This is a genomic window from Rhodovibrio sodomensis (assembly GCF_016583645.1).
In the GTDB taxonomy this organism is placed as follows: Bacteria; Pseudomonadota; Alphaproteobacteria; order Kiloniellales; family Rhodovibrionaceae; genus Rhodovibrio; species Rhodovibrio sodomensis.
In genome coordinates, this window is the sequence record NZ_NRRL01000051.1 from 1 (window position 1) to 49,205 (window position 49,205).

Sequence of the window (49,205 nt, forward strand, 5' to 3'; positions counted from 1 at the left end):
TCGCGGGATTTGGGATCGGTGTGCCCGATGCCCGAGCTAAGACCTGGCCGGCCTCAAAGCGTGCGATATCTCCTCCGGTCGCGTCGCTGCGCCAATAGACGCCGTTGTCCGTATCGATACCGGCCGTAACATCCGGTGGTGTTCCGGTCGCCGCTGCTGCGATGTTTAGCGAGTTTACGCCAGAATTCACAACCGTGTTGCCGGGAAGAAGTTCGTCAATGCGCACCATGAATAAAAGTTCGTCACCGACAAGAAGGTTGTCGAGATCCCAGTCGACGACGAAATCGGTGCCGTTGCCGACGAAACTTGCATTCGCAGTCGCGGGAATCTGTCGGGCGGCGATGTCATGTGTTTCGGTGTCTCCCGCAAGCTGCGTGCCCGGCGCGGGATTAGTGCCGCTGCGATCAACCTCGTAGAGCTCTAGCGTCAGGTCTGTCTGATATCCCGAGGTTGCAGTGCCATTAGTGTTACCAGTCGGGTCCCAGCCGTCCCAGTTCGACATGATCACCGAAAACGTGTCGATCCGTGCCCGCTGATCGAAGCCGATGACCCCGCCGAACGCATCAGCGCTATTAGCGGCATAGGCCCAGCTACCGATATCGTCTGGCGGGTTCTGCCCATCCTTTTCCAGGCTCGATGCCGAATTGAAATGATTGTAAAAATCATTATACAATTCGGCCGCGTTTGCTGACATGGAATTGCCAAACAAAAGGATTGTGCCGGCGCAGACGCTCGCGACGGTGCGCTTCATGGTGATTAACTCCGTGCTCTTGAGGGTGCTAGCCAAAACCTGCAGGAACTATGCCACAGCAATAACCTTCTGGAATCAAGGGATCCTTGGACCCGCCTTGTCGGCATTTGTAAGGCTGACGATACAGAATGTCGCTCTACACGGTAGGCGATGTAAAAAATCCTGACACATGCACGGGCCTGAAATCGCGAGTGTCGGCCGCTGCTGGCCCCTGGCTACTGGCAAGCGCCCAGGCGAACGAACTGGTTGATCTCGTTCAAGCGGGCCATGACGGCGGCGAGCACCCATTGGCCCTGCTGCTCGGACTCGAACGGGGCGTCGCCCCAGATCATCGGCATCCATTCGCTCGGATTGATCCGGGTCGGGCTGACGGCGATGCCAAACAAATAACCATCCAGCACCGCCGCCGGCATCCAATCCGCGGGCGCTTCGTCGCTATCCAGGAACGCGGTCAGCTCTTTGAAGTCCCCGGTCGGCTCGACCAGCTCATCGTCCGTCATAGGCGTCTCCTACCACATCCGGCTTGCGATCTCCTGCTCTTCGGTCCCGACGGCGTCCGCGTAGATCGCGGTGGTGCTGAGCTGGGCGTGACCCAGCCACTTCTGGACCATGTTCAGCGGGATGCCCTTCGTGATCGCCTGCACGCCGAAGCCGTGCCGCAGCCCGGTCGGGGTCGCCTGCGGTCCGGCCAGGCGGGCTTGCCGCATGACGCCGGCGACGCGCCGCCAGGCCGTCGGCCGGCTCCACGGCCAGAGCCGCGTTTTCCGGGTCCAGGCACGCCGCTGCAGAGCTTTCAGATCATGGACCAGATCGAGGGCGTCGAGCACGGCCGGCGGCACGGGCACGGCCCGGTAGCGCCCCGTCCGGCGCTGCTTCAGGCTCTCGAAGATCACCACACCGGCGTCCAGGTCGACGCGGTCGGCGGTGACCGCGAGGGCCTCACTGATCCGACATCCGGTGTAACAAAGCGTGAGGCAGAAGGTGCGGGTCTCCCGCGGCGCCTGCTCGGCGGCCGCCAGGAAGCGCGCGCGCTCGTCCGCAGTCATGTACTTGCGCCGGCCCTGAGCGTCGTAGAGCTGCAGACCCTCGGCGGTCATGCCCCTGGCCCCGCGACGTGCGGCCCGCCGGGCCAGCCGCGGGCGCACATGTGCTGCCAGACCGCCCGGGCCGCGAGCGCATCGCCGGCGGCCCGGTGCGGCGGGATGCCGGCGGCGTCCCAGTCGTAGCCGATCCAGCCCGCGGCCTCGATCAGCTTCGGCCATTTGTACCAGGCAAAGAACCGCTCGGCCGCGAGCATGGCGCAGTGCGCGGAAGCGATCGGCAGCTGACTTCCGAAGAACCCCAGATCGAAGCGGGCGTTGTAGATCACGAGATCCTCGCCGCCGACGAGGTCGGCCACGTCGGCGCGCACGGCGTCGGCCGGGCGGGCATCGGCGACGTATTCGGGCGCGATGCCATGGATCGCCTGGGCCTCGGGCCAACCGCGCCGCATCCACCGCTCGGCCGGGCGGCAGACCTCGTCGATCAGGCGCTCGCCGCGGGCATCGATCAGAGCGACCTCGACAAGGTCGTCGTGCGGCGGCCGCAAACCGGTCGTTTCGGTGTCGAGGTACAGCGTCATCGCGTCACTGTCCTGCACCCGGGTCGACGCATCCGGATCCCACGGTCGTCGGAACGTTCCGGGCCCCCTCCCCCGTCATGCGATCCGCCGGTAGCCCTTGCGCTCCTTCCGGCGGACAAAATCGTGCATCTTGCCGCGGGCGGCCGGGGTGTCCGGCTGGGCGTCGAGCCGCATTTGCCCGGGCTGACCGATCCGGCCCCATTCCCGGACCAGGGAGACGTCACCGAACAACCCGGGCCAGATGGCGCAGCGGTAGAAACGGTGCTTGTTGCTGGTGCTCTCGATGCGGATCAGATCGGCGGCATCGTTTTGCAACGTAACATCCGACATTTGTTTCACTCCGGGCCCGAAAAAGGCCCCGGCAGGCCGGGGCACCTCGTCTAACGTCCTGGGAATCCTACCATGCCCGCGGGCGTGGCTGAAACAGACTTACCAATTCTGTTGCATCCGAGCTCTTTTCGTCGAGCACCGTATGGTAATAGCAATCTCTTTATCCATGCGTGTTTATGAGAAGGCCGCGTTGTGGCGTATAGGTAATCTCCGTTTCTTTGTCGGATGTCATCGTAAGCTTGTAATGCCCCTTTTCGGATTCATGGAGAGGCAATATAACGCGGTACTTTAGGCCAGGGTAACGCTCCTTCATCGCAATGGCCCGTTCATCGTTTTCGAGGGCGTCGACGATCACCCTTAACCGATGTGCTGGTACCCTGAGAAAGCCGCTTTCGACAGTCTTTCCGTCCCAGGGTTGAAACTCACCTGCGGCGCCCACGTGCACCAGACAGAGTTCGACGCTGTCCCCAAGACGGGTCGGAATTCGGACATCGTCGGGCCACTGCCCCTCTTCGCGCGTGTAACCCGCTGACGGCGTCAAAAGTTTACCGGCAGCAAGGCTCCGGGCCATCATCGCTTCGGCTAGAGCGTCGTCCGCAGCAGCGGCAATGCCGTAAGGCAGATCCGGATCGTCGGCGGGAAGCGCGGCCTCGACAAGATCGCGCAACTTCTCGGGCGATCGGATTTCACCGCGAAGATGCAACTGCTCGGCGGTACGCCAGAGCCAGCCGATCTGGGGATAGACGAAGGCGGCACGGCCGAGCACGTGCTTGTACCAGTCTTTTGACGGAACTGGGTCGAACGTTGGGCCGTACACCCATAAGGTCGCCGGGTGACGTGCGTCGCCCCCCCATCGTCCCGGGGTGTTCCGTCCGCGTCACGGGCGTGCCTCTGCAACCGTCCGGCTGACTGGATCAAGGAGTCCATCGGCTTCAGGTCGCAGACCATTGCGTCGAAGTCGAGATCCAGGGACTGCTCGAGCACCTGGGTTCCAACCACGATCGCTCCGGCCCGTGTGGCGCTGTCGGACACGGGCCCGAAGCGCCGGATAACGTCATCCTCGATCTCGGCCCGCCGGGCAGCCGGGAACCGCGCATGCAGCAGCGTCACGTCATCGTGTTCGGCGGCTAAATCTTCGTAGGCCGCGATCGCGTCATCGACCGTATTGCGCATCCACAGTGCGCAAAATCCCGCACGCGCCGCCGCAAGCAGATGCGATCTAGCCGCATCCATATCCTCGGTTACGGCAACTGGGATCGCGCGGTGAGCGCCAGTCGGCGCATCCACGGGAACGACGCGCGTCTCTTGGCTGTCGACAACCGTGACCGCCGGATAAGACGATGTCGCGATATGTGCGGAATCGGGTTCCGACCACCCCGCCCCATCCGCGAACGCGGCCGCGAGTTGTTGTTTAAGGTCGGCGGTCAAGGTTGCGCTCAACAGAATAGCGCTGCCGCCGAGCGCGGCGTGCAAGCGGATCAGCCCGCATAGCAAGCGCCCTGTGTAATCGTCGTGCGCGTGCACTTCATCGACAACGAGCACCTTGGGCGCCAGACCGAACAGGCGCGCACTGGCGAAGCGCGCCGGCAGGGCCGCCAGAAGCGCTTGATCCACGGTCCCGACCGCGACGTCGGCCATCAGCTGGCGGCGGCGGTCGCCCCCCATCCAGATACGCGCCTCGTCGACACCCGCGTCCAGCACACCGGCAGAGCCCGGACCACTGTGAACTAGGGTCAGGCTTGGCGATGCTCCGGTCTCGAACAAGCGGTCGTACATGGCCGCATGTCGTTTGGCCATTCCGTCGGCCGTGGCGGTGGTGGGCAAGGCGATATAAACGCCGCGGCCGAGACCGGCCCGGGCCATGCGCGCGGCCAGGACATCGGCCGCTTCCGTCTTGCCGCTGCCGGTCACGTCCTCGACCATGATCAGACCTTGATTCGACGGTAGACGCAGCGTGTCTGCGAGGGCTTGCAGCGGCCGCGGACTGCGCGCGGGAAAGAGATCGACGAAGGATGTGGCATCCGTCGGCTGGGCGGGTATGACACCCGATGCGGCGACAGCCTTCGCGGCCTGCGGCCGGGCGAAATCGCGCCAGTACGCCTCTGGTGTGTGGGTCGGTGACGTATACGGGAATCGCTCGGTGTTCGACCCCAGCCAGTCAGCGAGGTTGACGGTGGCCGCCAGCAGGAACGACAGCCGTCCGGCCTGGTCATCGGAAAGCCGGGCGAGCGGGGCGGTCAGCGTATCCTGGTTCGCAACGAAGCGGTCAAGCGCATAAGTCGCGAGGGTCTCGGCGGCGGCACGGTCGTCAGGGGTCGTCTCGCCCTCGAGGATAGAGCGGGCCGAGGTTGATCCGTGGTCGAAGGCCGGCACGCCATGATGACCGAACACCCCCGGCAACAGGCGGTCCAGGACATACCGGGTATCGAAGTCCAGCGGCAGCCGCTCGCGCAGGTATTCCGACCACAGGATCAGACCGGTATCGGTGTGGCGTACCGATTGCGCGAGCCGACGACGCGTATGCGTCTGCCCCGTCGTCGTGCGTACGTCTTCCGGGGCCTGCTCCTGGAAACGGGAGAGCTTGCCCAGGTCATGTATCAGGGCGAGCGCAGTTACCAAAGCGATGACATCCGTACGGCCGGCCAGGGCGCGGATGCGCGCGGCCAAAACCTCATGCTGCAGCAGCAAGGCTTCCGCGCAGGCCGCGACGTCGAAGCTGTGCCAGAGGAAGGGGTGCCAACGCTGCGCGGCCCCTTGAGGTGCCCGGGCTTTGGCCCAGTAGCCGGTTATCAGTGGCTTCAGATCGATTTGCATACGGTGCGTCCCACAAGCTAGGACGGTTGGACGTTCTCCGTAGTTATTCGCCCGGCAACGGAGATGACCCGATGTGAAGCGGCGTTGCCGTCGTAGGATTCGGTTCGTTCCCCGCCACCGCGGGGATTATTTTGCCCGGTCTCAGGATAACCGTCCGAGCGTCTACGGATGATGTGAAGTGGGGTTTGTAAGGGGTTGACCCCTGCTTAAAACGCTGGTACGCAGTTTAGACCAAGGTAATAGGAATCGTCCGTGACGTACAATTTCCTTACTTCACGCTACCTCCGGACGCAGCAAGCAGACGGTCAGATCGCTTACATTGCGCCTGCGGAGCTCGCGGCCGAGGGCGACCAACGGCCAATCGCCTTTGCGACTGGCCTCCCCGTACTGGACGCTTTTGCGACCGAGCTCATGATCGCGCTGTTCCAGTACGCCCTCGCGCCGGCGAGCGAACGCGACGTCCTGCGGCTTTTGGCGGGTTCGCCGCCATCCATGTCCGAACTTTCGCACGCGTTTGCCGCTCACGCCGACGGCTTCGACCTTTACGGCAATACGCCGGCGTTTCAGGACACCACGGTCGAAGCGGAAACGCCGTCGCCGGTCGGACGTCTGCTGCCGACCTCGCCCGGCGAACAGACGCGCAAGCGCAACCAGGACATCCTGATCAGCGAGATTTCCGCCATGCGGCCGGAGATCGCCATGCTCGCCCTCGCCTTTATCCAGGCCCACAGTCCGGCGGGCGGGCGCGGCACACGTACCTCATTGGCCGGCGGCGGACCGCTGCGGACCTGGGTCCTTCGGGACACGCTCTATGCAACCGTTCTGGCGAACCTCCTGCCGCAAAACGCGTTTCGGGAACTCGGCACGCCGGGCGGCGACAGGCTCGACCCGCTGCCATGGCGCAGTCACGTCCACGGGACGCGCACCGCGGCGAACACGCCGCCGGAACACGTCTATTTCGCCTGTCCGCGGCGCATCCTCTTGGCCGAGCCGGAGGCAGCCGACCCGGAGCGCGCGTGCGGGGTGACGGGTGAGACGGATGTACCGCTGATCACTGCCATCCGACAGAAGGCGAACGGGCCTGAGTATGACAGCACCGGCTGGCGTCACCCGCTGACCCCCTATGTGCAGCGCAAGCAAAAGGGCGTGGTCACCCCGTTCCCGAAATTGGGCGCCACCCTGACCTTGGGCGCGGCCTGGCGCGAACGCTGGGGGCTTTTCGCCGACGTCGGCAGCGCCGGAGAGCCCGGTCCCGTCGCGGCGGCCGTGGTACGGGCCTGGCGTGACCGACGCCTGAAAGAAGTAGGCGGCATGCCGATCGTTCGTGTGCGCGCATTCGGCCTGCGCTGCGACAACGCAACCGTCGCCAGCGTGGTCGACCTGCCCTTCACCTTCCGCGCGTTTCCGGCCCAGGACTCCGGTGACGTCCGGCTGTTCGAGGAGCACCTCAGCCAGATTGTCGGCGTCGGCGACGAGCTGGCCAATGCCCTGCGCTTTTACCTGATCGAGGCGCTGCACGGACCCGGCCACGCCGGTGACATGCCGCGGGATTGGGGCCGGGAACACCAGATTACCTTCTGGCAGCGCACAGAGACCGATTTCCAGACCTACGTCGCGGACCTGGCGGACGCGCTCACCAAGAGCGCGGATGTTGCTGGCACCCTCGCTGGCCCGGACCGGCAGCGGGCCCGGCATCGTTTTCAGCACCGAACGCTGCGCACGACTGTCCTTAACATTTTCGACGAATTGTGTGCCCCGCAGCTGACGGCGGAGCGCGCGCTCGACATCAGCCGCGCGCGGGTGCGCTTGAACCGCCGCACCTCGAAGACCGCCGACGCCGGCATCGACCCGCAGCTCCTGGAGGCCGAGAGCGCATGAGCACAACCGTCCGACCGCCGCGTTTCGCCTGGAGGCTGGACCGGGCGAACCGAAACATCCCCGATGCAGGCCACCGCCTGCTCTCCTGGCACCGTACCCTGACCGGCGAGCCGGACGATCCGAACAAGCGGTCCGCGCCCGATCGAGCCCTGCGTGCGCAACTGAAACGGTGTCAGGATCCCGGGGACGCCCTGTTCCTGCCCGGTTTCGCCGCCGTGTTTCAGTATCTCTACCCGGACGAGTCGTCCCGTACCGCAGCGTTGCGAGACCAGGAGGTTGTCGCCGCGCTGGCCCGCGTTGCCATCACCGCAGCGAGCCTTGGGGGGCGCGGTGCCCAGATCGACACCGCAACGCCGCTGGCCCTGCAAATGCTGGGGCCAGAGGGCCGGATCGCCGACGGTCGGGTCGAGGATGCGACGGTCACTCCGCTGCGCCTGCGGTCTCTGCTCGCGACCGACGATCCAGACCCTGCGCTCGCGCGTTGGCGCCGGCTGTTGCCGGTATTCGCCGGCAACGGGGTCAACCTGCCGGAACTGGCCCAGGCGCTCGCGCACTGGGATGAAACCACCCGGCGGACGCTGAGTTTCGCCTACTTCGCCTTTGCGGCGACAGGCCCGCACCGCAGCGGCACGCCCACCACCACCGAACCCGACGACGACACGGCTTCTCTACCCGCCGACGCCTGAGCTGTGCCGGCCGCAATCCAGGGAAAACGACCCGCCATGACCGACTTCGTGCAGATCCATTTCCTGACCGCCTATCCCGCGTCCTGCCTGGTTCGCGACGACACAGGGCGACCCAAGACCATGACCTTCGGCGGCATGCCGCGCGGCCGCATCTCCTCCGCGGCGTTGAAACGCGCCGTACGCACCTCCGACGAATTCCGCGGCACGGTCGAGGACCGGGTCGGTCAACGCACCCAGATGCTGGGCACGGTCATCCGCAACAAACTCGTCGAAGAGGATATCGCGGAGGAGACGGCGGTCGAGGCGGCCCGGAGCGTGGCCGCCATGTTCGGCCGCATCAAGCCGGAAAACGCCGATGCGCCCACCGAGATCGAGCAGCTCGCCTTTATCGATCCGCAGGAAGTCCACGGCGCGATCGACGTGGCCCGTCGGTACGCAGCTGGCGACCTCCCGGCGGACGAGGCGGAGAAAGAGGCTCGGCACCTGATCCAGGGGGCCGTCACCGCCACCGACATCGCACTGTTCGGCCGGATGTTCGCCGATCGCCCGGAAATGCGCATGAACGCCGCCGCCGAGGTCGCCCACCCGTTTACCGTGGACCGGGCGGACACGGAGATCGACTACTACGTCGCCGTCGACGACCTGAACGACCGCAGCGAGGACGCGGGCTCGGCTTTCATCGGCGAGCAGGGTTTCCTGTCCGGGCTGTTCTACGGCTACGCCAACGTCAACAAGGACCTGTTGACGCGTAATCTCGACGGCGATCGGGCGTTGGCCGATCAGGCGCTGGCCGGCTTTTTACGGGGTGTAGCGACGGTCGCCCCCATCGGTAAGCGCGCCCCGTTCGGTAGCCGGGCCCGGGCAAGCTATCTGCGCATCGAACGCGGCGCCAGCACGCCGCGCAGCTTAGCCGCCGCCTTTCTGTCACCCGTCGCCCCGCCCCGGACAGGGCAGGACGAAACCCTGTTGAGCCGCGCGATCAAGGCGCTGGAAGGGACGGCGGAAGGGTTCGACCAGGCCTACGGCGACGGCCCTGCCGCCGTCACCCTGAACGTGTCCCAAGGTATCGGCACACTGAGCGATTGCATCGCCCACACGCAGGGCGCGCCGACGGAGACGCAGGGGACATGAGTGTGCTTGCCTTTCGCCTGTACGCCCCCCTCGCCGCGTGGGGCACCGGGGAGGCCGGCGAGACCGAGCGGCCTACGGCCGGCCATCCCGGACGCAGTCACATCGTCGGGCTGCTGGCCGCCGCGCTCGGTTTGCAACGGACCGACGAGGCCGCGCAACGCGACCTTGCCGCCGGCTACCGCTTCGCCGTTGCGGCCCAGGGTACCCGCCAGCCGCTGCGCGATTACCGCACTGTGCAGACGGTGGAACCCAATCGGGCCCAGCGAAAGAACGGCTTCGTCAGCCGCAAGCACGCACTCGAAACCGGGGCCAAAGTGCATACCATGATCACCCGGCGCAGTTACCTGCAAGACGGCTTATGGCGGGTCTTCGCCGCGCCGAAGCAGGACGGCGCCGCCCCGCCCCCGGACGCACTGGCCGACGCATTGCGGGCGCCGGCGTTCGAGCTCTACCTCGGCCGGCGGGATTGTCCGCCGGCGCTGCCGCCGGACCCTGTCGTTCTGCCGGAGCAGGAGTGGGAAGCGCAACTCGCCGCCTACCCGGCGGTGCCCGCCGGGTTGTGCGTCCGCCCGGTCCCAGGCGGACTGCGCCAACTGGCCGCGCGCTTGGCCAGGCATCCGGTGACGCTTGCCTGGGAGCCCGGCTTTCCAGGCGCCCCCGACCCGGACGCCGCCGGCACGTCGCGGCGTCAAGTGGCCGATCAGCCGTTGTCCCGGGTCCTGCGCCGCTTCGCGTCGCGCGAAGAGGTGAGCCGCACGCTTGCCAACCCGGAAGCGCCATCAAGGGAGGGGTGAGGGCCATGACCTACATGATCCGCGCCCGCCTGCGCCGGGATGCCGTCGGGTCCGACGGCGCCCTGGTCAAGCTCGTGGCCGATAACGCGCTTGCCCCCGGCAAGCGCCACGACTTGGTGTGGACGCTGTTCTCCGACGGTCCCGAGCGGGACCGCGACTTCGTCTTCCGCATGGACGAAGACGCAGGTCGGCCCGTGGTGACCGCTTACGCGCCGCGCCCGCCCACCGAAGACGCCCGGCGACTGTGGGAGGTCTGGCACAAGCCGTTCGTCCCAAAGCTTTACCCCGGCGATCGCCTGCGCTTCAGCTTGCGCGTGAACCCGGTCAAGCAGGCCGGCAACGCCCGGATCGACGCGGTCTACGACGCCTTTGACGCCCGCCGGAAGGCGGCCGAGGCCGCCGGGGAGACGGTGCCCGACCGCCTGGAGATCGCCCGCGACGTCGGCTGCGCCTGGCTCGACCGGCGGGCATCCGCCCTTGGCCTCGAATTCGATGCGCAGGCGCTGGAGGCCGAAGCGTACCGCACCGAGACCATCCGGAAGCCCGGGGGCAAGCGGTTCACCCTCAGCTTGCTGGACCTGACCGGATTGGCCGAGGTGACCGACCCCCAGCGCCTGATCGAGGCGCTGCCCGCCGGCATCGGCAAGGGCAAAGCCTACGGCTGCGGTCTGATGCTGATGGCGCGGGCGTGAGGTCGTCGCCATGGCCGACGGCGACCGACAGGATGAAAGCGTCAGTTTCACCCAGGGTCCAGGCCTGGAGCCTGCCCTGCCCATGGCGATCAAGGACCGCCTGTCGTTCGCTACAGTTCGGCGCTGCCGGTTGGACGTACTGGACGGGGCCTTCGTGGCAGTCGCTGAAGACGAGGTGCGTCGGCAGATCCCGGTTGGCAACGTCACGACCATCTTCCTCGAACCTGGGACCCGGATCACCCATGAGGCGGTGAAGCTGGCCGCGCGGACGGGCACGTTGCTGATTTGGTCCGGCGAGGGCGGCGTGCGGCTCTACGCCGCCGGTCAGCCGGGCGGCGCGCGGTCCGACCGGTTGCTGCATCAGGCGCGACTGGCGCTCGACGACGGCCTGCGCCTCAAGGTCGTACGCAAGATGTATAAGCTGCGGTTCGACGAAGAACCGCCTTCACGGCGCAGCCTGGACCAGTTGCGGGGCCTGGAAGCCGCCCGGGTTAAACGTCTTTACCAACATCTCGCCAATGAGGCCGGCGTCACCTGGCGGCGCCGCAACTACGATCCCAAGACCGGTAAGGCTGGTGATCTGCCGAACCTGTGCCTGAGTGCGGCCACGGCTTCGCTGTACGGCTTGTGTGAAGCGGCCATCCTCGCGGCCGGATACGCGCCCGCGATCGGTTTTCTGCACACGGGTAAGCCCCGGTCGTTCGTGTTTGATGTGGCCGATATCGTGAAGTTCGAAACGGTGGTTCCCGCCGCTTTCAAGGTTGCCGCAAGGAAACCGGATAACCCCGAGCAAGAGACCCGGCTTGCGTGTCGTGATATGTTCCGGGAACAGCGGCTTATGAAGCGGTTGGTCCCCCTGGTTGAGGACGTGCTGACCGTGGAAGGCGCGCCGCCACCACCCGTCCAAGCGGAAGCGCAGCCCGTTGCATTCGACGATGCGGAAGGTGAAGGCGATGCTGGTCATCGTAGTGGCTAACGTACCGCCCGCTCTGCGTGGCCGACTGGCCCTCTGGCTTTTGGAAGTGCGCGCAGGTGTGTACGTTGGTCGCCTCTCGAAGCGTAACCGCGAACGGTTGTGGCAGACCGTTATCGACAACCTTGGCGAGGGCGATGCTGTTATCGTGACCCCGGACGCGAAGGCGGAGGACGGGTTTGCAGTACGGACCGCCGGAGCCAACCGTCGCCGCCCAGAGGATTGGGATGGTCTGACGTTGATCGCGTTTCATCCCGAAAACGATGCCGCCAGCGAACCTGATAGTGCTGGTGGTGTAGCGGCAAGCGGATTAAGTCAGTAGTATCAGGAAGATACAGGAGCAGTGTTCCCCGCGGGCGCGGGGATGAACCGTGTGCTCGGTGCCTGTAACACCGATTTCGGTTGTGTTCCCCGCGGGCGCGGGGATGAACCGTTGCGGGAGCAGGGCTACCGAAGGGCGCGCTGGTGTTCCCCGCGGGCGCGGGGATGAACCGCCCCGCAAGTGATAACCCGCACCTGACCGCCGGTGTTCCCCGCGGGCGCGGGGATGAACCGCGCAGGGGGTTAGCGACCCGCTCGACCTGATGGTGTTCCCCGCGGGCGCGGGGATGAACCGACACGGCAGGCAATCAGGTCGCGGCGTTCGCGGTGTTCCCCGCGGGCGCGGGGATGAACCGAAACATCGTCCCTGGAGCCCGGCCGATACTTCGTGTTCCCCGCGGGCGCGGGGATGAACCGAGCGCGTCGTGGCCGTGTCGGGTGGTAGCGTGGTGTTCCCCGCGGGCGCGGGGATGAACCGGACGTCCGCGACGAGTTCGCGAGGTTGTTCGGGTGTTCCCCGCGGGCGCGGGGATGAACCGGTCATGGCTATTACATAATAGCGAACGCGGTGGTGTTCCCCGCGGGCGCGGGGATGAACCGATTAGGAAAACTGCAAAACCGTATCCCCTTGGGTGTTCCCCGCGGGCGCGGGGATGAACCGGTCGTTCTCGCTCCTGGGTTGGATCGTGGGCAGTGTTCCCCGCGGGCGCGGGGATGAACCGGTACAGGTGAGCGCCAGCTTCACATTCCTTTGGTGTTCCCCGCGGGCGCGGGGATGAACCGTACGCGCCCGGCCGCGAGTATAAGCCGGAGCAGTGTTCCCCGCGGGCGCGGGGATGAACCGTCCGGGCAGATCGCATCTGTCAGTCAAGTCACGTGTTCCCCGCGGGCGCGGGGATGAACCGCTGCTTGATCTCCGGGTTGCCTTTCTCCACCGGTGTTCCCCGCGGGCGCGGGGATGAACCGTCCGTAACGTTGGCTAGCACGGTGCTGTAGTCGTGTTCCCCGCGGGCGCGGGGATGAACCGTCGCAGTAGTATTCCTGCCGAAAGTGCGCCTCGTGTTCCCCGCGGGCGCGGGGATGAACCGCCGGCGTTGGCTGCATGCGCTGCTAGATCGCCGTGTTCCCCGCGGGCGCGGGGATGAACCGCCGATCAGACGAAAAACGCGGGCACCAGCGCGGTGTTCCCCGCGGGCGCGGGGATGAACCGACACGGCGAACCAAGAGCTTGCGCGCCAATACGTGTTCCCCGCGGGCGCGGGGATGAACCGCAGCTGGAAATCCTGCCATGAGCCGCAACACGGTGTTCCCCGCGGGCGCGGGGATGAACCGCAGACGGGTAAACCCTGGTGGTGGCGGCTGCTGTGTTCCCCGCGGGCGCGGGGATGAACCGTACACCTTGAGTGGTGCCGTAGCCGATTGTCCGTGTTCCCCGCGGGCGCGGGGATGAACCGGCGCGAGGTGAGCACGCACTTCCTCGCTTGGGGTGTTCCCCGCGGGCGCGGGGATGAACCGACCTCTGGCGTTGCCTTCTCAGCCATCACGGCGTGTTCCCCGCGGGCGCGGGGATGAACCGGCCGTCGATTTCGGAGCGGCGTTTACCGGCACGTGTTCCCCGCGGGCGCGGGGATGAACCGCCAAGACGATCAAGAGCATGATCCCGAAGATCGTGTTCCCCGCGGGCGCGGGGATGAACCGCCGTCGTCCTCGTCACCGTCTGGTTGCTGGTCGTGTTCCCCGCGGGCGCGGGGATGAACCGCCGCGTTGGCGCCGCGCCTTCGATGATCGGATGTGTTCCCCGCGGGCGCGGGGATGAACCGCGATCAACGCGGCGATATTGGCGTTTATGATTGTGTTCCCCGCGGGCGCGGGGATGAACCGGGGTTGGACTTCTTTGAAGGCAACGCCGTGAAGTGTTCCCCGCGGGCGCGGGGATGAACCGCGATCAACGCGGCGATATTGGCGTTTATGATTGTGTTCCCCGCGGGCGCGGGGATGAACCGTTCCTCGTCTGCGTGCTCTTCGGCTGGGTCGGGTGTTCCCCGCGGGCGCGGGGATGAACCGTTCAGCACCGTCGGCCGCACCTCGATCACCGGGTGTTCCCCGCGGGCGCGGGGATGAACCGAGATCCGGCGTCGAGGCCAGCGGCAGGTCGTAGTGTTCCCCGCGGGCGCGGGGATGAACCGACACGACGCTCGACGTCTCGGCGCTGCCGGACGTGTTCCCCGCGGGCGCGGGGATGAACCGCGGTACTCCCGGGCCTCGACCGCCTTGCGGCCGTGTTCCCCGCGGGCGCGGGGATGAACCGTCAACGCCGAGTTGGGCAATATGCAGGACGCGGTGTTCCCCGCGGGCGCGGGGATGAACCGCCCTCCCAGAGATCCGTCCAGGTGTCGGTGGGGTGTTCCCCGCGGGCGCGGGGATGAACCGGTCAGCGTCAGCGTGCAGGACAGCGGGCGCTAGTGTTCCCCGCGAGCGCGGGGATGAACCGTAGTCGAGCAGGCGCGTGCGCGTGACCTGGTCGTGTTCCCCGCGGGCGCGGGGATGCAGCCTTTAGTGGCTTTAGTCTGCGGTTGTACGATTACGGTCATGCCAGCCGTGTTCATGTGAAAACGTTGATCTGGAAGCCGCATGCACCGCCACCACGGCAACCTTCTCTGCGCCCCCTCGGACCTGCTCCGCTTCCTGGGCTGCCCGCACGCGACCTGGCTCGATCTCAAGGCCCTGGACGCACCGCTTGAGCGCGCGGCCGACGATCCGCAGATGGCGCTCATCCAGGACCACGGGCACGCCCACGAGCGGGCCTTTCTCGACGACCTGAAGGCCCGCTACACCGTCACGGAGATCCCGGCGGACACCGCCCTGGAGGAGCGCGCGCAGGCAACCCGTGAAGCCCTGCAGAGCGGCGTGCAGGTCATCTTCCAGGCCACCCTCCTGCAACCGCCCTGGCACGGCCATGCGGACTTCCTGTGGCGCGTTGAGGCGCCCGACGCGCCCGGCGGCTTCGCCTACGAGCCCGTGGACACCAAGCTCGCCAAACACGCGTCCGCGCGTCACGCCGTCCAGCTCGCCTGCTACGCCGATCTGCTCGCCGCCGAGCAGGGCGTGACGCCGCGCGACATGCACCTGGTCCTGGGCGACGGCAGCTGGGAGACGCTGCGCTTCGCCGACGTGGCGTACTACTGGCGGCGGGCCCGGGAACGCTTCGAGGCCTATCTGGCCGATCCGCCGGCGGACTCGCATCCGGAGCCGATGCCAGCGTGTCCCCTGTGCCCCTGGCGCGAGCGCTGCCGGGCCGAGTGGGTCGACCGGGACCACCTGACCCAGGTCGCCGACATCCGCCGCGGCCAGATCGCCAAGCTCCGGACGGCCGGGATCGACACGGTGGCCGCCCTCGCCGCCCAGGACGAGAGCGCGCGCGTGCCCGGCATGGCCGACGGCACGTTCGCCCGCCTGCGCACCCAGGCCGCCCTCCAGGTCCGCGGCCGCGAAGCCGGCGCGACCGTCCACCAGCTCCTGGACGCGGCCCCCGGCCGGGGCTTCGAGCGGCTGCCGCGCCCCAGCCCCGGTGACGTCTTCTTCGACATCGAGGGCGATCCCCTCTACCCGGACGGGCTGGAGTACCTCTTCGGCCTGTACGACGAAGCCGACGGGCCGCGCTTCCGGCCCTTCTGGGCGCACGACCGCGCCCAGGAACGCCAGGCCTTCGAGGCGACCGTCGACGCCATGACGGCGATGCTGGACGCTTACCCGGACGCGCACATCTACCACTACGCGCCTTACGAGACGGCGGCCCTCCGGCGGCTCTCCACCGCCCACGGCACGCGCGAGGCCGAGGTCGACGATCTGCTGCGCCGGGGCAAGCTGGTCGACCTCTACCGGGTCGTCCGGGAGGCGATCATGGTCTCCGAGCCCGGCTACTCCCTGAAGAACCTGGAAGCCTTCTACGCGAGCAAGCGGGACGCGGAGGTCGAGACCGCGGGCGACAGCATCGTCTGGTACGAGCGCTGGCGGCAGGAGGGCGACGACACGCTTCTGCAGCAGATCGCCGATTACAACGAGCGCGACTGCGTCTCCACCCGGGAACTGCGCGACTGGCTCGTCGGCCTGATGCCGGCCGGCGCCGCCTGGGCAAACGACCGCGCGGCCGAGGACGACGCCGCGGCGCGCGGCGCCGAGCAGAGCGAGCGCGAGGCCGAGCGGGACGCCCTGGCGGCCGGGATCCGGGCCAACGCCACCCACCTCGACGACGCGGTGCGTGAGCTCGCCGGGCATCTCCTCGACTTCCATCGCCGCGAGGACAAGCCAGTCTGGTGGGCGATGTTCGAGCGGGCGAACACGCCCACCGACAATCTCATCGAGGACCCCGAGTGTCTCGCCGACCTCGTCCGGGATCCGGCCGTCCCGCCGGAGCCGGTCAAGCGGTCCCACGCCTACACCTTCAGCTTCCCGCGCCAGGAGACGAAGCTCCGGGCCGGCGCCAATCAGATCATGATCGCCGAGGACCTGCAGGACGCCGGCGAGATCCTGGATCTCGACGAGGACGCCGGCCGGCTGAAGCTGAAGCGCTCCCGGAATCAGGGCGCGCCGCCCGACCGGCTGTCGCTGATCCCGGGCCGGCCCATCCGCAAGACGTCCCTGGAAAACGCCGTCGGGCGCTTCGGGACGTCCCTCGCCGCCGGCGACGGCCGTTACCGGGCCCTGGAAGACGTGCTGGCGCGCGCCCTGCCCCGCGTCGACGGGTACGCACCCGGGACGCCGCTCGACGACGGCGCCGATCCCGTGGCCGCCGCTCAGCAGATCGCCCCGGCCCTTTCGGACAGCTATCTCGTCATCCAGGGCCCGCCGGGCACGGGCAAGACCTTCACCGCGGCCCGGGCGATCGTCGCGCTCCTGCGCGACGGCCGGCGGGTCGGTATCACCTCGAACGCCCACAAGGCGATCGACAACCTGCTGGCCGCCGTCGAGGCGGCGGCCCGGGCCGCGGGGGTGCGCTTCCACGGCGTCAAGAAGGCGGGCAGCGCGAGCAGCGCCTACGACGGGCCGTTCGTCGAGAGCGTCTACGACAACGGGGCGGTCCCGCCGGACGCGGACCTGATCGCCGGGACGGCGTGGCTCTTCGCGCGCGAGGCGTTCGATCAGAGCCGGGACGTCCTGGTCGTCGACGAGGCCGGTCAGGTCTCGCTCGGTCACCTGGTCGCCGCGGGCACGGCCGCGCGCAACCTGATCCTGGTCGGCGACCAGATGCAGCTGCCCCAGCCCACCCAGGGCAGCCATCCCGGCGAGGCCGGTCTCTCGACCCTGGACTACCTGATGCGCGACCACGCCACGATCCCGCCCGAGCGCGGGCTCTTCCTGGCGACCACACGCCGGCTGCACCCGGACATCTGCGCCTTCGTCTCGGACGCCGTCTACGACGGCCGTCTCGTCGCGCATCCGGACCTGCAGGCGCAGCGGCTGGTCCTGAACGACGCGGCCGATCCGGCGCTCAAGCCCGCCGGCATCGCGTTCGTCGACGCCGACCACGAGGGCTGCGGGCAACGCAGCGACGCCGAGGTCGCCTTCGTCCGGCGCCTCGTCGCCAGCCTGCTCGAACAGCGTGTGCGCGCGTCGGACGGCCGGGAACGTCCGCTCGGGCTCGACGACATCCGGGTAGTCGCGCCCTACAACATGCAGGTCAACGCGTTGGAGCGGGCGCTGCCCGCGGGCGCCCACGTCGGCACGGTCGATCGCTTCCAGGGCCAGGAGGCCGAGGTCGTCATCGTCTCGATGGCCACGTCCGGACCGGAAGACCTGCCGCGGCACGTCGAGTTCCTGTACAGCCGCAACCGGCTGAACGTCGCCGTCTCGCGGGCCCGCTGTCTGGCGGTCACGGTCGCCAGCCCGCGTCTGCTCGACCTGCCCTGCGCGACCGTCGATCAGCTGCGCCTGGTCAACACGCTGTGCTGGTTGCGGGCCTACGCGCAGGGTGAGGCTTGAGTGGCCGTTGCGGTTGGCTCGATCAACGGGTCCAGCCCCGTCAGCTCTTCGTCCCCACGATGTCAGGGCGTCCCCCAGCCGCGACTCGGGGACGTGGACTCTGGTCACTGGGCGCCGACGGGGAACGCCTCGATAAGTTATCCACAGGCCGGACCGTTTATACCGTGGACTCGGGTCACCCCGATCCGTGGACTCTGGTCACCGATTCCGGAGTCGTCCCGTGGACTCTGGTCACACACGCTATTAGGTAACAATTAGATTCCTACAATTAGCTTCAGTGACCAGAGTCCACGTCGACATCTTGTGATCCGAACCGGTAACTTTGCTTAGCAAGGTGAGGTTGAGATGCCGGGGGCTACCGGGACATGGGGCAGATCCACGATCTGATCGAACAAGAGGGCCGGGAGACGGCGAAGCTGCTGTACGATCCGTCGGTCGTCGACGCGGCTATTTCCATGATGACGGCCGAACAGGAGCGCATGGGCGTGACCTACAGCGGTTTCGCCCTAACCGGTTTGCCGCATACGCGCCTGCCGACCGACCAGACCACCGGTCACGAAACCACCTGGTGCAAAACCGGCCATGGCGTGAAGCTGATGATCATGCCGGGCCCGTCTACGGACGCGCAGGGCACGACAACGATGATGGGCGTGCCGTTCGGCCCAATCGCGCGGTTGATCCTGATCTACCTTCAGAGCGAGGCGTTACGCACCGGCTCCCGCGAGGTCGAGCTTGGCTCCTCGATGTACGCCTGGCTCAACAAGATGAATATCTCCCGCGGTGGCAAGACCTATAAGAGTGTAAAGGAGCAAGCCCGGCGCATCGCCAGTTGCCACGTCACCTTCACTTGGTACGATGGCCAGAAATCGGTTTCCGACAAGAGCGGCTTTGTGCAACGCGGCCTCCTGTTCGACGAGGCCTACGATCCGCGGCAGCCCCGGTTGTGGGACGATACCGTGGTGCTAGGGGAAATGTTCTTCGACGAGCTGACCCGACATCCGGTCCCGCTTTCGGAAGAAGCCCTTTCGCACCTTACGAACAAATCGATGGCGATCGACGCGTATATCTGGCTCGCCTACCGGCTGCACGCGCTCAGCAAACCGGTCAACGTCAGCTGGAAGGCGCTGCAGCAACAGTTCGGCCAGGGTTACGCCCGTCTTCAGGATTTCCGGCGCAAATTCGAGCCGGCGGTGAAAATGGCGACCGCGGTTTACCTCGATGCGAACATCGAACTCACGGATTACGGTATGCGACTCTATCCGAGCCGCCCGCCGATCGCCAAACGCCAGGTCCTCGTCCAGAAAACCTCTTAGCCCGGCGCTGGGCGTGGACTCTGGTCACCACGCGCATCGCCGGGTCGCGTACCAGGACGTGGACTTTGGTCACCGATAGATATCGAAACGTGGCGTTTGCGGAGCCGTTCGGCCATGTTTCAGCACCAGATATGGTTGTGGACTCTGGTCACGGGGCGATATGCGGCATGGTGACCAAAGTCCACGTGTTGGAAGCTTGTTGCACATTGCCGTGCCACCGGCCTGACAGCGCCGGATAACAGTCGGGCCTCAGTGGCGAACGGTCGGTCGGACGGAAGGCGCCAAACCTGACGAATTGGGGGCATTTTACGGTGCTGCGGCCTCCTTAGGGCTGGATCGGCTCAGACCCGGATCGGGCGTGAACTCGACTCGCGCCGCGATGCCGTGACCCAGGACCCCGTCATGATTAAAGGCTTCTCTGCCCTGCCCCGCTTTTATGGGAATTTTGTCGCGCCTCTCCGTCGCTGAGGTCGTCGACCGGTATTCTGGCTATCTCAGCGGCGAGGCGGGCGCTTTCACGGTCCACGCGTGCGCCGCACCAGAGCAAGGCACCATAGGGGCGGACTTTTATCGCCAGCAAAACGAGGACGCTAGGACCTTTGACCAGCCGATCACCAGACTGAGTGACGCGTACGCGAACCCCACGACGGCCGTCATGGCGAACGCTGCGGCGATGACGATGGCCAGCGGCACGACTACGGTGCGCACCCAGAGCCACGGCTCTCGGCCAGGGGGCATACCCCAATCCTAGCACGCGTGCCCGCGATGACGGAGATCTCGATATCCGAGGCGCTGACGCCCCTCACGTACCCGTGCGATGTCGCCCGGGACGGTAAGGACGCGGCGATGCCAGACGTGCTGCGCGAGTTCGCGTATTGCTCGCGCTGGTCAGGCGCCAGTGACCCGTGCGGGGCGCATTTCCCCAACCTAGCGGGGACCGACGTCGGGGTAACGCCGGACGCGGAAGTTACATGGACCGGCATGTAGACATCTTCCGCCGCCTCGGCCGGACTTGAAGGGGCGATGTTTTCGTCAGAGTTGCGCGATTGGCTCAATGCCTCCGCTGTAGGTGGTGGCGGCGGTGGCGGCGCGCTGACCGGAAGGCGACGGCCGCGCGGCGGCGCTACGAGCGCAAGCGGGCCGCCGGCCGGATCCTCAAAAACAGCTCGGCGATGCGCTGTGCGAGTTCAAGGATGACAACAGGCGGCCTTGGAGGTGTGACGCTCGCCGCTTGCAGAAAATGCGCAGAGTGCGTAACCTGTGTAAAGAAACAGGAGGGTATTATGGCCGAAACGATTGTGAAGGCATCCGAGTTCGCCCGCAACTTCGGGCGATACCGGGACAAGGCGACCGAAGGTATAGTGGTCCGGGTGACGAACCATGGCCGTACGGTCGGCGGTTTCCTGTCGGCCCGGCAACTCGAGGAATATCGCCGGCTGAAGGAACGCGAACGCCAGAACCTCGTGGTCGGCGAGCTTCCCAACGATGTTTTCGAGGCGATCCAGGACGCCACGTACGACACCTGAGCGTTGGACATCCCGGAACGCCCCACCGCCGGTCTGGTCATCCGCTACGCCTTCCTATGGCGCGATGAAGCAGATGACGGCCGGGAAGAAGCCCGCAAGGACCGGCCTGCGGCCGTAGTCGTCGCCATCCCGAAAGACGACCGAACCCAGGTGATCGTCGCGCCGATCACACACTCGCCGCCGGACGATTCCGCGGCCGCGATCGAATTAACCGCTGATGTAAAACGACAGCTCGGGTTGGACGACGCGACGAGCTGGTTGCGCGCCGACGAGCTCAACCGCTTCACTTGGCCAGGGTATGATTTGCGTCCCGTGCCCGGCCGAGACACGGTCGTTTACGGTAAGCTCCCGCCAGGTCTCTACACGCAGCTCAAGAACCGGATCGTCGAGATCGAGCGGGCCGCGCGCGAAGGGCGCAAACCCCGCCGCATCGTAGACCGCGACTGAACGCCCTCCGTTTTCGGTTGTACTCCCGCCCGAAGTTCCGACCACAGCGGCGCACTTGTGAACCGTAGATACGTAGTTACGTGGAATGGCAAATACGTGCCTATGCCTGTCCATCATGGCTTCTTGCTTTCCGAATCTGCCCAACTCCGCGTATACGTAGAGACGCGGATCGCCATCCACAGAAAAACGGAAATACGTAAATGCGCAGTTGCTTGATTACGCAGACCAAGGGCGGCACCGGCAAAACCACACTTACGTTCGCCCTGGGCGTGGAGGCCGCACGCGCCGGGGCCTCGGTCCTGCTGCTGGATGCTGACGACACGCAGCGGTCGCTGACAAGCCTAATCGCCAAACGCTCGGGGGATTACCCGGCCATCGCGGAGGTGTCGTCCGGATCGGTGAGCGATGCACTGAGAGACGCAGACGTGCGGGCTTATGACGTGGTTCTGATCGACGGGCCGCCGCGCGCGAGCCTCGACGTCCGGGGGCTTGTCCGCCAGGTCGACTTCGTCTTGCTGCCGGTCGGGGCTAGCCCGCTAGACGTCGAGGCGTCGAACATCATCCTGAAACACGTCCAGGGCCGAGTGTCGTTCGCCTACGTTATCGCTCGGGCGGACCCGCGGCGTGCGGTGGTCGGGCACGTACATGGCGTTTTGGCGGCGGCGTATTCAGTCGGGCCGACGATTTACGAGCGCTCGGATTGGGTGACCGCCGCCGGATCCGGTCGAGCGCCCGTTGAGTGGAACCCCAACGGCAAGGCCGCCGGCGAGATCGCGTCGCTTTGGAAATACGTAGATGCGCAGATGCGTGGTGCGGCAAAAGTGTGATACAATAAGTACGTAACCACGTGAAAACGTAGATGCAGAAACGCGTCAACGCATAGACGGGTAAAATGGAAAATACGTAGATGGCCAAAAAACCCAACGTTCAGATCCGCGCCCCCGGCCAGGCCGACACCCCGGCGGAGAAGCCGGAAGCGGCGCCGACGGAAACCCCGGAGCGCGATCCGCGTGTGGCGCTAACGGTCAAGGTGAGCGCGTTGGATTACGAGCGCTTGATGTTGCTGAAGGCACGCAAGCGCCGACCGGTGCAGGCGCTGACCGAGGCGGCGATCAAGGATATGCTCGATAATGAGGGAGTGTGACGCGCGCGAGTTCCTTAGCGATCCGATGGGCCGTGCACTCGGTGGCATGGTCACTCCGTAGGCCGTAGGGTCGAACCTCCAGGCGGTAGGCCATGCAAAAGCTCGGGCGGCCGAGCCGTCCGGGCGATGCATAGGAACGTGTCCTTGCGATTCCACTCGGCCACCTTGGCGTTCAAGACGACGTAGATAGAAGTTACCTATTCCCTCGCGCCGGCGAACGTGATGTCGGTTTTCCGGACCCGGTTCAGCTCCGGGATATTGGTCTCGGTCAGCTGCTGCTCGGTCTGTCCCGTCATCGCGATGATTACCGCGTACCCGCGCTTTTTCTTCAAGCGTGCCAGTGCTGCGCCAGCGTCAGCTGCTGCTACCGCATCCGGAAACGGCTCCAATCGCAGTCGTCCGCCGGCCCCGATCCGTCCCCATTCGCGTACCAGGACCGCGCCGGCAAATAGGTCCGGCCAAACCGCAAGGCGATAAGCCCGATACGCGTTGCGCGCTGGCTCGACCCGCTCCAGCACGACCAGGTCCCCGCGCCGCAACGCGGCTGCCGTATCGCTGTCATCCGTCGTGTCGCTCATCCGATCATCTCCCGATGCGTTGAGAGCATTTGTTGACACGTAACGTTGAACGCAATATATCTTACACATCGTACGCATCGATGCAACAATGAACCGATCGGGAGGTGGGGATGCCGCAGCCGGCAAAAGCGAGTGAGGATGCTGTTCAACAGGCGGTCGATGCCCTTCTCGAGGAGGGCACCCCGCTCGATCGGATCACTGTGCAGGCGGTCCGCGATCGCATCGGCGGCGGCTCGAACACGTCCGTCAGCCGGCACCTGCGCCCGTACCTCGAAGCGAAGCGCGCCGAGCTGGCCGATCATCAGGCCGACGTCCTGGAAGGCCCGCGACGGGAGGCTGGGCCGGTGCCGGATGCGATCCGCCAGCACCTGGACGGCGCCAAGGCCACCCTCGATGAGCTGGGCCAATCGATCGTCCGCCAGATCGATGCGGCGGTGGCCGACGAGCGCCACCGTCAGGAAGCCGCCCGCGAACGCGAGCGCCAGGAGCATCGCGATGCCCAGGAGCGCCTGCAGGAGCGTCTGGATGCGATCACGGCGGAGCGGGATCAGATCGCGGAGGAATCCGCGGGCTACGAAGACGAGGTCGCCACGCTGAATGGCCAGATCGCGGACCTGCAGGAACGCCTGAGCGCGGCCGAAGAGGCGCGCGACGCGGCGCAGCGCGCGCAAGAGACGGCCGAGCGGGCCCGGCGCGATGCCGAGCAACGCGCGCAGCAGGTCGACGAGGCCCGCGCCGCCGCCGAAGAGGCCCGGCAGGAGGCGGAGACGCGGGCGCAGACGGCGGAGCAGGGGCGCCAGCAGGCGGAGCAGGGCCGGGCGGCCGCGGAAGCGCGCGAGCAGGAGACGCGCCAGGCGCTGGACCAGGCCCGACAGGACGCCCGGCAGGCGGAGGAGGCCAAGGACCAGGCGGTCAGCCGGGCCGACCGCGCCGATGCCCGGGCCGAGGCCGCCGAACAGGCACAAAGCCAGGCGGAGACGCGTGCCGAGCGCGCCGAAAAGGCGCGCGACGCGGCGCAGGACCGCGCCGTGCGCGCGGAGACGCAGCTCGAGCGCACCCGGGAAGAGCTCGACGCCCGGGAACGCGCCCTGGCGGAAGCCCGCGGCGACGCGCATGCCCGAAAGGGCGACGATGATCCGGGGACAGGGGGCACGTAAACGCGCAGGCTCCCCAGCCGCTGCCGGTGCCGCAGCGCGCCCGTGTGACCGGGAGCAATGCGCCGCCCCGACGCGCCTACCCGGTGCGTCAGTCCGCGCGCGCCGGAGCTTGGCCGCCGCGATACCGGCACGATGCCGACAGGCGCGGCGTTCATCTCGTCCGGCCGCGTTTTGACCGCGGGCGCGATCCGGTTACATACCGCCGGGTTTCGAAACCATCCGGCCTGCGGGGAGGAGCCATGTTCATCGTCCGCGCCATCGCCGGCGACCGCGTCGCGTACTGGGACGGGGCCCGGTGGACCGCCGAGCCGGACGACGCGGCGCGTTACGGCGATAACGACAGCGCGCACGAAGCCGCGGTCGCCGCCGACCAGGTCGTTGGGGCCCTGGCCGGGACACCGAGGGGCGCCCACACCGAGATCGTACAGCTATGACGACGTATATCGCGACGTACTATGTCCGTGGTCAGCGGGCGCCGGCGGAACGGTCGTTCGAAACCCTCGACGGGGCGGTGCGCTTCCAGGTGCGGCGGATGCAAGCGGGCGATCTTTTCCCGGAGGCGATCGTCGACCACCGCGGTCGTACGATCGCCGGGCAGGCCTGGTTGCTCGATCACTGGTCCTACATCGTCGACGTGTTGGACGGGGGGCAGCCGCCGAGTGCTTACGAGCCCGTGCGCGCTCTGCCCGATTGAGTTGAGCATCCCGACATTACCGACAAGCGCCCCACACCGGCATGTCGCCGCCGAGCCGCCCGGGAACCTCCCCCTTTGCGGCGATGCGTCGGTCGGTATCGGGGTGTCCAGGGCCACCTGTCGCACGGTCGCGGGCGCTGAGCGTCGACATCAGGCCCGCGCCCCCGCGCCCCCGGCCGTCACGGTACAGCCGTGGAGGCCTTTCTGGCGGCGTGCACACCGGGTGTGGCCGATCCACAAAGGCACGGGCCGGCGGCAGGGCAGGTATACCCTCCGCCGGCCCGCAGGCGAACATGCGGTTACGTGTGAAGGTTTATGGCAGACGCTTGCGCGCGAGCGTAAAGCCGCCGGTGAGCGCCAGGCCGTAGACTAGGTGTCCGGTCAGCGCCGCCGAGGTCATGGCGCTCATGCCCAGCAGGAACGGCATGCCGGCGGCCGGAGCGACGATGCCGACGGCGAAGAACCAGGTGGCGATGCCCACGATCGCGCCGTCGGCGATCCAGCCCAGGCTCTTGAACCGGGTGATGAGTGCGTAGGCCGCCGGGTAGGCGATCAGGCCGGTGGCGATGTGTACCGTCTGCGCCGCCGCCTGGCCGATCGGCAGGCCAAGAACGTTAGCGAACAGGCTTTTCGCCAGGCCGGTCGGCTGCAGCGGGCCGCCGATCCAGGCGGGCGCGATCGCACGGGCGAAGATCTCCCAGGCGATGAGCGCGGCGACGGCGGCGATCGCGAGAGCGGTGCCGGAGCGGATATCGATCCGGGCGGCGTTCGGGGCGGTGGCGATGGACATGATGACGCCTCCTTCGGGTTGCTTGGCGTGTCGTTCCAGGGTGGGCCGGGGGCCTCCCGGCATGTCGCCCGATCCATGTGCCAGCATCCGCGCGTCGCAGGGCGTGCGCGGCATCACACGTCACGCAACCGTGACGACGCGTGAGGGGCCGGCCGCCGCCATCAGCGTCGGCGCGCGAACACCAGCGGCGGGATACCGGTCCCCGCGTTTCCGGGCGTGGGCGGTGGAGGTGCGTGATCAGATACCCGGGACCTGACCGCGGCGGGCGTGCTGACCTCTGGGCCGTCGCCAGGGGCTGGCCGTGAGCCGCGCCGTCGTCTTCGATGTCAACGCGAGGAAGGCCTGTCTTGACCGGCGCCCGCGGTCGGTCACATTCGAGCAAAAGCATACCCGTGCAACGATGGATTGGTAGGTGAGCCGTGACCGCAGGCGGCAAAGTCCCGGACGCGATCGCCCGGCTTGAGAGCCAGCTTCCGCTGCAAAGCCGGCAGGCGCGCCTGTCGGAACCGGTGCGTCAGGCGCATCGTGCGATTCTGCAAGCCCTCGCCGAGCGGGGTGAGCCCCCGACCGACCATGACTTGGCCGCGATCGTGGGTGCCGATCGCGTTGCCGATGTCATCCGGGAACTGGGCGATGCCGATCTGGTCGTACTCGATGCGGATCGGGCCCGCGTCGTGGGCGCCTACCCGATGACGATCGAACCGACCCCGCATCGCCTGGCGTTGAACGGGACGGTCGTGAGCGCGATGTGCGCGCTGGACGCGCTCGCGGTCGCGCCGATGTACCACTGCCAGGTCACGATCACGTCGCGTTGCGGCGTCACCGGCGAGCCGATCCATATCGAGCAGCGCGATGAGACGATCCAGCTCGCCGAGCCGTCCGCCGATGTCCGCGTTGGGGTGAAATGGCAGAACCCGTCGGGCCACGCGGCGCATAGTATGTGTTTGCAGATGGTTTTCCTGGCCGATGGGCCGGTATCGGAGATGTGGGCGAAAGAGGACCCCGAGGCGCGCACGACCTTTACCCTGGAGGAAGCTGTCGCCTTCGGCGCCGGCTTCTTCAGGCCGATCGCGGGCTAGGCAAATCGGGCTCGCGCCGGCTGCGATGCGCCCGCGGCCTCGGACGCCTCCGGCTCGTCGGCCGGCCCGTGCGCACGCCGCTCGAAAACGCGACGACCGCGTCGGTCAGAAACCGGCTCGCCGGCGCCAGAGCGTGGCCGTCGCTGTGCCGGCCCTGGTTCTGCCGGTAGAAGCGCTGCGGCTGCAGCAGGTGGAGCTCGTCCCGGGCCCGGGTCATGGCGACGTAGAGCAGCCGGCGTTCTCCTCGATGCCCTCTGCCGTGCCGGTCGCCATGTCGGTCGGGAAGCAGCCGTCAACGACATTCAGCACGAAGACGGCACGGTACGCCGGGCCCTTCACGGAGTGGATGGCTGACATCACCAGCCAGTCGTCGTCCTGGCTCGGGGCGCCGGCCCCGCGCTTTCCAGTGGGTCGAGGTCGACATCGGTCAGGAACCGCCCGCGGTCCGGGTAACCCTGGGCGATCATTTCGAGTTGGCCGGGATCGCGCATACGGTCCTGCGGGTTGTCGTGAAGCCGGTCTAAATGAGTCTGAGCCAGCCCTGGCCGATCCATCCACGGCCTCTCTGTGTCGCGTAGGCGGGCGTACGTCTCGGTGGGGGCCGACATTCCGCTTGCGCTTGACCGGGCGGCTGAGCGGTCTCCAGCGCCGCCGCGAGGTCCGGTTGCGTCTCGACGGCTGCATGGATCTGACGCGCCGTTGCCGGCCCGATCCCGGGCAGGAGTTGCAGGACGCAGAAGGCGGCCACCCGGTCGCGCGGGTTTCCCCCCATCGGAGTAAGGTGAAACTGGCTGGCCTCATCGCGCGTCGCGGGTCGTGACCAGCTGCGGCGGGGCGTTGCCCCGCAGTGGGCGCAGCTCCGAATTCGATCGACTGTCAGGTTGAACGACGGCATCAGGACGTGCGACGACTCACTCATAGCTTGACCTCCGTTTACACTTCCGAGATCGCAACGCCTCGGGCACAGAGATTCCAAGGCCATGCCACCGTTATCTATTAGCTCAGTGGTGAATTACTGGAGCTCGAGGCTGGGGTGTCGCGCTCGATTTGAACCGCACCAATGTGGAGGGATAACGCTATGATGACCAGCAAAATCGATCCGGGTCATATTTCCACAGATGCGATTATAGATTCCATTATAGATTATATTTCTTTGTCCGAATCGAAATTCGCCACCCCCAAAATGCCTAGCAATCAGTCGGATCTTCGTCGTGAAGCTGAGCGCACCATTGAAAAATACACAATAGACGAATTCCCAAATGTTCAGTCCCATCATGAAACCAATATACATTTATTGAGCCCAGTACATGGCATCAAATTAAAGGAATATTACGGTTGGAAACAATATTCGTATAGTTGTAAGGATCTGCTGATCGATTTCGGCGAATCGGATCTTATCATCGAGTGCGTGAACAGACCCGATACTTTACGTGAGGTTATTACCGCTTTTAATCGGAATCAAAAGCTGCTCGATCATATTCGGATTGAAAGTGGCGGTCGACTCTCATTTGGCCTCGTGATTTTTAGCTATTTAAAGCAATTTAAGACAGTCGAGCCGGGGGCTGAAGATTTTGACAATGTTATCGATGCGGTTAACTCGGATATTGAGCGCGCATGTCCGCAATTCCCGGTGAATTTAGATATCTCACATTCTCTTATCAGACGAGATATGTGCCATATAGTTGGAGTTATAACAAATCTATGATGTAAACAAGTGGCATTATGACGTATCGTGGTTATTGAGAGAGTGCATGTACGCCTGAACATATTGCGCAAAGCGCTTCGACGCTTCGATCTGCTGAGCCTGCTCTTGGTAGATTCGTGTCATGGCCTCCGTGCGGTGCTTGAGAAGGGTGCTTGCCAAGTTGGCGTTCTCCGGCATTTCTTCGGCGATAAAGGTCGCGCCGGCATCGCGTAGTCGGTGAGGAGAAACTGCGATACCGAGGCGTTCCCGGGTCACCTTCTTCATTGCCGGGTACATCGTCCCCGGGCGGACGGGAGTGCCGCCCTTCACGATCCAGAAACCGTTGTGGTTTGGCGCGTAAGCAGCCCGGTACACGGTCAGCCAGGTTCGGATCGCTTCGGCGATCACCGCGGGTAACCGGCGTCGGCTCGCTTCGCCGGTCTTCATGACATCTGCTGGGACATCCAGAAGTCCGGCATCAACCCGGACGTTGTCCACTGTCAGGGTTTCCAGCGCGCGCCGGCGTTCTGGGCATACAGTTCCCAGGGCGAGCCAGAGACCGTCCCGATACGTCTGGATTTCTGCCCACGTCACGCCGCCGCTTTCCATCGCCTCGATCATCAGCGCGATCCCGGTCGCGTAAAGATCGTGTGCGTTGAGGAGTTTACCGCCCGCGTTTTTCCTTTTTGGTGTGTTTCGCCCGACACGATCCAGGTTTCTGCACGTGTCGGTTAGCCAGGACCAATCGTCGTTCGGATGCAGTAGATGAGCGATCGAAGCCAGCATGCAGACTTGGCTGTGGACAGTGTGCGGTTGGCAACGGGCTTGAAGCTCGGCCACGAAAGCGCGCACACCCTCGGGGTGGATGGCCTCCGGCAAGGCGTGGGCGCGAACACAGCGGAGATAGCGGGTGTAAACGCCCGCAACGTTGTACTGCCGGGGGCGGGACCAGGGCTTTTCACGTCGGCGCGCCCAGCGCCGGAATGTCTCTGGATCGTCGGGATCGAACAGGGCGCGCCAAACGGCTTGTTCGGCTTCGGGCCAAGACGCGCAATCGGACGCTACACCTTCAGAGGTCGTTTCATAGATAACAGTCATGAGGGCGCCTTCTGTAAGTTTAACCGTAGAGCGTCCGCAAGATCTGCCGTAAACGCCCCCAGAAGCTCCTGGAACGTCTTCTGTGCGAGGAGGTCGTTGATTTCCGCGTAGTAGGCCTCCGTGGTTTCTTTTTTCGTATGACCAAGTACCTTCTGGACAATATCCATCGCCGATGGATCCTGATCGAGCACTAACTTGGCGGTGAGGTGTCGGTTCGCGTGAAGGTCGAGCCAAAAGCCTGCCTGCCACGCGCGGTTATGGTAGTCGCGCGCGTGTTTTGTATGGGGTCTTTCGGTCATACCGGCCGTCGGAAAGAGATATGGGTTTTGGGGATCGCTTCCGCGCCGCCGCATGACCTCGGGGCGGATCCAGTCGCGATAGAAACGAAGAGCCTCGGTCGCGAATTGGGTGACGATCACAGTGGTTTCGCGCTGGTTCTTGACCTCGGTGGCTGACAGCCAGATGCGCGCATGGCCCTTTGGATCTTCGGGGATCCGAAGATTGGGCTCTAACCCGGTTCCAGGCGCACCAATCCGAAGCTCGGCGATGTTTTCCCGGCGGAGCGGGTTGCCACGAAGTATGCCGGCGACGACGGCAGTGTTTGCGTCGTTCAGTTCTTTGTCGCTGAGCAGCGCCGGGTCGCCGACAGCGGAGAGCCGCTTCCGGACGTGGCCCAGGAGACCTTCAGGTAGCCGCCACCAAGCGAGAAGTTTTGCGTCACCTCCTTGTTGGACGAACTGATCCAACATCCGAGCGTGCCTGGGGCCGATTCGTTGTTTCCGGAAGGTGCGCTTGTGACCGTCTTTCGTGCGCTTCCACCCGGTCACGTCCGGGTGGAAGCGGTCGTAATAGCCGTCGAAAGCCGCGACCAGGTCGTCCGGCAACCCCAGGTCGGTGGCGATCGCCTTGAAGACCGACACAGTAAACTTGAGGGTGCTGTTTCGCTTGGACGGGCGAGCTTCTCCTTTCGCGTGGGCGCGCTGCTGCTGACGGAGGTATTGGCGGGAGAGGGTGCGTCTCAGCACCCGTTCGTTCAGCAGATCCGTCAGGCAATGTGGCATGAATCCGATATCGTGTATCGCGGCGTTTGCCGCGTAGGTCATCACGGTTCGCATGTTCGGCTCGCTTTCTTTGCTACGAAGCCGTCCCGGAAGAGCGGGCTCGGTGTCGGCGAAGGGATCGACGTATTCGCTATCGGTGGCGCTTACGACCAATGCCGTAAGATCGACGTCCGAACCGGTCTGGGTTCGATCGCCGAAATTCGCTTCCACGTAGGCCGCCCAATCGGCCTTCAAGTCATCGGGGAGATGCTGGAAGAATGTCGAATGTGGACTCGACAGCCCATCGGCATGGATGCGGTTAAGCTTTGTCGCCGGCCACGTCGGGATCTTGCTCTGGAGTGCTTCCCAGGCGTAGATCGTCGCGCGAGCCGTCTCGAACGGCCGGGCGACTTTCCGCTTTTCTAGGTCGGTCCAGAGCTCCTGGATCGTATCGTCACTCACGTTGGCGGCCGGGATCCCGTGGCGGAAGCAATACTCGACGAGCGGCCAGATCTTGGCTTCAAAGTGGCCGAGCCCGCGGCGACCTCCTGTAGAATATGAGCGGATCTCGGCGACAAGCGCGGCCCAATCGCCCGTCAACATCGACTTCTGAAGCCTTTGTTGACTGTTTAAATCGACGAGGGCGACCGCACCGCGTACGTGGCTCGTGATCGTTGCGGCGCTGGCTTTGGCGACCCCCAAGTCGGTGTGTCGGAGCGTTTTCAGCCGGCTCTCCAACGCCTTCATGTTGGCTGGAAGATCGCGGCCGTCTCGGCTCATGCTTAAGGTGTGGATGACTTTCTTCAACGCCGAGCGCCGCGGACGGAGCGCACTCTCGGCCCATGGCTGGAGTTCCAAAGCGGTCCACGCATCGGCAAGCGTGGCCTCGCCCTTAAAGACGCGGTCGGCGAGCGCATCGGGGATGGGATCGAGATCCAGAAGCCGTTCCAGATGCGTACGTTCTTCCCGGAACTGTTTTGGGCTGATCGCCTCTTTCCGCGTTTCATGGGCGTTGAGCACGTCGGTCGCCGTGACCTCAGCGGGCAGTGCGCCTCTTGTTTCGGCGATGTGGAGCAGAACTTTGCGTACGTTGTTAACTGCCCGGTCACCGAGCTGATGGCGATGGACGTGTGCAGTGGCGATCAGATCGGCTAGGCTCGCGGTCATCGCACCTCCTTGCCGCTCCGGGGTGGCCTGTGAATATAAAGGGTGTATAAAAGTGTTTGCGGCATGTTGCGGAACCTCCGGAACAGGGCGGATATTTTAAAAAACGGTACATCATATAAAGATCCGTTGTATGTCTGCCCGTTCTTTAAATATCCGGACGTTTCCTGGAAATTCGGTATTAGTGCGGCAATCTGCGGCATCTGCGGAACAATTCCCGCTACCACTTCTAAACGAGAAGCTCCGCGACATATTGTTTATACGAAGAGTACGGTATCAGCCATCGCCCGCCCTCCGTGCAGCGCACTGCCTTCAGGCGTTCGCTCTGGATTAAGTAGCGTACATGACGAGACGAATGACGAAGTCGCTCGGCCACTTCTTCTGTCGTCAAAAACTCGGGTTCGTTCATCTTCGAACTCCTCGTCTTTTCTGCCTTAAATTTAATCGTTGCGTTCCGTCGTCGTGACGCATCGCGTCCTACGAACGAATATGGGTCAGTCGTCGTGTTTATGCCAAAACTCTTTATTGTTGCGTTTTGCCAGTGTTTTTAGTCCGCCAGTGAAGCGTGACGAAACGGAACGGAAGGCTGGTTTTGGAAAGAGGACTCGTCTGTTCTGCCTGAAGATCTTTCCATTCCGTTCGTCAATGTTTCTGCGCATAAGGGCAAAGGCATGTGTAAATACATTTTTTGCGCGTAAAACGGTATAGTATTAGTTCTAACGGGTGTGCCGCACCGCAACGTGTTGGGGTCAATGAAGGGTCTCCTGATAGGGCACACCCGTCTCGCCGGCAAAGATTGCTGGCGCGCACGGTCTGACGGGCGCCCCGGCCCAGCGCCCATTTCAGTTCTACGAAGCGGTTGCTGCGCCTGTAAGAGTCCGGCGTCTACACCATCAGGGGTTTCTGTGGGCAGACGGTGCGGGGGCGCCGGGCGGTCAAGACGGCATTCGAACGCGCCCGGCAGGCCAACAGACCCGGTCCGAAGCCGAAGCCGCGGGCCCGCGCCGGAGCCATCTCGGATCAGGAGCGCACCCGGATCTGGTCCGCCTATCTGGCCGGGGCCTCCGTTCAGGACCTGGTGACGACCTGCGGGCGCTCCGAGAACACCATTTACAAGATCATCAAGCGCCTGAAGCCGGTGCGCCGTATTGAACCCGATTGCATGGTCAGGTTTTGGAGGCGGGGCCACTCGATTGTCGGGATCGCGCGTTACGACAAGATCAGCCAGAGAACCGTGCGCCGCAAGCTTGCCGAGGCTGGGATCGGGTCGACCCAACCGTTGAAGGATGGGCTCGCACTCGTGGAAGCCGGGGTGAGCGTCGAGGCGGCCGCCGAGCGGGTGATTTGCGATCCGGCCCGGCTGCGCGGCGCCGTGAAGCGCGCGGCGCGGGCGCGACAGGCGGCCGAGACCGGGAGCTTGCAGGCCAGGGGCGTGGCGTCTGCCGAGATCGCCGCGCGGCTGGGGCCGCAATGGACCCGGGCGGACGTGGAGAAGCTGCTGATGGAGGCTGAGGACGACGGACGGGCGCAGCTGCGGATTTGACGGCGTGATCGGTCAGTTCGCAGACCGTCTTAGCCGGTACTCTGTAATTGCCTGCCGCGCAGTCGTCCCTGGTGAGGTGTGTATCGGCACCGGTGTCACGCTTGCATAACCGTTCTCGATCAGAGAGTTGGCGCGCCGATCGGCGTCGTAATGCGTCGTCGATCTTCAGTCGTGGTTTACAAGCTGGATCATATATCAGACCATTTGTATCCAGCTAGTGTATCGGGGGACGCAGCTATGACCGAGGTTTCTCATTTCGAACTTCTTTTGAAACCGCAAGCCCCAAGCGGTCCCGGGTCGGGCGGACCGAGCAGCGTTGCGACCGTGCTACAAGGATACTTCCTGGAACTAACTAACCTTGAGGACGCCGCATATCAGTTCAGAGTCGACTTTGTGATCGAACCACCGGCTCCGAGCATCCCAAACCGCCAACAGCGAACGGTGGCCGGCAACGCAGTGGCTTTCGTCGACACAGCCACACAAAACAACCAGTCGTCCGCGTTTGGCGGAAACGTCGGTGACAGCGTGTTCCCGCTGCCCAACGGGAACGTCCAGATCGAGCCAGGGGGTACGGCGCTGATCGCAGTCCTGCCCAACGCTTTCTCGCAAAGCTCGCCCCTCGCCCCTGGCGGATCTAGCGGACCCCCCTTGTTTGAGGTGCGAGGCTACGTCCGTCTCCGCCTGCCGCCAGTGCGGTTCATCAGGCAGACTGACTCACCGGTGAAGGTGCTTGCGACACCACAGAATCGCGCGACCTACCTATCGACCGACGGCACATCCGGTTCCAGTGGAATGCCTTCGTTCAGCATCAGCGATCAGACATAAGCTTCGTTACCGCTAGCTTCGGGCCAAGCCAAGATGGAAGTGGAGCCAGAAGACTTTAGGTTGCGCCCACCGCGGCGGGATGTCGAGGATCTTCTCGACCGCGCTGACCGGTTCTCCCAGACCCTGTCAGCGGAAGCTCAGGCCGAACTTTTGATGGGGCAAATGATGCAGCTTGACCCCGACAGCGAGGCCGTATCGCAAATTAACAAAGCGCTCAAAGACGCGGGTGCAAACCTCACCATCAAAAAGGGGAAATAGGCCACAGCGACATGATAATAGCGTAACTTTTAATCTTATAATCCGCAGTTGGCGGGCATGGCGACCGGGTCCGGCCTCTCCTGATGGAAATGTTGGTCAGAATGGCCATCCAGCCTCGCTGATGGGATGGGCGGGAGAAATAACTATAACCCGCCATTATCGCGAGCCGGAGAACGCGAACATGTCGCTCATCACGTTCGTCCGCTATCCGGGGATCACCGGCTGCCGCACGGTGCACCCAGGTCTTCCGGGATGGGCCAGGAGCGGCCGAACCTTCGCTCACCAATACGGGTGTCGGGATTTCTTACAGTATCCCACCTTCACAAGATCCGGGTGTAAACTCTGTTTTACAAAACGCTTGGCCTGACACCCCCCTTTTTTTATAACCTACTGACATTCCTGCACGTTCCGACGTGGCATACGGCTTGCGTGTAGACCATCGAGTTCGAGCCAGCCTTGAGCCAAGGCTCCGAGGTAGGCGCTTCACAAACCCGACGAAGGAGGTTCCAATGAGAGCCGGACTTAGATACGCTTTGACTGCAATTGCGCTCTTGGCAATGCCATCAGGCGCAATCGCGGCCCCGATCTCCGGTAATAGCGCCACTTTTTCTGGCGATGTAGGCGTTGATATCACCTCGACACCAGGAGGAGGGACATCTCAAAGCCAGGACTTTGCGGTGCCGTTCGTTGACTTCGAGGTTCCAGCCGGAGAAGAGATAAGCTCTATTACATTTTCGGCATCGAACTATTCAAAGACCCCTAGTAACGCCAAAGATTTCTTTTCCTATCGGCCTCGCCTATTATTGCCAAACGATACATTCATACGTGCTAGTTCCATCAACTTGGAAACAGAGCCAAGCTCGACACTAATTTTCGCCAACGAGTTGCCCTTACCGGCAGGGATTTATGAATGGCGGGGATTGCTGGAAGTCGGTTCGGGCGCAATCGTTCCCGGAAATAGCTTTAGCGCGGATGTGCAACTGACCGTCAACTTGGCGCCGGAAGGTACAACGGCTGCTGTTCCTGTGCCAGCTACATTTGGGCTTCTCGGCGTTGGGCTAATCGGTCTTGGGTTCGTGGGTCGTCGGGTATTGACCCAGCGACATTGATTTCTGACCCATGTTATACGCAACCGCGAAAGGCAGAGAGCCTTTCGCGGTTGAGCTTTGTTGATCATTCGGCCGCTCTGGGTCAGATCCCGAAGCTCTCCTATGCATGGTCGCCGTCAGCTGTCGACGGAACTCCGGACGCTGATGTCGGATTGGCCAGCGACAACGGCGGTCTGGCGACCTTTGACCTCGACAGCCAACCAGTCCGTGGCTACTGGGGCGGGGCTTCGTCTCCGCGGTTCTTGCCTGTATCCTTGAACACATATTCGCAAATTCAAGGTTGTGGCGATGACCGAGCACCCGAACGCGAACAACGAAGAGCTATGGCACGCGCTGACCGAGTTTCTGCGCGGCGCGCCAGACGAGGCCACGCGTAACGCGATCATGCGCGAGGGGCTCCGGGCCATGGTCATGGCAGAGATCGAACGGCCCACAGACTGGGATGCGGAACTGAAGCGGGCGCCGGTGATCTCTGAAGAGGCGAGACAGACGCTGATCTCACTCCTGCCGGAGGATTCGGGAAGCCTATGGCGCATGCAACGTCGGCTCGCGTTCAAGCGACTGGACAGAGAGCTGGAGAAGTGGCCGAAAGAGCGGCACGCCGAGCTGATCACAGAGTTCCGGGACCGGCTCAAGCGCCGCCGCAACGCGCTCGGAGAGGTCCAGCCGCATGGCGCGACCGAGGCGCAGGAGTGGATGACAGAAGCGATCCAGGAGGGCGTGAACAGCCCGGACCGCAACATCTCCATGGATGACATACTGGCGCATGTTAAGGCGCGCATCGCGTTCCGCGAGCTCGTCCAGGAAATCCTGGCGCAGCCGGATGCTGACAAGATCAACGCGATGCGCGGCGCGGCCGGTCAGATGCGGCGCGAGCGGCGACTGAACGAGAGCCTCGATGACGCGACGGCTGAGAGCCGTGAAGAAGAATGGCTGCGCAACAACCACGAGGCTATGGACGACGCAAACCGGCTCATTGATGAGCGCTTTCAGCGTACGCGCGAAGCACTCGACAGCGCCGACCGCGGCGAGTGCATCAGCCAAGCCGAGATGGAGATCGCGAACGCCGAAGCGCTGAACGAGGCCGATCACTCTGACCGGCCGCGCTGGGGACAAATCACGGCCGTGTACAACGGCGCAGCGGACGTCTGGGACGGCGCGCTCCGCTGGCCCATCGACACGAACCAAAGCGTCGCCAACCTCACTCTCGGCACGATCGTCTGGTTCCGGCCGGAGGGTGAGTTCGCCGTCGTCGAGCGGATCGATAAACCTGGCGTGTGAATCGGCATCCAGGCCATCGCTGCAACGTTCATATATATATCAACGGCATAGAACGCCGATCGACGCTTTCACCTCATGCGGATCAGCACGTGGATCCGTGACGCGCGCTGAGTGCCTATCATGTCGGCAATCTAGGGCAGTCCCGGCCAGACGCGCTTGTCCACCGTGCTCTCCCCCAAGTTGTCCACCGCAATTGGGGATAACACAGAACGCGATCCGAAATGTCCCTTTCGTATCACGTTCTGTCGTGATTCCCTGGGTGCAGGCCATCCTGGGAGCATCGTATGGACCCACAAACCGCGATACGAAAGAATTTGGAGGCTGTCCCCGTCCTCGCCGAGGAGGTTCCGGCCGACAGCCTGGCGCGCTGGCTGGAGGCCTACCTCGCCCTCGAGGCGACCACCGCGGCGAGTTCGAGGAAGGTGCAGCGGCGCGATCTGGACCGCTTCCTTGCCTTCATGCGTCTGGAAGAGAAGAGCGACGAACGCGCCCGGTGGACGCCGCGGCTGTCCGCGGCCTTCGTCGAGGCGCTGCGCAACGAGGTCGACCGGACCGGGCGCCGGCGCTACGCCGACCGCACGATCGCCCGGGTGCTCGCCCACCTGAAGACCTGGTCGAAGTGGATCCATAAGCATGCGCCCTTCCCGCTCGGCGACCCGATGCTCAAAATCAAAGTGTCGATGGGCGCGCCGCCCCTCGCCGTCGACCGGGCGCTGACGCCCTCCGAGCGCCGTCGCCTGCTCGACGCCGCGGATCTGCTGCCCAGCCAGGGTGGCCGCTCGCGCGACCGGCACCGTTACCGCGACGCCGCCGAGCGGCCGCAGCGCAGGGGCTATCGGCCCTGGCGTACGCGCGCGATCGTCTACCTGCTCGTCGAAACCGGCATGCGCCGGGCGGCGGCCGTTAACGCCGACCTCGAGGACGTGGACTCCACTCGCGCCCGGATCACCGTGCGCGAGAAGGGCGGCGCCCAACACACCTACAAGATCTCCCGGGAGGGCCTGCGCGCGGTGCAGGACTACGTCGCGCACGAACGGGCGGCGGATGCGGAAGTGTTGCAATCGCCGGCGCTGTTGCTGCCGGCGGCCGATAACGCCCGCAGTTCCGGCCGCCTGAGCCCCGTGGCCGTAAATCGAGCCTGGAACGAGGTCGCGCAGAAAGCCTACGTTGCCGGCAAGTCGCCGCATTCGGCCCGGCACGCCATGGGCCGGCACGTCGTCCAGAAGACCGGCAACGTCGCGGCCGTACAGCGGCAACTCGGCCACCGGAATGCAAGTTATGCGATGCAGTATATGCGCGTGAGCGAGGAGGAACTCGATGACGTCGTAAACGACCGGTCCGGCTGAAGTCCCGGGCGAGCCGGTTGCCGGCCGGGTCTCTTCACGACCGCGTTACGTGTGACCGCCGCCACACGCCCTGGGCCGGGGTCGATGGCATCTCCATGGACAGACGGCGGCGACGCGATCGCCGTCAGGAGCCCAGAAACGGAGGTGCCGTCATGCAGGATTGGACGCCCAGCTACCTCGAGGAAGCGTACTTCCGGGTCATCGGTCGGCGCTGAAACCTCGCCTCCCCTTGCCTCCCTGTCCGTCACGGTGGCCTGCCGGTCATTGCCCCGCCGGCAGTTCCGTGACCCTGGCCCCGACGCCCCGTCCCCTGGCGTCGGGGCCCTCTTTCGGGTGGTCTAGGTCTTCTTTCGGCCGCGGCCTCGGCCAGCCGACTTCTCACCCAGGCCGAGGTCCTTGGCCATCTGCGAGCGCTGCTCGCTGTAGCTCTTCGCCACGAGCTTGAAGTTCTTCGGCAGGTCCCAGCGGGCCTTATAGTCGCTCTCTTCCAGGCCGTGCTCGGTGCGCAGGTGGCGCTTCAGGGTCTTGTACGTCTTGCCGCACTCCAGGCAGACCACCTCGTTCTTGCGGACGCTGTTCTTCGGCCTGACCGGCGGCTCGTGCTGCGGGCTGGTCGACGCGGTCGCTGCTTCCGCGCCACCGTGGCCGCCTTGCAGCTGGGCGAATTTATCGTGGATCTGCTGCATCACCTGCGGCACCTGATCCGGCTGCATCTGATTGTTGTTGAGGTACGACTGAACAACCCCGGCGGTAAGCTCGATGAGGGTCGTATCCGGCAGGGTGTTGACGTCTGTCTGATCGGCCATGGGGCCAGTTTTCCTTGAACGACGGTGGGCGTTATTGTTGTCGTTCAGTGTTTAGCGAACCATGGCCCCGTCGTCGATGGTTTCGAACCGATCGGTGAACACGAACCGTCGTTACGAAGTGCGTTTCTTCGCTTCGGCGATCCATTCCCGCACGCGGTTTGATGTCACCGGTCGCCTGGCGATCTTCGCTGCAAGATCGTCCGGGTCGGCGGCCGCGAGATCCGCGAAGGTCGTCACGCCGAGCGCTTCGAGTTCGCGGGCGATCGCGGGGCCGATACCCCGGATCGCGGTCAAATCGTTTGCCTTGGCCGCTGTGGCAGACGGTTCGTTCGATCCTGACCGCTGGTGGGTGCCCGCGTCTACTTTGGCCGCTTCGGTGTCAGGCTTCGCCGGAGCCGATTTCTTCTGCGCGGGCGGAGCCGGTTTCGTCTCGTCCGGCTCGTCGCCGCCCGGCAACCACCAGAACATCCATCGCCGCCAGCACTTCAGCCACTGTTCGAACATGCCACACCTCCCGTCGTGCGTGGGATCGAGGGTATCAGACCAGCAAAGGTTGGGCCGATAAGCGGCCTGAATACCCGCCTTGCCCGGACGCCTGCGCGATCGCCGGACTCACGGGGACCGCCCGATCTGTAACACCCGCGTGAAGTGTGATGCGAGGCACATCTCTCCGTATCGCGATGCGCCATGGTCGATTCCAGGCGAACGACGCAACAGCGGGAGGTCATCATGACCCGCATCGACACGACCCGGACCCATCGCTCGATCGACACCGAAGGGCGCGCGTACCGCAGGGATCGCGCGGCCGAGGCCATCATTCTGGCCGCGGGCATCGTCTTTGGCGGCCTTCTGGTCAGCGCTGAGGACGCGTACGGGGCCGGCCCGAAAGGCCAGCAACTCGCCGCGGCGCCCACGACGAACATGTCGCAGCCGGCGGCAGCGCGCACCGGCGGCCTGGATCTGAGCCTGCCGAAGGCCGCGCCGGCTGCATCGGAAACCGCATCCACCCCAACCTACGATCGCAACGACGGTGCAGCCGTGACGCAGTTGGACGATCAGGCCAAGCTGCACGGGGCGTATCGCCTGGAGATCGACCTGTACGCCGACGACATGCGGCCGCGGGCGGGAACACCGCTGCGCTGAACACGGGGGTATTGTTCGATCCGATCAAGGTTGAGCCGCGCGCCAACCCCCTCTCGTCCCGACAGACCTTGCCCCCTCTTGTCTGTCCGCGCGTGCGGCTCGAAGGTCCCGGCGCTCTCCCCCGGCGCCGGGACCGTTTATATTGGGCTTGTGCGGAGGCCTCCTGCGCCATCGAAGCGATGGCTTTCATCACGCCAACCGGAGGCCTGCCGCTCCCCGGTCTCTTGCGCGTTGCACCTGCCTACCCATATCGCGGTCGTGTTGCCTCTCTCTTCCTGGCTCTCCAGGAGACGCAGCCACGGGAGCGCGACGCTTCAGTGGCTTAGCGCGAGCCCCGCCGGCGGCGTCGGCGGGGTCTTTTTTGTTGGGCATGCAGCATCACGTGGCGTCCGGTTGTGGAGAACAAAAGGTTGATATTGGTGCCGGGTGCGCCATTCTAATGCTTTGGATTTTGAACGCGCATTCAACAACGAAGCGAACGAAGGTTGATCGGCAATGTCTTTCCGCGGTCTCCAGCCCCCGAGGGAGATGTGGGCGGCCCTCCTGGATCAGGGCCGCGTCGACCAGAACCTGTGGGAAATGGCGTTACGGCAAATCCGCAAGCATGGATGCAAGGCCTGCCATCGTCGTTGTCACGCACCACGTAGTGGTGGTTCATTCGGCAGCGTCGTGCAGTCGACGCGCGACGCGCTCGGCCGCGACACGGCATGATCCGTTTTCAGGGCACGGCTGGCGACCGTTGATGCATGTCTCCGCGACCCGGTTGAAGATAAGACGCGCCGCCCCCGCGTGCCCTTCGTCGAACAGGCGTTCAGCCTCGACCAGCAGGTCCTCGCACGTGCATGGGGCCGTCCGCAGCATAAATCCAGCATAGCAATCATATCCGGGTGTGCAATTTCAGCGAAGGTCGCTAACGGCTCGTTTACGCGGGTCTGACACCTTAATATCGCTCGGTCTCCCGCCGAGTTTGTGTCCCCGTCCGGCGGCCTCGCTTTCCTCCCCTCAAGCGGGGCCGCCACGCTTTCTTCGATCCCTTTTTTCGACCGGACGACATCTGACAGCAGCCGATGTATTGAGTCAGCCCCATAGCTGGTCATGACCCGAAGCAGTCGAAAGCCCCCGACGATCACTACGTCCAAGCTTGACCGACGCATTTTACTGCGCGTTAGCAGTTTTTGTATCAAAATGCCGGTATGTCCACGCTGCTGCGCCGCTTCTCGATGTCGGCTAACGACCGCAGAACACCGGTTACCTCACTTGGTGTCGTAGCCGTGCTTGCTCTCGTCGGGCTTGTGTGTTTCGAGGCTGCCCAAAATTACCGAAATGCGTGGCAAGAAATGCAAACTCGTGCCGAAGAGGAAGCGCGGGTCCTTTCGGAATACGCCGAGCGTACGTTCCAGGCGGTCGACATGGTGCTGAAAGAAGTAGCGCGAAGCTATGAGGTGACCGCTTGGACAGACATTGCTGACAATCGGCGCATCTGGCACCATTTGCGGTCGCTTGCAGACGACCTCCCGCAACTGCGTTCAATCTGGATGGTGGATCAGAATGGGTATATGCGCCTGTACTCGGGGGCATGGCCGACACCACGAAATGATGCAATCGATCGGGAGTATTTCGCCGCGCACAAACCACCGTTTCCGGGGTGGTTGTATCTGTCCGAGCCGCTTCAAGGGAAATATACGGGCCGCTGGTTCGCACCGGTGAGCCGTGCGTTTATGGCTGGCGAGCATTCGTTCAGAGGCGTGGTGGCCGGGGCCGTGGAGCCCAGCTATTATCTCTCGGAACTCCGCAACAACAGCGTATGCGGCCGGTGTTCAATCTACATTACCCGCCAGGACGGCACCGTCCTGTTGGACGGGGATGCTGCGACAGGTGGGCCCGGGGCGAACGATGCACCTCGAAAGCGCTTGGCGGGCGTCGGCGGCCCAACCGAAGACGAGACCCTGTTAGGCGGCTTTCTCCCGAGCGCTTTGTGGGCTAGGGAGGAGAGTGAACGCTACGCTCTCGCCGTGGTCGTAACCGTCCCGACGCAAGCTGTCATCGCGCTGTGGTGGGCGCGAACGAACACGCTGCTGCTTGTTAGCGGCCTCGCCGGTGTGGCTCTGTGTTTCCTGCTTCTTCGAGCCCGCCGCTTCGATCAAGATTTGATCGAAGCGCGCGCCGTAGCGGAAGCCAAGCGCGAGGCGGAGGCTGAAGCGCGCCAGGAGGCTGCCGATGCCAACCGAGCGAAGTCCGATTTTCTGGCCATGATGAGCCACGAGCTTCGCACACCGCTCAACGCCATCTTGGGCTTTTCCGAAGTGATCGCTCAGCGGTCTTTCGGTGACGGCGCGATCACGAAATACGCCGGTTACGCTGACGATATTCATCGCAGCGGCCAGCATCTGCTTTCGCTCATCAACGACATCCTGGACCTCTCCAAGATCGAGGCTGGTCGCTACGACCTCAACATTGAGGCGTTCGACCTGTCGGATACCATCGGGCAGTGCCTGGATCTGGTCCGGTTCCGGGACGACAGGCCTAAAGTCCCAATCCGGTGCGAGTCCGAGGCCTGCCCGGTTCAAGCCGACCGGCGCGCGGTGAAGCAGATTTTGCTGAACCTCGTCGGCAACGCCGTGAAGTTCACCCTGGAAGGCGAGGTGCAGGTGCAAGCGCGCCGCCTCCGTGGCGCAGCTGAGATCACTGTGACCGACACCGGGGTTGGCATGGATCAGGACGACCTTCGTCGCGCGCTGCAGCCCTTCGGCCAGGTCGACTCGTCGCTGGCGCGCGAGCACCAAGGCACCGGTCTGGGGCTTCCGATCGTCGAGCGTCTCACTCGGCTCCACGGCGGTCGGTTTGAGATCGAAAGCGAGCCCGGTGAAGGGACGTGGGTGCGCGTGACCTTGCCGGATCGCGACCCGGATCATGCAGTCAAAGACAGCACTCCAATAAACGATCAATCCGAGGACCAACGCGCGGCGTGATACGGATTGTCGATGGATCGCGGTTCGGGTCAGCGTCTTGCGGCGATGAAACTGACACGGGACGTGGCATAAGCAGGACATGACCCGGACCGGTCAAATTCGGCATAGCGTAAACCCCGCGCTCATCGTCGATCCCATAATTTCTTGTCTTTCAATATCTCGCAGCACCGCTCTCCATCGTGCCCCCTTATTCAAGTCGACAAACCAAAGGCAACGGAATAATCGCCAGATTGCCCGCGACCAGGTTCAGGCTGCGGGAAGCGTTATCCTAGCTCGGGTGCCCGCCCCCGGTGTGCTGTAGAGGCACAAGTTGCCGCCCATGTCCTGGGCCAAGCGCCGGGCCAGGGCGAGGCCGACGCCGGCACCCGTTTTTCCAGACCCGGCCACGTATGCGTCTGCAGCCCCGCGGTAGAACGGCTCCATCACCCTCTTGAGGTGATCGGGATCTATCCCGGGACCTTGGTCAAAAACGTCAATGTGGACGCGTGTGTCGTCCGATACGACCTCGATGGCGATGGGTGAGCCGTCGCCGTACTTGAGGGCGTTGGAGAGCAGATTGACCAAGATTTGTTGCAGCGCCCGGGCATCCGCGCCGACCCGGATGCCAGTGGCAGCGTCGGTCCGGATGGCATCCCGGTCTGCACGCAGAACTGTAAGCGCCGCGTCAACTACTTCGTCCAGCAGGATGGCCTCTGCGGTTAGTGGCCGTCCGCCGGCCTCCAGCCGGGAGAGGTCGAGGACGTCCTCAAGCAGGTCGAGGAGGTACTGCCCGCTAGTGTGGATGTCGGTGATGTACTCGCCGTACTTGGGATTGCCGATCGGCCCCAAGATTTCTTTGCGCATCATCTCTGTATATCCGAGGATCGCGTTCAGCGGCGTGCGGAGCTCGTGGCTCATGTTTGCGAGGAAGTTCGACTTGGCGCGGTTCGCCTCCTGCGCGGCTTCCATCGCGGCCATCGTCTTGCGTTCGCGCGCCCGGAACTCGCTCAGGTCCTCGTGCATCTCGAAGATGCCGGTGAGGTCCCCCTCGGAGGTCAGGTCCGGCAGCAGGGTGACGCGCGTCTCCGCCGCCGGCCGGCCCTCCCGGGTCAGGTCGATCTCCGCGCTGCACGCCCCGTCGCGGTGCATGCGCTTGCACAGTGCTTCAATCCGCCGCCGGGCACGCGTCGGCAAGAGGTCCCATGTGACGCTGCCGACCAGATCCTGGGCGGGACGGCCGTAAAAGTCGGCGTAGGCGTCGTTGGCGTAGGTGATCCGGCCTTCGGGGTTCAGGTGGGCGACGCGCACGGGCAGACGTCCGGCGATCGCGCGCATCCGTCGGCTGTTGGCGGCACGCTCGGCGCGCGCCTGGTAGCGCAGAAGGAGATCGCTCACCAGGTTGGCCGCCTCGCTCATGTAGTCCTTTTCGGCCTGCGAGGGGCTGCGCGGCGTGCGGCTGTAGATCGCCATCGCGCCCAGAACTTTGCCGTCGTCGCCGGCGACGACCGGCTGCGACCAGCAGGCCCGCATGCCCGAAAGAGCGATCAGCTCCTGATAGGGGCGCCAGTTCGGGTGTCGGGTTATGTCTGCGGCGAAGACGGGTTCGCCGGTGGCGATCGCCGCACCGCAGCTGCCGACGCGCGGGCCGAAAGCGACCCCCTCGAGGGCCGCGCAGTACGCCGGATCCAGCCCCAGCGCGGCGGCGACCGTCATGGCGGTGCCGGTCGCATCCTTGAGCATCAGCGAGGCCGAGGTGCCCACGGCGCCCTGGGCGAGAATGTCGACCACCCGCTCCAAAGTCTCGGCGCGCGGGGTTTCCGCTGCCATCAGCTCGAGTGCGGCCATGCGTGCCTCAGCGAGCTTGCGCTGCATCCGCTGGGCGGTGATGTCGCGCTCGATGGCGATGAAGTGGGTGAGCGCCCCTTGATCGTCGAAAACCGGCTGCAGGTCGATCTCGATCCAATACGGGTGGCCGTCCCGGGTGTAGTTCAGGATCTCGGTGACCACGCCGCGCTGCTCGCGGATCGCCTGCGACAGGCGGTCGCGGGCCTGCGGGTCGGTGTCCGGACCCTGCAGCAGATCGCCCGGTTTTACCCCGATCGATTCGTCCAGGCTGTGGCCAGACAGCTGGCAAAAACCCGCGTTGACCCACTGGATGCGGCCGTCTGCGCCCGTGACCACGACGGCGTTGTCGGTGCGCTCGGCGACGAGCGCCATCAGTCGAGCGCGCCGATCGGCCGCCTCAGCACGGTTGCGGTGGTTTTCTCGGTCGGTGATGTCGAACGTCAGGCCCGTGATCTGCAAGAGCTTTCCGCCCGCCGTCCGGCGCGTCTGCCCCCGCACACAGACATGATGCCACGTGTCCGTTGCGTCCTTAACCGCAAGGGCCGCGTCCAGCTCATCGCTGAGGCCAAGCCGACAAGCGGCGATCTGGCGAAGGACCGTCCAGCGCGACCCCGCGTTCGCGCGTGCAAGGACAAGGTCGGGTGTGGTCCACTCGTCGAGACCAAGTGAGGCCGCTAAGGCCGGGTCGATTTCCAAGCGACGGGTGCAGGCCTGCCAGGTCCAGCTGTACCCTCCGAGCTCAGCGGCCGAGGTACGGAGATCGTCGAGGCGTTCCTGGGCCGTCTGCCGGTCGGTGATCTCACGAGTGACATCGATGTGCTGGACAAGGTAGCCGCCGATAGGGGCGGCGACTGGGCGGACACAAACGCGGAACCAGCGATGCAGCTCCGGGGCGTGGCAAGGGTAGACGTGTTGGAACAAGTCCTCCCGGCCGGCCATGACGCGCGTGATCCCGCCCGCGATGCGCGCGGCATGCGGATCGCCGTTCGCACTTGCCTCCACGCAGGTTGCGAGATAATCGGTGCCGAGGTGACCGTTGGGGTCGGTGCCGTCATTGGAGTCAGCGAACGCTCGCCAGGCTGCGTTGACGGCGATGATCCGGCCGTCGGCGTCGAGCAGCGCGGTAGAGCCGCTCATGGCGTCGATCAGGGCCTGCGCAGCCGGCTGGGTTGGGCCGGCTGCATGAGGATCTAGGGACGCTGGTGTGTGCCGCGTCTGCGATAACATATTCCTGCTGGAGGCCTTTCGCAGGCCGATATGTTTGGCGTGTTTGGTAACGCAGCTTTTTCGAGCTTGAGCGCTGTAGTGTCAATTTTTCATTAACGTGGATCCGAGAAAGCGTCATGCGTTGGAGCCTATGCCAACTTCTGCGATGGTTTGAGGTTTGGACCACGATCGGCGCGCAAAAAGCCTAGCTTAGAACCGATATGGCAGCTTGATAACAGGTGCAAATGCACGTGTGCCTCGCAGAGTGGCTGTCAAGTTATCTAAGGCCGGCTGCATATCGATCCTGAAGGCTTTCGACAGAACGACAATGTCAGCTCTTGGCCCGTCCCTGCCGACATCCGGTCGGCAGGGCGCGTCGGGAGCCCATCGGAAAGCGGCCGAAAAGCCGGACCGGTGCCGCCTCGGCTGATCAGCCGCGAACATCGCGGGGCCTCTGGTTCGTCTCTTCCAACCACCCCTTCAGCCGCGACCATCGCTTCCGCCCGCCCGTGCCTTTCACCGCGATCCCGATCGCGCGCTTCTGCCCGACGATCACCAGGAGCCGCTTCGCCCGCGTGATGCCGGTGTACAGCAGGTTCCGCTGCAGCATCGGGTAGTGCTGGGTCGTTACGGGGATCACCACAGCCGGGTACTCGGACCCCTGCGCCTTGTGGATCGTGGCCGCGTACGCCGGGACGAGGGCGTCCAGTTCGCCGAAGCCGTACACCACCGCCTTGCCCTCGAAGTCGGCCGTGAGTTCGGAGGTGTCGGTGTCCACGCCCGTCACGAAGCCAAGATCGCCGTTGTAGACCTCCTTGTCGTAGTCGTTCTCGATTTGCATGACCTTGTCGCCCGGGGCGAACTTCGAGCCGAAGCGCTCGACCGTCGGCGCGCTGTCAGGGTTCAGCGCCGCTTGCAGATCTACGTTCAGGGACCGCGCCCCCAGCCCGCCGCGGTTCATCGGGCACAGCACCTGGACGTCGCGCACCGGATCCAACCCGAAGCGCCGCGGGATGCGGGTCTTCACGACCTCGACGATGCGCGCGGCGGCTGTCTCCGGATCGTCGGCGGGCACGAAGTAGAAGTCGCTGTCACCGTCCGGCGGCCGCAGGTCCGGCACCTGGCCGGCGTTGACGCGGTGGGCGGCGGTGACGATCCGGCTCTGGGCGGCCTGGCGGAACACTTCCGTCAGACGCACCACCGGCACGGCTTCGGAGGCGATCAGGTCCGCCAGCACCTGGCCGGGCCCGACGGAGGGGAGCTGGTCGACGTCCCCCACCAGGACCAACGCCGCCTCATCCGGGATCGCCTTCACGAGCGCGTACATCAGCCGGACGTCGACCATGGACGTCTCGTCCAGGATGACCGCGTCGGCGGCGAGCGGCCGCTCCTCGTCGCGCTTGAAACCGCCGGTCTTGGGATCGGTTTCCAGCAGCCGGTGGATGGTCTGGGCGGCCATCCCAGTCGTCTCGCTCATCCGCTTGGCCGCCCGGCCGGTGGGCGCGCACAGCTTCAGGTTCGTGCCCTTCGCGGCCAGGATCCGCAGAACGCTGTTCAGCACGGTGGTCTTGCCCACGCCCGGGCCGCCGGTGATCACGGTCACTTTGTTGGCCACGACCGTCCGCACGGCCTCCTTCTGGCCGTCGGCGAGGCTCACCCCCGCTTGGCGCTCCGCCCAGGCGATCGCCTTCGGGGTGTCGATCGATGGCCAGGGCAGCGACCCCAACATGATCGCTCGCAGGCGTTCCGCGATACCCCGCTCGGCGCGGTACAGCCCCGCCAGGAAGATGCAATCCGTCGCGTCGACGGTGTCCGCGACGATGTTGCCTTCCGCGAGCTCGTCGCTCAGCGCGCTCTCGATCAGCTCCGCGGGCACCTCGAGGAGGCGCTCGGCGAGGGGGATGAGGTCCGCCCGCGGGAGACCGCAGTGGCCTTCGTCCATGGCCTCGCCCAGGGCGTAGGAGATGCCCGCGCGCACGCGGATCATCGCGGTCTTCTCGATGCCCAGCTTCTCCGCGATCTGATCCGCCGTGACGAAGCCGATGCCCCGGATGTCGCGCGCGAGCCGGTACGGGTTCTCCGACATGACCTGAACGGCGTCGGCGCCGTAGGTCTTGTAGATCCGCACGGCCCGGGCCGTGCCGACGCCGTGGGTGTGCAGGAACAGCATGATCTCCCGCACGACCTTCTGCTCGGCCCAGGCCTCGGTGATCCGCTGGGCACGGACCGGGCCGATGCCGTCCACCTCGCGCAGGCGCTCCGGCGTCTTCTCGATGACGTCGAACACGTTCTCGCCGAACGTGTCGGCGAGCTTGCGGCCGTAGACCGGTCCGATGCCCCGGATCATGCCGGAGGCGAGATAACGACGGATGCCATCGAGCGAGGTCGGCGCGGCCGCTTTCAGGTAGCGCGCCCGGAACTGCAGGCCGTGGGTGCGGTCGTTGACCCAGGTGCCGGTCGCGTTGATCCACTCGCCGGCGGAGATCGCCGCGGCGTGGCCGACGATCGTGATCAGGTCGCGGTGGCCGCGGGCCTTCACGCGCAGGACGCAGAAGCCGTTGTCCGGGTTGTGGAAGGTCACCCGCTCCACCGAGCCGGCGAGGACCTCCTGGTCCTGGGTGGCCTGGTCCGGCGCCACGGCCGCGTTATCCCGCGTCCGGCCGGGTCATCCGGCCCCGCAGCAGCGCTTGGCCTTGCGGCCCGAGCCGCACGGACAGGGTTCGTTGCGGCCGACCTTGCGGCGGCGTGAAGGTGCCGGCGGTGCCATCGACTGGGACTCGGACGGCTCGCGCAGTTCCCAGAACGCGTAAATCCCCTGGATCAGATCCGGCATGACCGTCGCGAGATAAGAGTCCAGTTCGTCCGCCGGGACGTCGTCGACCGTCATCACGGGGTCGCCGTTCGCGTCGGCCATGTACGCGAACATCGGTGCCACCAGCTGATGAGCGGTCTCATGCTCAAGGAGCGGCACCCACGCATCCTCGCGCAGACTGAGTGCTTTTAGAAAGCCCATCGCCCAACCGCGCACACTGGGCTCGCCGTCGGGGCCTCGGTCGAAGTGAAACGTCGGAGGCTGTTCTCGCGCCAGGCGAACGAACTGGTTGATCTCGTTCAAGCGGGCCATGACGGCGGCGAGCACCCATTGGCCCTGCTGCTCGGACTCGAACGGGGCGTCGCCCCAGATCATCGGCATCCATTCGCTCGGATTGAT

At 64.9% G+C, this 49,205-nt stretch carries 44 protein-coding genes and 1 CRISPR repeat array; of the genes, 26 read left to right on the forward strand and 18 right to left on the reverse strand.

Translation table 11 applies throughout. The features are described from left to right. The 7 genes from CKO28_RS16100 to cas3 all read right to left on the reverse strand — a co-directional run. Positions 1 to 751, reverse strand: a 751-nt coding sequence (locus tag CKO28_RS16100) for a hypothetical protein (RefSeq protein WP_200341828.1), incomplete at its 3' end; no start/stop codon positions are given. A gap of 215 nt (positions 752 to 966) precedes the next feature. After that, a complete protein-coding gene (locus CKO28_RS16105) occupies positions 967 to 1,251 on the reverse strand; it encodes a YecA/YgfB family protein (RefSeq protein WP_200341829.1) in 285 nt (94 codons plus the stop codon). A 9-nt stretch (positions 1,252 to 1,260) separates the two neighbouring features. Next, complete coding sequence (locus CKO28_RS16110) at positions 1,261 to 1,848, reverse strand: tyrosine-type recombinase/integrase (RefSeq protein WP_200341830.1); 588 nt, start codon at positions 1,846 to 1,848, stop codon at positions 1,261 to 1,263. Further along, entirely contained in the window at positions 1,845 to 2,372 is a 528-nt protein-coding gene (locus CKO28_RS16115) for a 3'-5' exonuclease (RefSeq protein WP_200341831.1), read from the reverse strand. The genes CKO28_RS16110 and CKO28_RS16115 overlap by 4 nt, the downstream gene beginning before the upstream one ends. A 75-nt stretch (positions 2,373 to 2,447) precedes the next feature. Continuing rightward, entirely contained in the window at positions 2,448 to 2,702 is a 255-nt protein-coding gene (locus CKO28_RS16120; protein WP_200341832.1) for a WGR domain-containing protein, read from the reverse strand. Positions 2,703 to 2,862: 160 nt separating this feature from the next. Beyond that, on the reverse strand, positions 2,863 to 3,369 hold the full coding sequence (locus CKO28_RS16125; protein ID WP_200341833.1) for a hypothetical protein: 507 nt from the start codon (positions 3,367 to 3,369) through the stop codon (positions 2,863 to 2,865). After that, positions 3,285 to 5,516 (reverse strand): CRISPR-associated helicase Cas3', encoded by a 2,232-nt coding sequence (gene cas3 / locus CKO28_RS16130; protein ID WP_200341834.1) that lies wholly within the window; start codon positions 5,514 to 5,516, stop codon positions 3,285 to 3,287. Before cas3 ends, CKO28_RS16125 begins: the two co-directional genes overlap by 85 nt. Positions 5,517 to 5,768: 252 nt before the next feature. Here cas3 and casA point away from each other — a divergent pair, with 252 nt between their 5' ends. The 13 genes from casA (at position 5,769) to CKO28_RS16195 (ending at position 22,400) form a co-directional block, all read left to right on the forward strand. After that, positions 5,769 to 7,394: a type I-E CRISPR-associated protein Cse1/CasA gene (gene casA, locus CKO28_RS16135; protein ID WP_200341835.1), complete on the forward strand. Its 1,626-nt coding sequence runs from the start codon at positions 5,769 to 5,771 to the stop codon at positions 7,392 to 7,394. After that, positions 7,391 to 8,080, forward strand: a complete 690-nt coding sequence (gene casB, locus CKO28_RS16140) for a type I-E CRISPR-associated protein Cse2/CasB (RefSeq protein ID WP_200341836.1) — start codon at positions 7,391 to 7,393, stop codon at positions 8,078 to 8,080. Before casA ends, casB begins: the two co-directional genes overlap by 4 nt. Before the next feature lie 36 nt (positions 8,081 to 8,116). Next, on the forward strand, positions 8,117 to 9,211 hold the full coding sequence (gene cas7e, locus CKO28_RS16145; RefSeq protein ID WP_200341837.1) for a type I-E CRISPR-associated protein Cas7/Cse4/CasC: 1,095 nt from the start codon (positions 8,117 to 8,119) through the stop codon (positions 9,209 to 9,211). Then, the gene (cas5e, locus tag CKO28_RS16150; protein WP_200341838.1) at positions 9,208 to 10,005 is read left to right on the forward strand and encodes a type I-E CRISPR-associated protein Cas5/CasD; all 798 of its coding nucleotides are present in this window, start codon (positions 9,208 to 9,210) and stop codon (positions 10,003 to 10,005) included. Before cas7e ends, cas5e begins: the two co-directional genes overlap by 4 nt. Before the next feature lie 5 nt (positions 10,006 to 10,010). Next, a complete protein-coding gene (cas6e, locus tag CKO28_RS16155) occupies positions 10,011 to 10,697 on the forward strand; it encodes a type I-E CRISPR-associated protein Cas6/Cse3/CasE (protein ID WP_200341839.1) in 687 nt (228 codons plus the stop codon). A gap of 10 nt (positions 10,698 to 10,707) precedes the next feature. Continuing rightward, on the forward strand, positions 10,708 to 11,673 hold the full coding sequence (cas1e, locus tag CKO28_RS16160) for a type I-E CRISPR-associated endonuclease Cas1e (protein ID WP_200341840.1): 966 nt from the start codon (positions 10,708 to 10,710) through the stop codon (positions 11,671 to 11,673). Beyond that, entirely contained in the window at positions 11,651 to 11,992 is a 342-nt protein-coding gene (gene cas2e, locus CKO28_RS16165) for a type I-E CRISPR-associated endoribonuclease Cas2e (RefSeq protein WP_200341841.1), read from the forward strand. Before cas1e ends, cas2e begins: the two co-directional genes overlap by 23 nt. Before the next feature lie 21 nt (positions 11,993 to 12,013). Then, positions 12,014 to 14,543: a CRISPR direct-repeat array (repeat unit 29 nt; unit sequence GTGTTCCCCGCGGGCGCGGGGATGAACCG). Between the two features lie 79 nt (positions 14,544 to 14,622). Then, positions 14,623 to 17,970, forward strand: coding sequence for a TM0106 family RecB-like putative nuclease (locus tag CKO28_RS16170; RefSeq protein ID WP_200341842.1), 3,348 nt, complete (start codon positions 14,623 to 14,625; stop codon positions 17,968 to 17,970). A 365-nt stretch (positions 17,971 to 18,335) separates the two neighbouring features. Then, entirely contained in the window at positions 18,336 to 19,283 is a 948-nt protein-coding gene (locus CKO28_RS16175) for a replication protein RepA (protein ID WP_200341843.1), read from the forward strand. Between the two features lie 1,283 nt (positions 19,284 to 20,566). Continuing rightward, complete coding sequence (locus CKO28_RS16180; RefSeq protein ID WP_200341844.1) at positions 20,567 to 20,809, forward strand: type II toxin-antitoxin system Phd/YefM family antitoxin; 243 nt, start codon at positions 20,567 to 20,569, stop codon at positions 20,807 to 20,809. Between the two features lie 3 nt (positions 20,810 to 20,812). Then, the gene (locus CKO28_RS16185) at positions 20,813 to 21,256 is read left to right on the forward strand and encodes a type II toxin-antitoxin system PemK/MazF family toxin (RefSeq protein WP_200341845.1); all 444 of its coding nucleotides are present in this window, start codon (positions 20,813 to 20,815) and stop codon (positions 21,254 to 21,256) included. 200 nt (positions 21,257 to 21,456) lie between these two features. Further along, the gene (locus CKO28_RS16190; protein ID WP_207168843.1) at positions 21,457 to 22,083 is read left to right on the forward strand and encodes an AAA family ATPase; all 627 of its coding nucleotides are present in this window, start codon (positions 21,457 to 21,459) and stop codon (positions 22,081 to 22,083) included. Between the two features lie 80 nt (positions 22,084 to 22,163). Beyond that, positions 22,164 to 22,400, forward strand: a complete 237-nt coding sequence (locus tag CKO28_RS16195) for a hypothetical protein (protein WP_200341847.1) — start codon at positions 22,164 to 22,166, stop codon at positions 22,398 to 22,400. Between the two features lie 197 nt (positions 22,401 to 22,597). Here CKO28_RS16195 and CKO28_RS16200 read toward each other — a convergent pair whose 3' ends face one another. Next, positions 22,598 to 22,978, reverse strand: a complete 381-nt coding sequence (locus CKO28_RS16200; RefSeq protein ID WP_200341848.1) for a WGR domain-containing protein — start codon at positions 22,976 to 22,978, stop codon at positions 22,598 to 22,600. Between the two features lie 110 nt (positions 22,979 to 23,088). On the opposite strand from CKO28_RS16200, the gene CKO28_RS16205 reads away from it, so the two are divergent. The 3 genes from CKO28_RS16205 to CKO28_RS16215 all read left to right on the forward strand — a co-directional run bounded on the left by CKO28_RS16205 (position 23,089) and on the right by CKO28_RS16215 (position 24,829). Continuing rightward, entirely contained in the window at positions 23,089 to 24,135 is a 1,047-nt protein-coding gene (locus CKO28_RS16205) for a DNA-binding protein (protein ID WP_200341849.1), read from the forward strand. A gap of 239 nt (positions 24,136 to 24,374) precedes the next feature. Further along, positions 24,375 to 24,569, forward strand: coding sequence for a hypothetical protein (locus CKO28_RS16210; protein WP_200341850.1), 195 nt, complete (start codon positions 24,375 to 24,377; stop codon positions 24,567 to 24,569). Beyond that, positions 24,566 to 24,829: a hypothetical protein gene (locus CKO28_RS16215; RefSeq protein ID WP_200341851.1), complete on the forward strand. Its 264-nt coding sequence runs from the start codon at positions 24,566 to 24,568 to the stop codon at positions 24,827 to 24,829. The genes CKO28_RS16210 and CKO28_RS16215 overlap by 4 nt, the downstream gene beginning before the upstream one ends. A 313-nt stretch (positions 24,830 to 25,142) precedes the next feature. On the opposite strand, the gene CKO28_RS16220 is transcribed toward CKO28_RS16215, so the two are convergent. Further along, a complete protein-coding gene (locus CKO28_RS16220) occupies positions 25,143 to 25,619 on the reverse strand; it encodes a hypothetical protein (protein WP_200341852.1) in 477 nt (158 codons plus the stop codon). A 578-nt stretch (positions 25,620 to 26,197) separates the two neighbouring features. Here CKO28_RS16220 and CKO28_RS16225 point away from each other — a divergent pair. After that, a complete protein-coding gene (locus CKO28_RS16225; RefSeq protein ID WP_200341853.1) occupies positions 26,198 to 26,698 on the forward strand; it encodes an alkylmercury lyase family protein in 501 nt (166 codons plus the stop codon). A gap of 213 nt (positions 26,699 to 26,911) precedes the next feature. Here the strand turns inward: CKO28_RS16225 and CKO28_RS16230 are convergent, their stop codons facing one another. Continuing rightward, on the reverse strand, positions 26,912 to 27,055 hold the full coding sequence (locus CKO28_RS16230) for a hypothetical protein (protein WP_200341854.1): 144 nt from the start codon (positions 27,053 to 27,055) through the stop codon (positions 26,912 to 26,914). Between the two features lie 724 nt (positions 27,056 to 27,779). On the opposite strand from CKO28_RS16230, the gene CKO28_RS16235 reads away from it, so the two are divergent. Further along, entirely contained in the window at positions 27,780 to 28,403 is a 624-nt protein-coding gene (locus CKO28_RS16235; RefSeq protein WP_207168844.1) for a hypothetical protein, read from the forward strand. A gap of 15 nt (positions 28,404 to 28,418) precedes the next feature. Here CKO28_RS16235 and CKO28_RS16240 read toward each other — a convergent pair whose 3' ends face one another. The 3 genes from CKO28_RS16240 to CKO28_RS29355 all read right to left on the reverse strand — a co-directional run bounded on the left by CKO28_RS16240 (position 28,419) and on the right by CKO28_RS29355 (position 32,093). Continuing rightward, positions 28,419 to 29,480, reverse strand: coding sequence for a tyrosine-type recombinase/integrase (locus tag CKO28_RS16240; RefSeq protein WP_200341856.1), 1,062 nt, complete (start codon positions 29,478 to 29,480; stop codon positions 28,419 to 28,421). Further along, entirely contained in the window at positions 29,477 to 31,687 is a 2,211-nt protein-coding gene (locus CKO28_RS16245; protein ID WP_200341857.1) for a site-specific integrase, read from the reverse strand. The genes CKO28_RS16240 and CKO28_RS16245 overlap by 4 nt, the downstream gene beginning before the upstream one ends. A gap of 226 nt (positions 31,688 to 31,913) precedes the next feature. Further along, on the reverse strand, positions 31,914 to 32,093 hold the full coding sequence (locus tag CKO28_RS29355) for a helix-turn-helix domain-containing protein (RefSeq protein ID WP_200341858.1): 180 nt from the start codon (positions 32,091 to 32,093) through the stop codon (positions 31,914 to 31,916). Positions 32,094 to 32,600: 507 nt separating this feature from the next. Between CKO28_RS29355 and CKO28_RS16255 the strand changes: the two genes are divergently transcribed. The 6 genes from CKO28_RS16255 (at position 32,601) to CKO28_RS16280 (ending at position 38,046) form a co-directional block, all read left to right on the forward strand. Further along, positions 32,601 to 33,227: a hypothetical protein gene (locus tag CKO28_RS16255; protein WP_200341859.1), complete on the forward strand. Its 627-nt coding sequence runs from the start codon at positions 32,601 to 32,603 to the stop codon at positions 33,225 to 33,227. Between the two features lie 237 nt (positions 33,228 to 33,464). Continuing rightward, entirely contained in the window at positions 33,465 to 34,052 is a 588-nt protein-coding gene (locus tag CKO28_RS16260) for a hypothetical protein (protein ID WP_200341860.1), read from the forward strand. A gap of 33 nt (positions 34,053 to 34,085) precedes the next feature. Then, positions 34,086 to 34,310 carry a hypothetical protein gene (locus tag CKO28_RS16265; RefSeq protein WP_200341861.1) on the forward strand — a complete coding sequence of 75 codons (225 nt, stop codon included), beginning with the start codon at positions 34,086 to 34,088 and terminating at the stop codon, positions 34,308 to 34,310. A 509-nt stretch (positions 34,311 to 34,819) separates the two neighbouring features. Further along, complete coding sequence (locus tag CKO28_RS16270) at positions 34,820 to 35,419, forward strand: PEP-CTERM sorting domain-containing protein (RefSeq protein WP_200341862.1); 600 nt, start codon at positions 34,820 to 34,822, stop codon at positions 35,417 to 35,419. A 288-nt stretch (positions 35,420 to 35,707) separates the two neighbouring features. Further along, positions 35,708 to 36,700: a hypothetical protein gene (locus CKO28_RS16275; protein WP_200341863.1), complete on the forward strand. Its 993-nt coding sequence runs from the start codon at positions 35,708 to 35,710 to the stop codon at positions 36,698 to 36,700. Positions 36,701 to 36,984: 284 nt separating this feature from the next. Beyond that, positions 36,985 to 38,046: a tyrosine-type recombinase/integrase gene (locus CKO28_RS16280; RefSeq protein WP_200341864.1), complete on the forward strand. Its 1,062-nt coding sequence runs from the start codon at positions 36,985 to 36,987 to the stop codon at positions 38,044 to 38,046. A 338-nt stretch (positions 38,047 to 38,384) separates the two neighbouring features. On the opposite strand, the gene CKO28_RS16285 is transcribed toward CKO28_RS16280, so the two are convergent. Both CKO28_RS16285 and CKO28_RS16290 read right to left on the reverse strand, forming a co-directional pair. Then, the gene (locus CKO28_RS16285) at positions 38,385 to 38,852 is read right to left on the reverse strand and encodes a Ros/MucR family transcriptional regulator (RefSeq protein WP_200341865.1); all 468 of its coding nucleotides are present in this window, start codon (positions 38,850 to 38,852) and stop codon (positions 38,385 to 38,387) included. Positions 38,853 to 38,963: 111 nt separating this feature from the next. Further along, positions 38,964 to 39,356 (reverse strand): DUF4332 domain-containing protein, encoded by a 393-nt coding sequence (locus tag CKO28_RS16290; protein WP_200341866.1) that lies wholly within the window; start codon positions 39,354 to 39,356, stop codon positions 38,964 to 38,966. Positions 39,357 to 39,581: 225 nt separating this feature from the next. Here CKO28_RS16290 and CKO28_RS16295 point away from each other — a divergent pair, with 225 nt between their 5' ends. After that, positions 39,582 to 39,995, forward strand: coding sequence for a hypothetical protein (locus CKO28_RS16295; RefSeq protein ID WP_200341867.1), 414 nt, complete (start codon positions 39,582 to 39,584; stop codon positions 39,993 to 39,995). A gap of 1,193 nt (positions 39,996 to 41,188) precedes the next feature. Then, positions 41,189 to 42,964, forward strand: coding sequence for a sensor histidine kinase (locus CKO28_RS16300; RefSeq protein ID WP_200341868.1), 1,776 nt, complete (start codon positions 41,189 to 41,191; stop codon positions 42,962 to 42,964). 246 nt (positions 42,965 to 43,210) lie between these two features. On the opposite strand, the gene CKO28_RS16305 is transcribed toward CKO28_RS16300, so the two are convergent. The 3 genes from CKO28_RS16305 to CKO28_RS28475 form a co-directional block, all read right to left on the reverse strand. After that, positions 43,211 to 45,925, reverse strand: coding sequence for a PAS domain-containing protein (locus tag CKO28_RS16305; protein ID WP_200341869.1), 2,715 nt, complete (start codon positions 45,923 to 45,925; stop codon positions 43,211 to 43,213). Between the two features lie 499 nt (positions 45,926 to 46,424). Beyond that, positions 46,425 to 48,632 (reverse strand): SF1B family DNA helicase RecD2, encoded by a 2,208-nt coding sequence (recD2, locus tag CKO28_RS16310; RefSeq protein WP_200341870.1) that lies wholly within the window; start codon positions 48,630 to 48,632, stop codon positions 46,425 to 46,427. A gap of 27 nt (positions 48,633 to 48,659) precedes the next feature. Beyond that, on the reverse strand, positions 48,660 to 49,205 hold a 546-nt coding region (locus tag CKO28_RS28475), incomplete at its 5' end, for a YecA/YgfB family protein (protein ID WP_242480604.1).

What these genes read in the sequence shown, in the direction of transcription:
- CKO28_RS16105 (WP_200341829.1), bottom strand. Translation starts at nt 1,251, where the DNA reads ATGACGGACGATGAGCTGGTCGAGCCGACCGGGGACTTCAAAGAGCTG.
- CKO28_RS16110 (WP_200341830.1), bottom strand. Translation starts at nt 1,848, where the DNA reads ATGACCGCCGAGGGTCTGCAGCTCTACGACGCTCAGGGCCGGCGCAAG.
- CKO28_RS16115 (WP_200341831.1), bottom strand. Translation starts at nt 2,372, where the DNA reads ATGACGCTGTACCTCGACACCGAAACGACCGGTTTGCGGCCGCCGCAC.
- CKO28_RS16120 (WP_200341832.1), bottom strand. Translation starts at nt 2,702, where the DNA reads ATGTCGGATGTTACGTTGCAAAACGATGCCGCCGATCTGATCCGCATC.
- cas3 (WP_200341834.1), bottom strand. Translation starts at nt 5,516, where the DNA reads ATGCAAATCGATCTGAAGCCACTGATAACCGGCTACTGGGCCAAAGCC.
- casB (WP_200341836.1), top strand. Translation starts at nt 7,391, where the DNA reads ATGAGCACAACCGTCCGACCGCCGCGTTTCGCCTGGAGGCTGGACCGG.
- cas7e (WP_200341837.1), top strand. Translation starts at nt 8,117, where the DNA reads ATGACCGACTTCGTGCAGATCCATTTCCTGACCGCCTATCCCGCGTCC.
- cas5e (WP_200341838.1), top strand. Translation starts at nt 9,208, where the DNA reads ATGAGTGTGCTTGCCTTTCGCCTGTACGCCCCCCTCGCCGCGTGGGGC.
- cas6e (WP_200341839.1), top strand. Translation starts at nt 10,011, where the DNA reads ATGACCTACATGATCCGCGCCCGCCTGCGCCGGGATGCCGTCGGGTCC.
- cas1e (WP_200341840.1), top strand. Translation starts at nt 10,708, where the DNA reads ATGGCCGACGGCGACCGACAGGATGAAAGCGTCAGTTTCACCCAGGGT.
- cas2e (WP_200341841.1), top strand. Translation starts at nt 11,651, where the DNA reads ATGCTGGTCATCGTAGTGGCTAACGTACCGCCCGCTCTGCGTGGCCGA.
- CKO28_RS16170 (WP_200341842.1), top strand. Translation starts at nt 14,623, where the DNA reads ATGCACCGCCACCACGGCAACCTTCTCTGCGCCCCCTCGGACCTGCTC.
- CKO28_RS16175 (WP_200341843.1), top strand. Translation starts at nt 18,336, where the DNA reads ATGGGGCAGATCCACGATCTGATCGAACAAGAGGGCCGGGAGACGGCG.
- CKO28_RS16180 (WP_200341844.1), top strand. Translation starts at nt 20,567, where the DNA reads ATGGCCGAAACGATTGTGAAGGCATCCGAGTTCGCCCGCAACTTCGGG.
- CKO28_RS16190 (WP_207168843.1), top strand. Translation starts at nt 21,457, where the DNA reads ATGCGCAGTTGCTTGATTACGCAGACCAAGGGCGGCACCGGCAAAACC.
- CKO28_RS16195 (WP_200341847.1), top strand. Translation starts at nt 22,164, where the DNA reads ATGGCCAAAAAACCCAACGTTCAGATCCGCGCCCCCGGCCAGGCCGAC.
- CKO28_RS16200 (WP_200341848.1), bottom strand. Translation starts at nt 22,978, where the DNA reads ATGAGCGACACGACGGATGACAGCGATACGGCAGCCGCGTTGCGGCGC.
- CKO28_RS16205 (WP_200341849.1), top strand. Translation starts at nt 23,089, where the DNA reads ATGCCGCAGCCGGCAAAAGCGAGTGAGGATGCTGTTCAACAGGCGGTC.
- CKO28_RS16210 (WP_200341850.1), top strand. Translation starts at nt 24,375, where the DNA reads ATGTTCATCGTCCGCGCCATCGCCGGCGACCGCGTCGCGTACTGGGAC.
- CKO28_RS16215 (WP_200341851.1), top strand. Translation starts at nt 24,566, where the DNA reads ATGACGACGTATATCGCGACGTACTATGTCCGTGGTCAGCGGGCGCCG.
- CKO28_RS16220 (WP_200341852.1), bottom strand. Translation starts at nt 25,619, where the DNA reads ATGTCCATCGCCACCGCCCCGAACGCCGCCCGGATCGATATCCGCTCC.
- CKO28_RS16230 (WP_200341854.1), bottom strand. Translation starts at nt 27,055, where the DNA reads ATGTCAGCCATCCACTCCGTGAAGGGCCCGGCGTACCGTGCCGTCTTC.
- CKO28_RS16235 (WP_207168844.1), top strand. Translation starts at nt 27,780, where the DNA reads ATGACCAGCAAAATCGATCCGGGTCATATTTCCACAGATGCGATTATA.
- CKO28_RS16240 (WP_200341856.1), bottom strand. Translation starts at nt 29,480, where the DNA reads ATGACTGTTATCTATGAAACGACCTCTGAAGGTGTAGCGTCCGATTGC.
- CKO28_RS16245 (WP_200341857.1), bottom strand. Translation starts at nt 31,687, where the DNA reads ATGACCGCGAGCCTAGCCGATCTGATCGCCACTGCACACGTCCATCGC.
- CKO28_RS29355 (WP_200341858.1), bottom strand. Translation starts at nt 32,093, where the DNA reads ATGAACGAACCCGAGTTTTTGACGACAGAAGAAGTGGCCGAGCGACTT.
- CKO28_RS16260 (WP_200341860.1), top strand. Translation starts at nt 33,465, where the DNA reads ATGACCGAGGTTTCTCATTTCGAACTTCTTTTGAAACCGCAAGCCCCA.
- CKO28_RS16265 (WP_200341861.1), top strand. Translation starts at nt 34,086, where the DNA reads ATGGAAGTGGAGCCAGAAGACTTTAGGTTGCGCCCACCGCGGCGGGAT.
- CKO28_RS16270 (WP_200341862.1), top strand. Translation starts at nt 34,820, where the DNA reads ATGAGAGCCGGACTTAGATACGCTTTGACTGCAATTGCGCTCTTGGCA.
- CKO28_RS16275 (WP_200341863.1), top strand. Translation starts at nt 35,708, where the DNA reads ATGACCGAGCACCCGAACGCGAACAACGAAGAGCTATGGCACGCGCTG.
- CKO28_RS16280 (WP_200341864.1), top strand. Translation starts at nt 36,985, where the DNA reads ATGGACCCACAAACCGCGATACGAAAGAATTTGGAGGCTGTCCCCGTC.
- CKO28_RS16285 (WP_200341865.1), bottom strand. Translation starts at nt 38,852, where the DNA reads ATGGCCGATCAGACAGACGTCAACACCCTGCCGGATACGACCCTCATC.
- CKO28_RS16290 (WP_200341866.1), bottom strand. Translation starts at nt 39,356, where the DNA reads ATGTTCGAACAGTGGCTGAAGTGCTGGCGGCGATGGATGTTCTGGTGG.
- CKO28_RS16295 (WP_200341867.1), top strand. Translation starts at nt 39,582, where the DNA reads ATGACCCGCATCGACACGACCCGGACCCATCGCTCGATCGACACCGAA.
- CKO28_RS16300 (WP_200341868.1), top strand. Translation starts at nt 41,189, where the DNA reads ATGTCCACGCTGCTGCGCCGCTTCTCGATGTCGGCTAACGACCGCAGA.
- CKO28_RS16305 (WP_200341869.1), bottom strand. Translation starts at nt 45,925, where the DNA reads ATGAGCGGCTCTACCGCGCTGCTCGACGCCGACGGCCGGATCATCGCC.